Source organism: Streptomyces sp. A2-16 (assembly GCF_018128905.1).
Taxonomy (GTDB): domain Bacteria; phylum Actinomycetota; class Actinomycetes; order Streptomycetales; family Streptomycetaceae; genus Streptomyces.
Genome location: NZ_CP063808.1, coordinates 6321033 through 6378703, shown reverse-complemented (window position 1 = coordinate 6378703; position 57671 = coordinate 6321033). Strand labels below are relative to the sequence as shown.

Here is a 57671-nt window from a genome sequence, read left to right as displayed (position 1 = left end):
CCTGCTGGACGACCCCGCTCACCTGTGCGGACGTACCGTCAGACGGGCTGGTGGCGGGGAGCTGAAGATCAGCTGTCCACGCAGGTCAGGCAGGCTGCTGAGCGGCCGCGATGCGTTCGTTGCGCAGGGCCTCGTACCAGCGGTCGTCGGTCGGCGGCAGCGCGTTCACGTCGAGGGCCAGCTTCAGCAGCAGGTCAGCGATGAGCGGGTTGCGCGCGAGCACGGGCCCGTGCATGTACGTACCGAAGACCGTGTCGTTGAACGCCCCCTCCGTGCCGTCGCCGGTGCCGTTGCCGTTGCCGAGGCGGACGTTGGCGAACGGGCGCGCGGTGGGGCCGAGGTGGGTGACGCCCTGGTGGTTCTCGAAGCCGGTCAGCGGGGGCAGACCGAGGCGCGGGTCGATGTCGGCGAGCACGTCACCGACGCAGCGCTCGCCCTCACCGCGCACCGAGACCACGTCGAGCAGGCCGAGGCCGGGCTCGCGCTGGCCGAGGTCGTTGATGAACTCGTGGCCGAGGATCTGGTAGCCGGCGCACACCGAGAAGACGATCGCGCCGTTGCCGACGGCCCGGTGCAGACCGCCGTCCCGGCGCAGCCGCTCGGCCGCCAGCCGCTGGGGCCGGTCCTCGCCGCCGCCGATCAGGTAGATGTCGCCGGAGGTCGGGATCGGCTGGTCGCTGCGCACGTCCAGGCGGGCCACGTCGAGACCGCGCTGGCGGGCCCGGCGCTCCACGACCAGGACGTTGCCCTGGTCGCCGTAGGTGCTGAGCAGGTCGGGGTAGATCCAGACGACCCGCAGTTGGTTGTCGCTCACAAAAGTCCCCTGAGTCAGTTGCCGACGCGGCGGCGCAGGTCCTGGAAGGCGGTGTAGTTCGCGATGACCTCGATGCGGCCGTGCGGGCTCATCGACACGGCCTGGTCGAGGTTGTCGCAGACCTGGAAGTTCTGGTTGGCGACCTCGAGGCGTACCGCGAGGTCCAGCTTGCGGTCGCCGATCACGCAGATCGGGTGGCCGGTCAGCCGGGTGTAGTCGACGTCCCAGAGCCAGGAGGTGTCGGTGCCGTCGGCGCCGCGGGCGTTGACGGAGAGGATCACCGGGGTGGGCGGCGGGTCGATCAGGCTGAACGTTTCGAGCCAGCCGGCCGGGTTCTTCGCGAGCAGCAGCCTGAGGTCGCGCTGCTGGAACTGGACGACGTCGTAGCGGCCGGCCACGGCCTGCACCTGGTACATGCGTTCCAGGGCGACCTGCGGCGGCACGCCGAAGACGGCGGCGACGGCGGCGGAGGAGGCGGCGTTGGCCTTGTTGGCGCGGCCCGGCAGCTGGAGGTGGATCGGCCAGGCGGAGCCGTGCGGGTCGAGCACATGGTCACCGGACAGGGCCCAGCTGGGCGTGGGCCGGCGGAACCCGCACTCGCCGCAGAACCAGTCGTCGCCCGGCCGCTGCATCACGCCACCGCAGGACGGGCAGGACCAGGCGTCGTCCTTCCACATCTGCCCGGCGGCGACCCAGACGACGTTGGGGGAGGAGGAGGCGGCCCACACGACGAGCGGGTCGTCGGCGTTGGCGACGACGACGGCCTTCGAACCCGCGAGCCCCTCGCGCCAGTTCTCCGCGAGCATGCGGGTCTCGGCGGCACGGTCGAGCTGGTCGCGGGAGAGGTTCAGCAGGGCGATGCACTTGGGGTCGGTGTCCCGGGCGACTCCCGCGAGGTACTTCTCGTCGACCTCGATGACGCCGTACCGGGCGTCCGAGCCGCCGGCGAGCGCCGAGGTGATGCCGGCCGGCATGTTGGCGCCCAGGGCGTTGGAGACGACCGGACCGGCGGCGCCGAGCGCCTCCGCGATCAGACGCGTCGTGGTGGTCTTTCCGTTGGTCGCCGAGACGAGGACGACGTCCAGGTGCTGGGCGAGCCGGGCGAGGAGGTCGGGGTCGAGTTTGAGAGCCACCTTGCCGCCGATGACCGAACCGCTGCCGCGACCCGCGGCTCGGGATGCCGCCGCGACGGCCTTGCCCGCCGTCACGGCCAGCTTGGCCCGCGGCGAGAGCGGGTCCGAGTTGCCTGTCATCAGATCTCGATCCTCCTTGCGTACGCGCCGCGCCTCAGCCTCCGGCCACGTGGTGTGGACCTCAGCCTATCGAGATCCGTAGGCACTCCCGAATCGCCGTACCCTTGCGGCCATGCGAAACAGCTCCATTCCGGGCACGCGAGGGCGTGTCCGCGCGCTCGCCCTGCTCGGCGCCCCGGTGTTGCACACGCCCTGCGAGGACGTCACGGACTTCGGTGGCGAACTGGCGAGCCTGGTGGAGGACTTGTTCGCGACGATGTACGCGCACGAGGGGGTCGGTCTCGCGGCCGACCAGATCGGCGTGCCGCTGCGCGTCTTCGTCTACGACTGCCCGGACGACGAGGAGGTCCGTCACCTGGGCCATGTCGTGAACCCACGGCTGGTGGAGGCGGACGGCCTGGTGCTGCGGGGCCCGGAGGGCTGCCTGTCGCTGCCGGGCCTGGAGGCGGGGGTGGAACGCCACGACCACGCGGTGGTGGAGGGCTTCACGGCGACGGGAGAGCCCGTGACGATCCACGGCACGGGCTTCTTCGCGAGGTGCCTGCAGCACGAGATGGACCACTTGGAGGGCAAGGTCTACGCGGACCACCTGACGGGTTGGCGCAGGCGCAGGCTCATGCGCCAGGTGACCAGGTCCTCTTGGCACGGGGTGAGCGATCCCGCCTAGGGGCGACCGTCAGAACCCCGGGCCCCCGACCTTGTCCCCGGCTGCCGCGAGCCGCCCCCACAGCAGGTCAGCCATGCTGCGGACCAACTCGGCCCGGGAACACGGCCGTTCCCCCAGCCACCAGTCACCCGCCGCGTACATCATCCCGACGACGCCGTGCCCCCACACCCGCGCCAGCAGCTGACTCCCGGGCCCGAGGTCCAGCCGGTCCTCGATGACCTGCCCCAACTCTTCACCCATTCTCCGCAGCAGGGGCGCGGAATGCTTGCCGACGTCGAACCCCTGGTCCCCGACCTGGCCCCCCTCGGCGGGGTGCATCAGGAACCGGTACACCTGGGGCCGGGCCTCGATCGCGGCCAGGTACGTGTCCAGCGTGGCCTCGACCCGCTCGCGCCGGTCCGCGGGAGCGTCAAGGGCCGCCCGCAGCGAGTCCAGCAGCGCGTCGGTGTGCCGCTTGGCGAGCGCGGCGTAGAGTCCTCCCTTGTCACCGAAGTGCCGGTACAGGATCGGCTTGGTGATGCCGGCTTCCGCGGCGATCGCGTTCATGGAGGCCTGTGGGCCGTCGCGCAGCACCACTCTGTCCGCGGCCTCCAGCAGCTCGCGCCGACGGCGGTCGGCGGACCGCTGCTGATCGGTCCGCTGTGTGGTGTCCATGAGCTCTCCCCACCCGTGCTGAATCGGTAACGCCTGCGCAAACTAACACCCGGCAGGCGATTGGCATCGAACAGGCTGCTGACCGGCATCGGGAGTTGACTTTTCCTACCCACGGGTAACAGACTCGAGTTACCGCAAGTAACATGCACATGCGTCGCCGCTGGAGGGGACATGGCCGAGTTCACCATGGAGCTCAACGACGAACAGAAGGAGGTCCGGGACTGGCTGCACGGCTTCGCCGCCGACGTCATCCGCCCCGCGGCCGCCGAATGGGACGAGCGTGAGGAGACTCCCTGGCCGGTCATCCAGGAGGCCGCGAAGGTAGGCATCTACTCCCTCGACTTCTACGCCCAGCAGTACTTCGACCCCACCGGGCTCGGTATCCCGATGGCGATGGAGGAGCTGTTCTGGGGCGACGCGGGCATCGCCCTGTCGATCGTAGGCACCGGGCTGGCCGCCGTGGGCGTTCTCGCCAACGGAACCGAGGAACAGATCGGCACCTGGATCCCCCAGATGTACGGCGACGCCAACGATGTCAAGGTCGCCGCGTTCTGCTCGTCCGAGCCGGACGCCGGCTCCGACGTGGCCTCCATGCGCACGCGTGCCGTGTACGACGAGGCCAAGGACGAGTGGGTGCTCAACGGCACGAAGACCTGGGCGACCAACGGCGGCATCGCCAACGTCCATGTCGTCGTCGCGGTCGTCGACCCCGAGCTCGGCTCCAAGGGCCACGCGTCCTTCATCGTGCCGCCGAACACCCCGGGCCTGTCCCAGGGCCAGAAGTTCAAGAAGCACGGCATCCGGGCCTCGCACACCGCCGAGGTCGTGCTGGAGAACGTCCGCGTGCCCGGCTCCTGCCTCCTCGGCGGCAAGGAGAAGCTCGACCAGCGCATCGCCCGGGCCCGGGAGCGGGCGAAGGCGGCGGGCGGCGAGCGGGTGAAGAACGCGGCGATGGCCACGTTCGAGGCCAGCCGCCCCGCGGTGGGCGCCATGGCGGTGGGTACCGCCCGGGCCGCCTACGAGGTGGCGCTGGACTACGCGAAGACGCGTGAGCAGTTCGGCCGCCCGATCATCGACAACCAGGGCGTTGCCTTCCAGCTCGCCGACATGCGGACCTCCATCGACGCGGCCCGTCTCCTCGTGTGGCGTGCCTCCTGGATGGCGATCAACGGCAAGCAGTTCACCGCCGCCGAGGGCTCGATGTCCAAGCTCTTCGCCAGCGAGACGGCGAAGAAGGTCACCGCGCAGGCGGTCCAGATCCTCGGCGGCAACGGCTACACCCGGGAGTACCCGGTGGAGCGCATGCACCGCGACGCGGCGATCTACACCATCTTCGAAGGCACGAGTGAGATCCAGCGCCTGGTCATCGCCCGGACCCTGTCCGGCATGTCCATCCGCTAACGGTGCCTGAGCGGCGTCAGCTGCTCGATGTCGTACCTCGCCCGGAGCTTCTCGACGGCCGTGGGGTCCGGCGGGCCCTCGCCGCCCAGAATCTCCAGCAGTTCCTCGAAGTACCGCTCGTGATCCGGCGGCGGGCTCGCCTGGAAGAACATCTTCGCGGGCTCGTCCGTCGGGTTGGCGAAGGCGTGCGGGCAGCCCGGGGGTACGACGATCACCGTTCCCGGTGTCGCGCGTACCACCCGATTGCCCGACCCCGACTCCCAGCGCTGCCAGTTGTCGGGGGTGCGGACCCGCGGCTCGAAGGCCAGGACGTCCAGCTCGCCCTCGAGGACGTAGAACAACTCCTCGCTGCGGGTGTGCACATGGGCGCCCACGTCGAAGCCGGGCGGCACGATCACCTCGAAGGTGGACGCCGTGCGCGAGTGCGAGCCGGTCACCTTGAACGTCACCTGCTGGGCCGGGGACTCCACGACCCGGCCGTGTCCCGGCGGGACCAGGAGCCCCTCGGGAGCCGTCACCACGTCACCGGAAGCGCTTCGGGGCCGCGGATCAACGCGCCCTTCCGGAACGGCACCCGCTCCGGCGGCACCGCCAGGCTCAGTCCCGGTACGCGGTCGAGCAGCGCCTCGACCAGCAACTCGGACTCCAGCCGGGCCAGCATCCCGCCGGGGCAGTAGTGCGGGCCGAAGCCGAACGCCACATGCGGGTTGGGGCTGCGGGAGAAGTCGATCGTCTCCGGGTACGGGAAGACGTCCGGGTCGCGGTTGGCGGCCAGGTACGACACGTAGATCGCGTCGCCCGCCCGGATCCGCACACCCTGGATCCCCACGTCCTCCAGGGCGATCCGTGACAGGCCGACCGCGTTGCGGTGCGGGATCCAGCGCAGCAGCTCGTCGATGGCCCGGGGGCGGATCTCCGGCTCGGCGCGCAGGCGTTCGGCCAGGTCGGGGCGGGTGAGCAGCAGGTAGAACATCTGGCCGCTGTTGTTCGTGACCGCCTCGCCGCCGATCTGCAGCAGCACCGCGAGCCCCACGGCCTCCTCCAGCGTCACCTCGCCGCGGCCCACGGCGGCCCCGAGCAGGGAGGCCACGTCCTCGCCGGTGCTGCCCTCCCTGAGCCCGATGAGGTCGGCGAAGTAGGCGCCCATCTCGTCCCTGGCCCGCTCACTGACCTGTGCGCCGTGCGAGGAGGACAGGATCAGCTGGGTCCAGGTGTGCATGCCGTGCCGGTCGGCGGCCGGGACGCCCATCAGCTCGCAGATCACGGCGATGGGGAAGGGGGCCAGCACCGCCGCGACGAGGTCGGCCGGGGGGCCGTCCTGAAGCAGCTCGTCGACCAGCTCGTCGAGCATCAGGCGGGACTTCTCCCGTACCCGCTCCACGCCCTTGGCGGTGAACGCGGCGGCCACCGAGCGGCGCAGCCGGGTGTGGTCGGGCGGGTCCAGGAAGCCGACCGCGCCGCGCTGCGGGATGAAGTGCGGGGCGAGCCGGGTCACCGGCTGGTCCATGACGGCCTCGCGGCTGAAGCGCGGGTCGTTGGTCACCGTCCGCACATCCTCGTACCGCGTCACCAGCCACGCCCACCCTTCGCCGTTGGGCAGCTGGATCCGGGTGACGGGGCCCTCGAGCATCAGCTCCGTCAGCACGGGGTCGAAGTCGACGCCGTTGAGGTCGAGGGCGGGCCAGTGCCGGATCGGGGGCAGGATCTCGGTGATCGTCTCTTCGGTCATCTCACACCGTCTCGTCGGGGCGCTGCCAGCGGCCCAGGGACATTTCCGCGGTGATGCCGGGCCCGAACCCGGCGAGCAGCCCGCGCGCCCGGTCCCGGGGCCCGCCCTCGTCGAACAGCCGCCGCAACGCGTCCAGTACGACGGCGCTGGCGATGTTCCCGTACTCGGTGAGCGTGGCCCGGCTGAACCGGAAGGCGTGCGGGTCGACCTGGAGGAACTTGCTCAGGTCGTCGAGTATTCGGGGGCCGCCGGCGTGGATGACGTAGAAGTCCAGGTCGGCCGCGTCCCAGCCGTGCAGGCCCGCGAGCTCCTGGAGGGCCGGGGCGAGCGGTTCCATGGTGGCGGGCACCCGCTTGTCCAGCTGGAAGTGGAAGCCCGTCGAACGGACGTCGTACATGATCCACTCCTCGGTCTTGGGGATCAGGTACGAGCCGTTGCGCTCCAGCGCGATGCCCTCGCCGCCCCGCCCGCGCACCGCCGCGGCGGCGACACCGTCGCCGAACAGGCCGTTGGACAGCAGGTTTCCGATGCCGAGGTCGGTGGGCTGGTAGCACAGCGAGCAGAACTCGCAGGCCACGATGAGGGCGTTGGCCTCGGGGTAGGCGGTGCAGAAGTCGTGGGCCCGGTTGATCGCGGCACCGCCGGCCGCGCAGCCCAGCTGGGCTATGGGGAGCTGCCGGGTGGTGCTCTCGAAGCCCATCTCGTTGATCAGCCACGCCGTCAGCGAGGGCATCATGAAGCCCGTGCAGGACACGTAGATGATGACGTCGACGTCGGACGTCAGCAGCTGCGCGTCGTCCAGCGCCCGCTGCACGACCGCGGGCACCCGCGCCTTCGCCTCGGCCACGTAGACCTTGTTGCGCTCCTCGAACCCGGGATGCCTCAGCGTCTCCTCGATGGGCTGCACGATGTGCCGGGTCCGCACCCCGGTGTTCTCGATGAGCCGCAGAGCCAGCGGCAGTTGGGGGTGATCGGCATGATGGGAGCGCGCCAGTTCGAGCGTCTCCTCCATGGTGATCACATGCTCCGGGACGGACACCGAGGGTCTGCACAAAGTCGCCATGAACCGCCTGCCTTCACCTCAGAGACTGGTCCAGTCCACGATCACCTGAGGGACGGGCGACTTCGCGCCGGATTACTCCGAACGCGCGACCACCGCGAGCATCTGGAAGGGGACTACGGCGCCCCACCGCTACTGTGCGCGATGCACGCCACGTCGATGCGATCGGCCAGCTTCGCCAGCTCGATCGTCAGCGCGGCGACCGTATCCTCGTCGAGCCCGTCGGCCCCGGCCTCGACCAAGTGCAGCCACCGCCCGCCGAGACTGCGGAGCAGCTTGCTGACATCGGCGGCGGCCACCTGCAGGGTCCCGCGGTCGTCGACGATCAGAGGCAGAGTCACTTCGCGGTTCACACCCGGGATGTTAGCCGCGCAAGCGTCACGCTCCGTGCCAAACCGTCGTGATGTTGCAGAACTCCCTGATTCCGTGCCCGGACAGCTCACGCCCGTAGCCGGACCGCTTCACCCCGCCGAACGGGAACGCCGGATGCGAGGCCGTCATCCCGTTGACGAACACCCCGCCGGCCTCCAGGTCCCGCACGAACCGGTCGACCTCGGCCTCGTCGCGGGTCCACACGTTGGAACTCAGCCCGAACGCGGAGTCGTTGGCGATGAGCACCGCCTCGTCCAGGTCGGCGGCCCGGTACAGCGTGGCCACCGGACCGAAGGTCTCCTCGCGGTGGATGCGCATCTCGCGGTCGACATCGGCGATGACGGTCGGTGGGTAGTACCAGCCGGGCCCGTCGGGCCGCTCACCGCCGCACAGCACGCTCGCCCCGCTGCGCCGGGCGTCGTCGACCAACTCCTCCAGATCCGTCCGCCCCTGCTCGCTGGAGAGCGGCCCGACCTCGGTGTCCTCCTCCAGCGGGTCGCCGACCTTGAGGGCCTTCATGCCCTCGACGAACCGCTCGGCGAACCGCTGGTAGACGTCGGTGTGCACGATGAAGCGCTTGGCGGCGATGCAGGACTGCCCGTTGTTCTGCACACGCGCGGTCACCGCGACCTGGGCGGCCCGGTCGACGTCCGCGGACGGCATCACGATGTACGGGTCGCTGCCGCCGAGCTCCAGCACCGTCTTCTTCACCATGTCCCCGGCGGTGGAGGCGACCGCGCGCCCGGCGGGCTCGCTTCCCGTGAGCGTGGCCGCCTTGACGCGTTCGTCGCGCAGGATCCCGTCGATCGCACCGGACCCGACGAGCAGCGTCTGGAAACAGCCCTCGGTGTAGCCCGCCTGGTGGAACAGGTCCTCCAGGAAGAGGGCGGTCTGCGGGACGTTCGAAGCGTGCTTCAGCAGACCCACGTTCCCCGCCATCAGCGCCGGTGCGGCGAAGCGGATCACCTGCCACAGCGGGAAGTTCCACGGCATCACCGCCAGCACCGGCCCGAGCGGCCGGTAGCGGACCAGGGCGCGGGAGGCACCGGAGTCCTTGACGTCGTGCTCGGCGGGCTCCTCGTCGGCCAGCAGCGACTCGGCGTGCTCGGCGTACCAGCGCATCGCCTTGGCGCACTTGGCGGCCTCCGCGCGGGCCTGCTTGACCGGCTTGCCCATCTCGGTGGTCATGACCCGGGCGATGTCCTGACCGGCGTCGTCGAGGAGCTCGGCGGCCCGGTTCAGGAGGCGGGCACGCTCCTCGAAGGGCGTCGTGCGATAGGTGCGGAACGTGGCCTCGGCGAGCTGGAGCCTGCGCTCGATCTCCTCCTCGCCCATGGCCTCGTACGTCTTGAGCGTCTCGCCGTTCGCCGGGTTCACCGTCGCGATGGGCATGACCGACCTCCTGAAGAGCTGACTGTGCTTCGACCTTCCCGCGCGCCGGGCACGACCGCAACGCGTGGACGTCAGGCCGAGTGCTCAGCCAGCCGGTCGAGAAACGCGGCCTGCGCCTTCACGATCACGGCCCGGGCCCGGTCGAGGCCGAACCACTCCACCCGGTCCAGCTCGGGGAACTCCTGCGTCCGCCCGGACTTCGGCGGCCACTCCATGCTGAACACCCCCGGTACCACGGCGGCCGGATCGAGGTCGGCCTCGATCGCCCAGGCCGTGACGACCTTGCCGTTCGTCTGCCGGACCTCACCCAGCGGTACGGCCTCCCCGTCCGGCGGCGCCAGCCCCAGCTCCTCCTGGAACTCCCGGCGGGCCGCGTCCCAGGCCGACTCCGAGTCCGGCTCGTACTCGCCCTTGGGAAGCGTCCACGCTCCGGCGTCCCGCCGCGCGAAGAACGGACCGCCCATATGGCCCAGCAACACCTCCAAACCGTCGCCGGTGTGCCGGTACAACAGAAGCCCCGCGCTCGTCCTCACGGCCTCACCTCGGGGTGCGCGGCCAGCAGCGTCTCCACCGTGTCGGCGTCCTGCGGCCTCTTGTCCTCGCGGTAGCGGACCACGCGGGCGAAGCGGAGGGTGACCCCGGCCGGATAGCGGGTCGACCGCTGGAGGCCGTCGTAGGCGATCTCGACGACGAGTTCGGGCCGTACGCTCACCACGTAGCCGCTGCTGTCGACGGCCAGTTCCTGGAGCCGCTCGGTCTGCCAGGTCAGCATCGCGTCGGTCATCCCCTTGAAGGTCTTGCCCAGCATGGCGAAGCCGCCGTCGGCGGTGCGGGCGCCGAGGTGCAGGTTGGAGAGCTTGCCGGTGCGGCGGCCGTGGCCCCACTCGGCGGCCAGCACCACCAGGTCGAGAGTGTGCACGGGTTTGACCTTCAGCCAGGAGGCACCGCGCCGGCCCGCGCTGTAGGGGGCGTCGAGGGACTTCACGACGACACCCTCGTGACCGCGCTTCAGGGTCTCGGCGAGGAACTCCTCGGCCGCGCCCAGGTCGTCGGGGCCGGACACCAGCGTGCGCCGGACCCGCATCGGCTCGGGCGCCAACCGGGCCAGTTCCGCGTGCCGTTCGGCGAAGGGCAGGTCGAGGAGGTCGCGGTCGTCGACGGACAGGGCGTCGAAGAAGACGGGGGAGACGGGCACCGCCTCGGCGGCGGTCGTCACGTCCACGCGGGAGCCGACCCGGCCCGCGGTCTCCTGGAAGGAACGCGGCCGCCCGTCCTCGTCGAAGGCGATCACCTCGCCGTCCAGGATGAACCGCTCACCCCTCAACTCCAATGCTGCGGCGGTCAGTTCGGGCAGCCGGTCGGTGATGTCGTCGAGGGTGCGGGTGTACAGCCGTACGGCATCGCCGTCCCGGTGGATCTGGACGCGGATGCCGTCCAGTTTCTCCTCGACCGCGCACACGCCGAGCTTGTCGACCGCCTCGGCCACCGAGGAGGCGCTGTGCGCCAGCATCGGCAGGACCGGGCGGCCGACGGTGAGACGGAAGCGGTCCAGGGCGGGCGGTCCGTCGGTGAGCAGGGCCTCGGCCACCGTCTGCAGGGAGCCGGCGAGCATCACGGCACGGCGTACGTCGGCGGGCGGTGCCTGCGTCGCCTGGGCCAGCCCTTCCGTGGCGACCGCGTCCAGCGCTCCCTGGCGTACCTCTCCGCTGATCAGCCCGTGCAGGAACCGCTGCTCGTCCTCGGTGGCCGCGCCCATCAGCTCACCGACCAGTCGGGCGCGTTCGGCCTGTGAGCCCGCGCCCGCGACCTTGCCCAGCTCGCTGAGCAGCGCGTCCACCTCGCGCACGGTCAGGGTCGGCTCGGCGGCCGGGGCGACCGAACGGCCGAGGACCTTCCAGCCGACGCCGAGCCGGCCCTGCGGGAGCCGTCCCGCCAGGTACGGGATGACGATCGGGACGTCGTCCGCCTCGGCGTCCCGGAACAGTTCGGCGAGGAGCGCGATCTTCCGGGACCGCGCCGAAGTGGCGGCGACCTCCTGGGACACCTGGGCCAGCCGGGTAAGCAGCATGCGTCCAGGGTGCACCGGAGGGACCCGGTCTACACCCCGACGGCCGCGTCCAGGTCGCTCATCAGCAGCTCCCCGTTGACCGTGGCCGCCGCCCGGTACCCGGCGCTCGCCGCGTTGATCACCTGCTCGCCGAAGCCGGCCGCGTTGCCCACCGCGTACACCCCCGGCACGGTCGTCTGCCAGTTCCCGTCGACCACCGGGTAGGTCCCGAAGGGGGTCTCCTGGAAGTCGGCACCGAGCTGCTCCAGCAGTTCGCCCCGCGGGACGGCCCGCGGCGCGGTGAAGACGACCTCGCGCGCGTGTGTCGTGCCGTCGGCGAGGCGTACGGCCGTGAGCCGGTCGTCGGTCACCACCAGCCCGGCGACCTCGCCGGGCACCACCCGGACGCCGGCCGCGGCCAGCCTGCGCAGGTCGTCGTCCGAGAACGCGGACTCGTCGACCGTGTGCGGGAAGAACGTCACGTCCTTCGACCACTGGGAGACCATCAGCGCCTGGTGCACGCTGAGCGGGCTCGTGGCGAGCACGCCGAACGCCTGGTCACGGACCTCCCAGCCGTGGCAGTACGGGCAGTGCAGGACGTCCTTGCCGAAGCGCTCGGCGACCCCGGGCACGTCGGGGAGCTCGTCCTTCAGGCCGGTCGCGACGATCAGGCGACGGGAGCGGACCATGCGTCCGCCCGCCAGGGTCACGGCGAAGCCCGGCGCGACCTCCACCACCCGGTCCCGGACCAGTTCGACGCCGTACCCCTTGATCTCCTCGCGGCCGAGCGCCAGGAACTCGGCGGGCGGCATGCCGTCCCGGGTGAGGAAGCCCTGCATGTGCGCGGCGGGCGCGTTGCGTGGTTCGCCCGCGTCGACGACCAGCGTGCGGCGCCGGGCCCTGCCCAGGACAAGAGCCGCCGACAGGCCGGCCGCGCCGCCCCCGACAACGATCACTTCGTATGTCTCGCCGTATGTCTCTGTCATGCCGACACGGTCGCTCCGCGGCCGCGGGATTGACAAACAACTTTGCCGATTCTGCAATACGGGTATGAGTACCGACGAAGTTCTCGCCGAAGTGGGACCCAGGCTCAGGCGGCTGCGCAAGGACCGGGAGGTGACCCTCGCGGCCCTCTCCGAGACCACCGGCATCTCCGTGAGCACGCTCTCGCGACTGGAGTCCGGCCTGCGCAAGCCGAGCCTGGAGCTGCTGCTGCCGATCGCCCAGGCCCATCAGGTGGCGCTGGACGAACTCGTCGGCGCCCCGCCGGTCGGCGACCCCCGGGTGCGGTCCGCGCCGCTCGAACGGCATGGGCGCACCTTCTGGCCGCTCACCCGCCAGCCCGGCGGCCTCCAGGCCTTCAAGGTGCTGGTGCCGCGCCGCGAGGAGGAGCCGGAGCTGCGCACCCACGAGGGCTACGAGTGGCTGTACGTGCTGGCGGGGCGGCTGCGGGTGGTGCTCGGGGACCATGACGTGGTGATGACGGCGGGCGAGGCGGCGGAGTTCGACACCCGGGTGCCGCACTGGTTCGGTTCGACAGGGGAGGGGCCTGCGGAGTTCCTCAGTCTCTTCGGACCGCAGGGGGAGCGGATGCACGTACGAGCGCGTCCCCGGAAGGCGTGAGGAAGTCCGTCGCCGACAGGTAGGTTCACCGGATGGACGAAATACCGCCCCGGGTGCAGGTCGAGGCACGGCAGGTCGCCCGGTGACGAGCAGTGAGACGACCTGTCCCCCCGTCGTCGCCGAGACCGCGACGACAGCGCCCCGGGACTGGCAGGAGCGGCTGCGCCGATTCGGATATGTGGTCCGTCCGGGGACCGACCTCCGCGAGCGTCTTGTTCCGCCCTGGCCCAAGCGGTCGGTGTGGGACTGGCTGGGGCCGGTGCTCGTCGCCGTCCTGGCCGGGGCGATCCGCTTCTGGCACCTCGGCCGGCCCCGGGCCGTGGTCTTCGACGAGACCTACTACGCCAAGGACGCCTGGTCCCTGCTGCGGCTCGGCTACGAGGGCAGCTGGCCGGACCGCAAGATCGCCGACCCGCAGATCCTCGCCCACCCCCAGGTCGTCTCGCTCTCCGACACGGGGGCGTTCGTCGCCCACCCACCGATGGGCAAGTGGGTGATCGCCCTCGGCGAGTGGATGTTCGGCCTCACCCCGTTCGGCTGGCGCTTCATGACGGCGGCCCTCGGCACCCTGTCGGTGCTCGTGCTGTGCCGCATCGGACGCCGGCTGTTCCGTTCGACGGCGCTGGGCTGCCTGGCCGGCGCGCTGCTCGCGGTGGACGGTCTGCACGTGGTGATGAGCCGTACCGCCCTGCTGGACCTCGTCGTCATGTTCTTCGTCCTGGCGGCGTTCGGCTGCCTGCTGGTCGACCGGGACCGCGCACGGGCCCGGCTCGCGGCCGCCCTCCCGGTCGGCGAGGACGGCCGCGCGCGCCCGGACGAGCACACCGGTGACCACGTGGGAACAGGACTGCGTCCCTGGCGGCTCGCGGCCGGCGTGCTGCTGGGACTGGCCGCCTCCACCAAGTGGAACGGCCTGTACGTGCTGGTCTTCTTCGTGCTGATGACCGTGCTGTGGGACGTCGGCTCCCGCCGCGTGGCCGGGGCCGGTGACCCCTACCGGGCGGCGCTGCGCAAGGACGTCGGCCCGTCGGTCCTGTCCCTCGTACCAGTCGCGCTGACGACCTATCTGATCACCTGGACCGGCTGGTTCCGCTCCGACGACGGCTACGACCGGCACTGGGCCGACGGCCGCGGCGGCACCTGGTCGTGGATCCCCGCCCCGCTGCGCAGCCTGTGGCACTACGAGCACGGGGTGTACGAGTTCAACGTCGGGCTGCACTCCCCGCACAAGTACCAGTCCAACCCCTGGAGCTGGCTGGTCCAGGGCCGCCCCGTGCTGTTCCACTACGAGTCGCCGAAACCGGGGCAGGACGGCTGCCGCACGGCCGTCGACTGCTCCCAGACGGTCCTCGCCCTCGGTACCCCGCTGCTGTGGTGGTCGGCCTGCGCCGCCCTGCTCTACCTGCTCTTCCGCTGGGCGCTGCGCCGCGACTGGCGGGCCGGTGCCGTCCTGTGCGCGGTGGGCGCCGGCTACCTGCCCTGGTTCCTGTACCAGGACCGCACGATCTTCTCCTTCTACGCGGTCGTCTTCGTGCCGTACCTGTGCCTGGCCGTGACGATGATGCTGGGCGCGGTACTCGGTCCACCGGGAGCGGATCGCCGGCGGCGCACCCGAGGCGCGGTCGCGGCCGGCGCCCTCGTCCTGCTCATCGCCTGGAACTTCATCTACTTCTTCCCGCTGTACACGGGCGAGACGATCCCGTACGCCGACTGGCACTCCAGGATGTGGCTGGACACCTGGATCTGAGGGCGCGGCCTCCCTGGTACGTTACGGAGCTTGCCCGCTCGACGACAGGGAACCGCCCCAGTGACGACCGTCGCGTACCAAGGTGAACCAGGATCCAACTCGGCGACCGCCGTGCACACCCTGTACCCGGGCTGCGCCGAGCAGCCCTGCACGAGTTTCGAGCAGGCCCTGGACGCGGTGACGCTCGGCACGGCCGACGTCGCCGTGATCCCCGTGGACAACTCCGCCGCCGGACGGGTGGCGGACGTCCACCATCTGCTGCCCGAGTCGGGGCTGTTCATCGTCGCCGAGCACTTCCTCGCCATCCGCTTCGACCTGATGGGCGTGCCCGGGGCGACGCCGGAACAGGTGGAGTGCGTACGCAGCCATGTGCACGCACTCGGGCAGTGCCGCAAGGTCCTGCGGGAGGGCGGCTGGCGCACCCTCGTCACCGACGACACGGCCGGAGCGGCGCGCGAGGTGGCCGAGCTGGCCGATCCCCGGCACGCGGCGCTCGCCCCGCCCGCCGCGGCCGCGCTCTACGGCCTCGACGTACTGCGCCCCGGGGTCGAGGACGACCCCGACAACACCACGCGGTTCGTCGTCCTGTCCCGGGAGGCCGCCGTGGCCCCGGACACCGGGACACCGACGATGACGAGCCTGTTCTTCTCGGTGCGCAACATCCCCAGCGCCCTCTTCAAGGCCCTCGGCGGCTTCGCCACCAGCGGGGTGAACCTCACCAAGATCGAGAGCTACCAGATCGGCGCGGGGCTGAACGCCAGCCGCTTCTACGTCGAGATCGAGGGCCACCCCGACGAACAGCATGTCGCCCTGGCCCTGAACGAACTGCGGTTCTTCTCCACCGAGGTGCGTGTCCTGGGTGTGTACCCGGCCCATCCGCACCGACGGCCGGAGCGCTGAGCGAGGCCCACGCGCAGACCCCTCGCCTCTTGGCGTGATTCCCCATGCCCCTTACGTCACCGGTCAGGCCGGTGACATTGGCATGCTCGAAAGTGTGGAGCTAATCGAGGTAAGTGCTACATTGAAGTGACACTTCAATGGTGGGCACCGATGCGCCCGCACTTCCTCGAGGGAGAGGGATCACGTGATCGACTACGAACGGCTCTTCATCGGCGGCACCTGGGTCGAGCCGAGCGACCCCGCACCGCTCGACATCCCCTCGCCCCACGACCGGTCGGTGATCGGCCGTGCCGTGCAGGCACGCCCTGCCGACGTGGACCGGGCGGTGGCCGCGGCACGTGTCTCCTTCGACGCCGGGGTGTGGCGGCTGACCCCGCCCGCCGAGCGGATCGCGGTCCTGCGGCGGTTCAACGCGCTCCGGGAGGAGAACGCGGACAGGATCGCCCGGCTGATCTCCCTGGAGAACGGTTCCGCGGGCTGGTTCACCCGCGCCGGCCAGCCCGGCCTGACCCGGCAGGCCAATGCCTACCTGAAGGCGGCGGAGGAGTTCGGCTGGGAGGAGACGCTCACCCCCTCCGACCCGGCGTCCCCGGTGCGCAGCGTGGTGCGCCGCGAGGCGATCGGCGTCGTGGCCGCCGTCATCCCCTGGAACTCGCCCTTCTCCTCGGCCACTTCGAAGATCATCCCCGCCCTGCTCGCCGGCAACTCCGTGGTCCTGAAGGTCTCCCCGGAGAACTCCCTGAGCATGGGCTTCCTGGCCGAGCTGCTGGAGCGGGTGGGCCTGCCCGAGGGCGTGGTCAGTGTCCTGCCCGCCGACCGCGAGACCAGCGAGTACCTCGTCTCGCACCGGGACGTCGACAAGATCGCCTTCACGGGCTCCACCCGGGCCGGCCGCCGCATCGCCTCGCTCGCGGGCGAGCAGCTCAAGCGGGTGAGTCTGGAGCTGGGCGGCAAGTCCGCCGCGATCATCCTGCCCGACGCCGACATCGACCGGGCCGTCGCGGGCCTGAGGTTCGGCTCCCTGCTCAACAACGGCGAGTCCTGCATCGCCCAGACCCGCATCCTGGCCCCGCGCGGCCGGTACGAGGAGATCGTGGCCGCGCTCAAGGACCTGGTGGAGTCGCTGAAGGTGGGTGACCCGGGGGACCCCGACACCTTCATCGGCCCGATGATCCGCCCCGACCAGCAGGAGCGGGTGCGCGACTACATCCGGCTGGGCATCGAGGAGGGGGCCCGCCTGGTCACCGGCGGCCCGCAGATCCCCGACGGGCTGGAGAAGGGCAACTACGTCACGCCCACCGTCTTCGCCGACGTCGACAACTCCATGCGCATCGCGCAGGAGGAGATCTTCGGCCCGGTCCTGGTCGTCATCGCCTACGACGACGAGGACGATGCCGTGCGCATCGCCAACGACTCGGAGTACGGCCTCTCCGGCGGTGTCTGGTCCGCCGACGAGGAACACGCCCTGGCGGTCGCCCGCCGCATCCGCACCGGCACCGTCACGGTCAACGGCGCCTCCGTCGCCTTCGACGGGCCGTTCGGCGGCTTCAAGGCCAGCGGCATCGGCCGCGAGTACGGGGCCGTCGGGCTCGGCACCTACACCGAGTACCAGACCATCACCGTCTGACCGGGACAAGGCGCCGCGTCACCACCTTGACAGGTGACGCGTCGTACGGGCACTCTTGTGCTCGTCCAGGGCATCGGGCAGGACAGGTCGACGAAGTGGAGAACGGCCATGAGCGAGAACGTCACCACCGACACCGCCACGGCGACACGGCACGCGCGCTACGGCAGGCTCCCCGAGCGCATCCGATTCGAGGACATGACCGAAGAGGTGGAGACCGTCCCCGGCGGCGGGGCGAACGCCTCGTACGACCCCGAGGGCAACTGGAAGTACTACTCGTGCCTGGCGCTCGACCTCGGGCTGTGAGGAAGGCGGGCGTCTCAGCCCCCGTGCTCGGCCTGGAACATCCAGCTCTGCTTCTCCAGGTCGGCGGTGAGGCCGATCAGCAGATCCTGGGTCACGGCGTCGGCCGGCCCGGTCTGTTCGATGCGTTCCCGCACCCGCCCCACGACGGCGGAGAAGGCCCGCACCAGGGCGCCGACGGCGTCCACGTCCTTCGTCCAACCGGGTGAGAAGTCCGGCACCCCACTCGTCGCCGCGACGGTCGAGGCCCGCCCGTCCGGGCTGATCCCCAGCGCCGCGGCACGCTCGGCCACCGTGTCGGCGTACTCGCGGGCCGTGGTGACCACTTCGTCGAGCTGGAGGTGGATGGAGCGGAAGCGCGGCCCGTACAGGTTCCAGTGCGCCTGCTTGGCGACCAGGGAGAGGTCGAGCAGATCGACCAGGGTCGCCTGGAGGGCGCTCCCCACGATCTCGCGTTCCTTGTCCGGCAGCGGGCTGTTGATGACCGTCATGTGCGCGGGTCCTTTCCGGGGATCGCCGGGCCCGTCCCGTGGGGGACGGGTGCCCGGTTCGTCCCTGTCACCCTGTTCAGCCTCGCCCGGTCGTGCAACCGCTGCACGGCCCCCTCGGTGTGCATGCCGACACTTTCCCCGCGGGCTGTTCCCTGATCGGCAAGCGACCGCTTAGTATGCGGAGGACTCCGGTCAGACCCCGGCATGACGACGCAGTCCCGTGGAGGCCCCCCATGCAGGCTTGGCAAGTGCACGAGAACGGCGAGCCGAGCGAGGTGATGCGCCTCGAGGACGTGGCGCAGCCCCAACCCGGCGACGGCCAGGTCCTGCTGAAGGTGCGCGCCGCGAACATCAACTTCCCGGACGTGCTGATGTGCCGCGGCCACTACCAGGTCCGCCCGCCGCTGCCCTTCACGCCGGGCGTGGAGATCTGCGGGGAGACCGAGGACGGGCGGCGCGTGATCGCCAACCCCGCGCTGCCGTACGGCGGTTTCGCCGAGTACGCCGTCGCGGACGCCGCCGCTCTGCTGGCCGCGCCGGACTCGCTGGACGACGCCGAGGCCGCCGCGCTGCACATCGGCTACCAGACGGGCTGGTTCGGTCTGCACCGGCGGGCCCGCCTGGAGGCCGGGGAGACACTGCTCGTCCACGCTGCCGCAGGAGGGGTCGGCAGCGCGGCCGTGCAGCTCGGCAAGGCGGCCGGGGCCACCGTCATCGGTGTCGTCGGCGGCGCCGAGAAGGCCGCCGTGGCCCGGGAGCTGGGCTGTGACACGGTGATCGACCGGCGGAGCGAGGACGTCGTCGCCGCCGTGAAGGAGGCCACCGGGGGCCGGGGCGCGGATGTGATCTACGACCCCGTGGGCGGCGAGGCCTACACGCAGTCGACCAAGGTCGTCGCCTTCGAGGGGCGGATCGTGGTCGTCGGCTTCGCCGGCGGGACCATTCCGAGCCCCGGCCTCAACCACGCCCTGGTGAAGAACTACGCCATCCTGGGCCTGCACTGGGGCCTGTACAACACCAAGAACCCCAAGCTGGTCCAGCACTGCCACGAGCAACTCACCGAACTGGCCGCCCGGGGCGCGATCAAGCCGCTGATCAGCGAGCGGGTGCCGCTGGCCGGGGCCGCGGACGCCGTGCAGCGCCTCGGCGACGGGGTGACCACCGGCCGGATCGCCGTCGTCCCCTCCCTCGGCAAGGGAGCCGCCGTATGACCGACGCAGCCGAACTCCAGCGCCGTACGGCCGAGTTGCTGGCCGCGCACCCGCCCGCGACCACGGACCGGCTGGACTTCCTGAAGGCCCGCTTCGACGCGGGACTCGCCTGGGTGCACTACCCCGAGGGCCTCGGCGGTCTCGGCGCGCCCCGCTCCCTCCAGGTCGTCGTGGACGCCGAGCTGGAAGCGGCGGGCGCTCCCGACAACGACCCGCGGCGCAACGGCATCGGCCTCGGCATGGCCGCGCCGACGATCCTCAAGTACGGCACCGAGGAGCAGAAGCAGCGCTATCTGCGGCCCCTGTGGGTGGGGGAGGAGATCTGGTGCCAGCTGTTCAGCGAGCCCGGCGCCGGCTCCGACCTCGCCGCGCTCGGCACCCGGGCCGTCCGCGAGGATGGGGGCCCCTCCCGCTTGAGCGAAGCCGAGAGTGGGGGAGACTGGGTGGTCAACGGGCAGAAGGTGTGGACGTCCGGCGCCCACAACTCCCGCTGGGCCATCCTCATCGCCCGCACCGACCCGGACGTGCCCAAGCACGCGGGCATCACCTACTTCATCTGCGACATGACCGACCCCGGCGTCGACGTCCGCCCGCTGCGCCAGATCACCGGCGAGGCCGAGTTCAACGAGGTCTTCCTCACCGACGTCCGCATCCCCGACTCCCGCCGGCTCGGCGAGACCGGCGACGGCTGGCGGGTCGCGCAGACCACCCTGAACAACGAACGCGTCGCCATCGGTGGCATGCGGCTGCCCCGCGAGGGCGGCATGATCGGCCCGGTCTCGAAGACCTGGCGCGACCGCCCCGAACTGCGCACCCAGGACCTGCACCAGCGCCTGCTGAAGCTCTGGGTCGACTCCGAGGTCGCCCGCCTGACCGCCGAGCGCCTGCGGCAGCAGCTCGTCGCCGGACAGCCCGGACCCGAGGGCGCCGGCATGAAGCTCGCCTTCGCCCGCCTCAACCAGGAGATCAGCGGTCTGGAAGTCGAACTTCTCGGAGAGGAGGGCCTGTTGTACGACGACTGGACCATGCGCCGCCCGGAGCTCGTCGACTTCACCGGCCGGGAGGCCGGCTACCGCTATCTGCGCTCCAAGGGCAACAGCATCGAGGGCGGGACCAGCGAGGTCCTGCTGAACATCGTCGCCGAGCGCGTCCTGGGCCTGCCGGCCGAACCGCGCACCGACAAGGACGTCGCATGGAAGGACCTGGCCCGATGAGCGCACAGCCCGACCTGCTGTACTCGGAGGAGGAAGAGGCGCTCCGGGCCGCCGTACGGGACCTGCTCGCCGACCACTGCGACGCGCCGGGCGTGATCGCCCGCACCGAGTCGGACACCCCGCACGACCTCGCGGCCTGGAAGGCCCTCGCGGACGGCATGGGCCTCGCGGGCCTCCTGGTCCCCGAGGACCGGGGCGGCCAGGGTGCCTCGCATCGCGAAGTCGCCGTCGTCCTGGAGGAGTTGGGCCGCGCGGTCGCTCCCGTGCCCTACCTCACCAGTGCGGTCGTCGCCACCGAGGCGCTCCTCGCCTGCGACGCCGACGAGCTCCTCGCCGAGCTCGCGTCCGGACGCAGGATCGGCGCCCTCGCGGTCGCCCTGAACGTCGCTCCGGGCGGCGCCTACAAGGTCGTACGCCACGAGGACGGGGCCCTGCACGGGGAGTTGACGGCGATCGCGGACGCCCGGGCGGCCGATGTGCTGCTCGTGCCCGCGGACGACGGCGGCCTGTACGCGGTGGACGCGACGGATGCGACCGTCACCCCGCAGGTCTCCTTCGATCTGACCCGGCCGCTCGCGACCGTCACCCTCGACGGGGCGCGGGGCCGCCTCCTCGGTGACGCCGAGGCCGCCGTGCACCGGGCGCTGCGGGCCGGGGCCGGGCTGCTCGCCTCCGAGCAGTTCGGCCTGGCCGAATGGACGTTGACGGAAACCGTGCGCTACCTCAAGGAGCGCAAGCAGTTCAACCGGCCCGTCGGCGGCTTCCAGGCCCTCAAGCACCGGCTGGCGCAGCTGTGGCTGGAGGTCGTCAACCTCCGTGCCGCCGCCCGCAATGCCGCCGACGCGCTCGCGACCGGCGCGGACGCCGACGTGGCGGTCGCCGTGGCGCAGGCGTACGCGGCGTCCGTCGCCGTGCACGCCGCCGAGGAGGCGCTCCAGCTGCACGCCGGCATCGGCATGACGTGGGAGCACCCTGTGCACCTGTACCTGAAGCGCGCCAAGTCTGACTCGATCGCGTACGGCACGGCGGGCGCGCATCGCGCCCGGTTGGCCGAACTGGTCGACCTCCAGGCCCCTTGAGTTCCCCGCGGTTCATTCGGTGAAGCCCGTCCCACCTGGGGCGGGCTTTTCCGTGCGGCTGCGCGGGAGGAGTGAACGGGCAGCGGCAGTCCGGCCAACTCCTGTCGCGTACAGGTTCATTGGGGCGCAGACGGCCCCATACTCCCTGTGGTTCCGACCCGTCCCGCAGGGAGGCAGAACATGGCCCGCATCACCCGTCGCAGAGCCCTCACCACCTTCGGCGTCGCGGCCGCCGCGGTGCTCGCCCCGCCCGCCGGCAGCGCGTGGGCCGACGGGCACAAGCACCGCCCGCGTCCGCTGTGGCGCGCCCACGCCCACAACGACTACGAGCATCCGCGCCCCCTCCTCGACGCCCTCGACCACCGCTTCGGCAGCGTCGAGGCCGACGTCTTCCTCGTCGGCGACCAGCTCCTCGTCGGCCACACCGTGGACGACCTCGACCCGACGCGCACCCTGGAGTCCCTCTACCTCGACCCGCTGGCCAGGATCGTCAAGGCCAACCACGGGTCCGTGTACCGGGGTCACCGCCGACCGCTCCAGCTGCTCATCGACATCAAGACCGAGGGCTCCTCGACCTACCTGGAACTCGACCGTCATCTGCGGCGCCACCGGCACCTGTTCACCACCTACCTCCACGGCAAGGTCGTCCCCGGACCGGTCACCGCAGTGATCTCCGGCGACCGCGCCGCACGCGTCCCGATGGAGGCCCAGACCGTACGCCGGGCCTTCTACGACGGCCGGCTCGCCGACCTCGGCAGTCCGGCGCCCGCCTCCTTCGTCCCGCTGATCAGCGACAACTGGACGCTCACCTTCACCTGGCTCGGCGAGGGCGTCTTCCCCGAGGCCGAGCGGCAGAAGCTGCGGAGCATCGTCCGGCAGGCCCACGCGCGCGGGCAGCAGGTGCGCTTCTGGGCCACCCCGGACCTGCCGGGCCCGGCCCGGGACGCACTGTGGACCGAGCTTCTCGCAGCCGACGTGGACTACTTCAACACCGACGACCTGGCGGGCCTGGAGTCCTTCCTGGACGCCCACCGGTAGACGCCGTCGAGCGGACCTGGACACCACTCGTTCGGAGGACACTTCAGCCGCCCGAACGAACCCTCCGCTACGCCACACTTGCGGCCGAACGCCGCGAAACGGACTTGGCGGCGTGGCGGAGGAGGCTGTCCATGGCGATTTCCATCTCGGTACTGGTGCTGCTGCTGATCCTGGCGGTGGTCTTCCTGCGCAGCGGCGGACTCAAGGTCTCCCACGCGCTGGTGTGCGCGCTGTTCGGCTTCTTCCTCGCCGGCACCAGCCTCGCGCCCACCATTCACGGCGGCCTGACGGCGACGGCCGACATCGTCAGCAGTCTGCGCCCCTGAACCTCAGCCCGTGGAGAAGACCCCGATGCCGTTCGGGACGGGCCGCTCGGTACCGCCCGAAGGGTGGTTGAGAGCGGCGACGGAGCCGGTGCCCGGCATCCGGGCGGCCATGGTGGTGGAACCGCCGCCGTCCAGGCTGAAGGCGTCGACCGAGCCCAACGTCCGCATGGTGTCGGCGACTTCGGCGATCGTCAGACCTCCGCGGTAGTCGGGCGCGCCGTCCAGCGCGAGGAGATAGAGCCGCCGTCCGCCGTCCGCGATCCCCACCGCCGTGCGCACGGCCGACACCGTGTCGTCCAGGCCGGGCAGCGGGCGGCCGTCGTCGAGCACCGGGTAGCCGCCGAGCGCGAAGCGGTACGGGATCCCCGCCGAGGCCGCGACCAGCCGGTGCCGCACGGTCACCGCCGCACCCACCGAGAGCTTCCGCAGCTGCTGCGCGCCCGCCTCCCGGCCCACGAGCACGGTGGTGCCGTCGGCGATCGGTCCGCGGCCCGGGGTGTCGGCCGTGGCGACGACCTGCCCGTCGCGGACCGTCACCTCGTAGGTGTCCGTGCTGCACGGGGCCGCCCGGTCCGTGTCCGTCCCGCAGGTCGCCCGCACCCGGGACGCGCCGCCCCAGTCCGAGGTGAACGCCCCGACCGAACCGACGGGCAGCGCGTACTGGTTCAGCCCGCCGAGCGGCAGGAGCGCCTCGGACGTCCGCACCGACCCGTCGAGCGCCAGGTCGTCCAGGCGGGCCCGGTGGTCGGTGCCGACGCCGAACACGTCCTCGGTGCTCGTGCCCGGCGGCAGCGCGGGCCCGAAGCGCTGGCCGTCCGGCACCGCGGCCTTGAGGGCGCGGCCCTGCGCGATCGCCGGGCCCACGCTCGCGCCGGTCGCCTCGACGCCGGGGTGCTGGGTCTCCGTGATGTTGAAGAAGTCGCCGTTCACCCCCGCGAGGGCACCCTGCGCGGTGGCCAGCCGGGACACCGTGGCCCGCGCGGCCACCGCCCCCGGGTACAGCAGCTCCACCCGGACCCGCGGATCGCCGAGGTCCACACGGAGCACATGGGCGTGCGCCACTCCCGCGGTCGCGTAGATGTCGAACTGCTCGTACCGCACGCCCGTCGCGAGCTGTGTCCACCCCGGCACGGCACCGGCCGGTGCCGCCCCCACCAGGGCCGCACCGGCCAGCGTGCCGAGTGCCGCGAGAAACGTCAGTACCGATCTGCCTGCGCCGAAACGTCCTTGACGGTGCGTCACAGCTCTCCCTGAGGTCTCGTCAACTGTCCCAGAACCCAGGGAAAGTGCACCAGAAGACGAGGACCCGAGAGGCTACTCGGCGCCGACCACACGCGAACGGATGAGGAAACGCACCCCCTCGGGTGCCTCCAGGGAGAATCCGCTGCCCCTGCCCTCGACCACGTCGACGATCAGCCGGGTGTGGGCCCACACCCGGTACTGGCTCCTCGACATCCAGAACGTCACCGGCTCCCCGACCCCCGCCACGTCCAGCTCGGCGAGCAGCACGTCCGAGCCGCCGGTGCGGAACTCACCCGCCGGGTAGCACATCGGCGCACTGCCGTCGCAGCAGCCGCCGGACTGATGGAACATCAGCGGCCCGTGCGCCTCGCGCAACCGGCGCAGCAGCTCGGCGGCCGCGGGCGTGAGCTCGACGCGCGGCACCTCGTCGTACACGGCACGTGCGGAATCCTCGTCCATGGTCGTCGAGTGGAACACGGGGAAGGTTGCGAGGGGGTTGCACGACGCGGTGCCGCGGCGCGGGCCTTCAGGACAGGTCGACGGGGCTCACGCCGGGGGGCCGACGCTCTGAACGGACGACTGGTGTGACGCCCGCCGAGCGACCCCGGCCGCCGGCCCACCCCGCCAACTTTTAGCCGGCGTACGGCGTGAAGTGGGCCGGAGTGTGGTCGATCGGCAGGTCCGGGCGCCAGGCGGTGAGGCCCTGGGCGCTGCAGACGAACAGGTTCTCCGGGAGCCGGTCGAGGGCGAACCAGCGCCAGTCGCCGACACGTTCGCCGGGCTGGTCGCGGGGCTCGCCGCGCCAGGCGGTGAGCCGGGAGGCCACGCTGATCCGGACCACGCCGTCGACGTGGTCGAGGAGCGTGCCCAGCAGCCGGACGTCGCCCGGGCGGGCCTCGACGCCGGTCTCCTCACGCAGTTCGCGCACGACGGTCTCCTCCAGGGACTCGCCGGGCTCCACCGTGCCGCCGGGCAGCTCCCAGGTGCCACGCCGGTGCCGGCCGAGCAGCAGGCCCTGGGGGCCGTGGAGGATGGCGCCGACGCCGATCGCCGCGTGCGGGAGGGGAGCGCGGCTGCCGCGCGGGCGGGAGGAGACCCGGACCGGCCGGGTCACCCGGAAGATCCGGTACGAGGCGTGGTTGTCCTCCTCCGGTGCGTCGAGGACGTCGATCCCCTCGACGCGCAGCCCCTGCTCGGCGAGCAGGTCCGTCCAGAGCTCCGGGCTCAGCACCCACATCCGCACGGTCACCTCCCCGCCGCCCGCGAGCCGCAGCATCTCGGGCCGGGAGCGGACGACCGTCGAGGGGCCGTCTCCGCGCGAGTTGGTGTGCAGGACCGTGAAGCACAGAGTGCCGCCGGGACGGAGCGCGGCCGCCAGGGCGGGCAGCAGCCGACGGGGATCGATGTACGGCACCCCGTTGACCGAGTAGACGACGTCGTACGGTTCCGCCGTGTCGAGGTGCTCGACGGCGTCGGCCTCGATGAGGCGCAGGCCGGGCAGGGAGGCATAGCGGGCGCGGGCCCGTTCGACCTGTGCGGGGGAGGAGTCGACGGCGTCCACCGAGGCGCCGTGGGCCCGGACGAGGTGTGCCGCGTGCCGGGCCGTGCCGCAGCCGAGGTCCAGGACTCGCCGCCCGCCGAGTTCACCGAGGAGTTCGGCGCCCGGGCCGGTGCCGCGCAGGCCCCAGTCGAACCGCTCCAGTTCCGGCAGCACGGTTCCCCGCCGCAGGTGGTGCTCGCCGTAGGTGTGCCAGGCCTCGGCGTTGACGGAGTCGGGGTCGAGGGGTCGCGTGGTCAACGTGCCTCCCAGATGCGGTGGTCCAGGCTGGGAACCCTATGCGAGCGCGGGTGCCGCCCGGTGGTAGAGGGGGAGCGTCCAATTCCGTCACCTGTCTTGACGTGTACTTGACGGAGTGGCTTCTATGGGAGCGCTCCCATGCTCTCTCCGACCGCTCACACACTCCTGGAGCCGCAGTGAGAAGAACAAGAAAGAGCCCCTTAACCACCTTCCTGGCCGGGCTGGCCGCCCTCGTCGGGCTGGTGGTGCTCGGCGCCCTCTGCCCCGGCACCGCCCAGGCCGCCCAGGAGCCCGGCACCCGGGCGGCCACCGGTCTGCACATCAGCGACGGCCGCCTGGTCGAGGGCAACGGCAACGACTTCGTCATGCGGGGCGTCAACCACGCCCACACCTGGTACCCGAGCCGGCTGGGATCGTCGCTGGCCGACATCAAGGCGCAGGGCGCCAACACCGTCCGGGTGGTCCTCTCCGACGGCCACCGCTGGACTGCCAACGGCGCCTCGGACGTGGCCGACGTCATCGCGCAGTGCAAGGCCGACAAGCTCATCTGCGTCCTGGAGGTGCACGACACCACCGGTTACGGCGAGGACAGCGCCGCCGGCACCCTCGACCAGGCCGCCGACTACTGGATCGGCCTGAAGAACGTGCTCGCCGGCCAGGAGAACTACATCATCATCAACATCGGCAACGAGCCCTGGGGCAACACGAACCCGGACGGCTGGACCGCCCCCACGATCGCCGCGATCCAGAAGCTCCGGGGCGCCGGCTTCCAGCACACGATCATGGTCGACGCGCCCAACTGGGGCCAGGACTGGCAGCAGGTCATGCGCACCAACGCCCGGTCCGTGTACGCCGCCGACACCACCGGCAACCTCGTCTTCTCGATCCACATGTACAGCGTCTTCGACACCGCCGCCGAGATCACCGACTATCTGAACGCCTTCGTCGGCGCGAAACTGCCCATAGTGATCGGGGAGTTCGGCGGACCCGCGGACCAGTGGGGCGACCCCGACGAGGACACCATGATGGCGACCGCCGAACAGCTCGACATCGGCTATCTGGCCTGGTCCTGGAGCGGCAACACCGACCCGATCCTCGACCTCGTGCTCAACTTCGACCCGGCACAGATGACCTCGTGGGGCCGGCGCATCTTCAACGGCGCCAACGGCATCGCCCAGACCGCCAAGGAGGCCACGGTCTTCGGTGGCGGCTCCACCGACACCCAGGCCCCGACCGCTCCCGGCACGCCTGCCGCCTCCGCGGTGACGGCGACCTCCGCCCACCTGACCTGGACGGCGTCCGCTGACAACGTTGGCGTCGCCGGGTACGACGTCGTGCGCGTCAGCGGCGGCACCGAGACCAAGGTCGCGGCCGCCACCGGCAATTCGGTGACCGTGACCGGACTGACCGCGAGCACGGCGTACTCCTTCGCCGTGTACGCCCGGGACGCCGCCGGCAACCGGTCGGCCCGCTCGGCGACGGTGAGCGTCACCACCACCGCCACGCCCGCCGGAAGCTGCTCGGTCGGCTACCGCGTGGTCGGCGACTGGCCCGGTGGATTCCAGGGCGAGATCGCCATCCGCAACACCGGCACGTCCGCCGTCACCGGCTGGAAGCTCGGCTTCTCCTTCGCCGACGGGCAGACCGTCTCCACCATGTGGGGCGGAACGGCCGCCCAGAGCGGCGGGTCCGTGACGGTCGCCCCCGTCTCGTACACCAACACGATCCCCGCCGGAGGCTCGGTCACCGTCGGCTTCATCGGCAGCAAGGGCACGACGAACACCGCGCCCGGCGCTTTCACTCTCAACGGAGCGTCCTGCGTGAACGGTTGACGTCCCCGAGGTATCAGGTCAACTGTCCCGGACCCTTGACTCGGAACGTGCTCTGTCGCGATCCTCGACGCATCTATTGCGCCGGTCATGACAATTCCAAGGGCAGTCAAAACGCCCTCGGTCGACGGCGCCTCCGCCGACCGAGGGACGTGGGCCATGGCTGGACGCTCCTGCCGCAGACGCAAGAACTTCACTGTCGTCTCCGTGCTCTTCCTGGTGCTGGCCGCGATCCTCGGCCCCACGCCGGGCTCGGCGGCCACCGACTGGTGGACACCGACCGCAAGGCCCACCCCCGACGCCCAGGTCAACGTCACCGGAGCGCCCTTCACCGGCACCGACTCCGCGGGCGAGGTGCGGGGGTTCGTCGACGCGCACAACCACCTCTTCTCCAACGAGGCCTTCGGCGGGCGGCTGATCTGCGGCAAGGTGTTCTCCGAGTCCGGAGTCGCCGACGCGCTCAAGGACTGCCCCGAGCACTACCCCGACGGCACCCTCGCGCTCTTCGACTACATCACCCACGGCGGCGACGGCAAGCACGACCCCGCCGGCTGGCCGACCTTCAAGGACTGGCCCGCGTACGACTCGATGACCCACCAGGCCAACTACTACGCCTGGGTGGAGCGTGCCTGGCGCGGTGGCCAGCGGGTGCTCGTCAACGACCTCGTCACCAACGGCATGATCTGCTCCATCTACCCCTTCAAGGACCGCAGTTGTGACGAGATGACCTCGATCCGTCTGCAGGCCGAGCTCACTTACGACCTCCAGGCCTTCATCGACAAGATGTACGGCGGCACCGGCAAGGGCTGGTTCCGGATCGTCACCGACAGCGCGCAGGCCCGGCAGGTCGTCCAGCAGGGCAAGTTGGCGGTCGTCCTCGGCGTCGAGACCTCCGAGCCGTTCGGCTGCAAGCAGATCCTCGACATCGGCCAGTGCAGCAAGGCGGACATCGACAAGGGCCTCGACGAGCTGTACGGCCTGGGCGTGCGCTCCATGTTCCTGTGCCACAAGTTCGACAACGCCCTGTGCGGTGTCCGCTTCGACGAGGGCGGCCTCGGCACCGCCATCAACGTCGGGCAGTTCCTGTCCACCGGAACCTTCTGGCAGACCGAGGCCTGCAAGGGCCCGCAGCACGACAACCCCATCGGTACGGCCGCCTCCGAGGCCGAGGAGGACCTGCCGGCCGGCGTCGACGTGCCGTCGTACGACAAGGCCGCGCAGTGCAACGTCCGCGGGCTCACCGATCTCGGCGAGTACGCGGTGCGCGGCATGATGAAACGCAAGATGATGCTCGAGATCGACCACATGAGCGTCAAGGCCACCGGGCAGGTCCTCGACATCTTCGAGGCCGCCGACTACCCGGGCGTGCTGTCCTCGCACAGCTGGATGGACCTGAACTGGACCGAACGGGTCTACTCCCTCGGCGGGTTCGTCGCCCAGTACATGCACGGCTCCGAAGGGTTCGCCGCGGAGGCGAAGCGCACCGACGCGCTGCGCGACAAGTACCACGTGGGCTACGGCTTCGGCACCGACTTCAACGGCATCGGCGACCACCCCGCACCGCGCGGAGCGGACGCCGCGAACAAGGTGACGTACCCCTTCAAGAGCGTCGACGGCGGCTCCGTCATCGACAAGCAGACGTCCGGGCAGCGCACCTTCGACTTCAACACCGACGGGGCCGCGCACGTCGGCATGATCCCGGACTGGATCGAGGACATCCGGCTGGTCGGCGGGCAGGGCGTGGTCGACGACCTCTTCCGGGGCGCCGAGTCCTACTTCGACACGTGGGGCGCCTCCGAGCAGCACCAGGCGTCGGTCGATCTGGCCAAGGGGCGTACGGCGACCGCCAGTTCGTCGGAGTCCAACCCGTTCACCAGCTACCAGCCGGGGCGGGCCGTGGACGGCGACGACTCCAGCCGCTGGGCGAGCGACTGGAGCGACGACCAGTGGTGGCAGGTCGACCTGGGCTCCACCAACCTGGTCTCCAAGGTCACGCTCGACTGGGAGCGGGCGTACGGGAAGTCGTACCGGATCGAGCTCTCGACGGACGGGACGAACTGGCAGAGCGTCTGGTCCACCACCTCCGGTGACGGGGGCCTGGACACCGCCAAGTTCAGCGGCACACCGGCCCGTTACGTTCGTGTCCACGGACTCGACCGCGGCACCGACTGGGGATACTCGCTCTACGAGGTGGGCGTCCACAGCGGCTGATTTCATCGACAGCGGGGGATACGCATGGCACGCATGCCGTCGGCCGAACGGCGCAGACAGCTGACGGAGGCGGCGATCAGGGCGATGGCCCGGGACGGCGTCGCGAGGACGACGACCCGGTCCATCGCCGCCGAGGCCGGGGTGTCCCTCAGCGTCTTCCACTACTGCTTCGACTCAAAGCAGGCCCTGATCGAGGCCGTGATCACGACGCTCACCGACCACTCGGTGAGCGTCGTCCAGGAGGCACTGCGGCCCAGGGACACCCTGGAGGAGACCGTGGCCGCCGGGTTCCGGGCGTACTGGGACCACGTCCGCGCCAACCCCGAGGCGCACATGCTCACCTACGAACTCACCCAGTACGCCCTGCGCGAGCCCGGGTTCGAGCACCTGGCCCGACGCCAGTACGAACTCTACGGCGAGGCCTACGCCGAGCTGATCGAGCAGCTCCGCAAGGGGATGGATCTGGAGCTGAGGGTGCCCGTCTCCGTGCTGGCCCGCTATCTCGCGGCCATGACCGACGGGCTCACCCTCAACTACCTGGTCCTCGGTGACGCGGGCGCCTGGGCGGACATCCTCGACACGGTCACGGAGCACATCGCGGGCCTGGTGCGCTGAGACCGGTCAGGATTCGAGAAGCGCCGGCCCGGGGCCGTGGCTAGCGTGACGGACATGGACTTCACGATCCGGGCGAGCTTCCTCCCGCACGACGACCCCGAGGCCTCGCTGGCCTTCTACCGGGACGTCCTGGGCTTCCAGGTCCGCGGTGACGTCGGCCGTGGCCGGATGCGGTGGATCACGGTCGGTCCCGCGGGGCAGGCCGGCACGTCCCTCGTCCTGTGCCCGGCGGGCGACGAGCCCGGGCTCCTGCTCGCCGCTCCCGACCTCGACGCCGTCTTCGAGCGGCTCCAGGCCCGGGCCGAAGTGATCCAGGAGCCGATCGAGCAGCGGTACGGCATCCGGGACTGTGCCTTCCTGGACCCCGCGGGACATCTGATCCGGGTCCAGGAGCTGCGCTGAGACGCGCGCGTCGACATAGTGTTCGAAGTTGTCGTAACGGGAGGACGAAAGATCATGAGCAAGGCCACTTCGGGCGACCGGCACGCCGCTGACAGCCACGACCTGATCCGTGTGCACGGGGCGCGCGAGAACAACCTCAAGGACGTCAGCATCGAGATCCCGAAGCGCCGGCTCACGGTCTTCACCGGAGTCTCCGGCTCCGGCAAGAGCTCCCTGGTCTTCGACACCATCGCCGCCGAGTCGCAGCGGCTGATCAACGAGACCTACAGCGCCTTCGTCCAGGGCTTCATGCCGACCCTGGCGCGGCCCGAGGTCGACGTCCTCGACGGACTGACCACCGCGATCACCGTCGACCAGCAGCGTCTGGGCGGCGACCCGCGCTCCACCGTCGGCACCGTCACCGACACCAACGCGATGCTGCGCATCCTCTTCAGCAGACTCGGCACCCCGCACATCGGCTCGCCCAAGGCGTTCTCCTTCAACGTCGCCTCGATCAGCGGTGCGGGCGCGGTCACCGTGGAGCGCGGCGGACAGACCGTGAAGGAGCGCCGCAGCTTCAGCATCGTCGGCGGCATGTGCGCGCGCTGCGAGGGCCGGGGCACGGTCAACGACATCGACCTCGCCCAGCTCTACGACGACTCCAAGTCCCTGAACGAGGGCGCCATGACCATCCCCGGCTACAAGGCCGGCGGCTGGAACTACCGCCTCTACAGCGAGTCCGGCTTCTTCGACGCGGACAAGCCGATCCGCCGGTTCACCAAGCGCGAGCTGCAGGACTTCCTGTACCGCGAGCCGACCCGGATGAAGATCGCCGGCATCAACATGACCTACGAGGGTCTCGTCCCGCGGATCCAGAAGTCGATGCTCGCCAAGGACCGCGAGTCCATGCAGCCGCACATCCGCGAGTTCGTGGACCGCGCGATCACCTTCATGGTGTGTCCCGACTGCGAGGGAACCCGGCTCAACGACGGCGCCCGCTCCTCGAAGATCAAGGGGATCAGCATCGCCGACGCCTGCGCCATGCAGATCAGCGACCTCGCCGCATGGGTGCGCGCGCTGGACGAGCCGTCCGTCGGGCCGCTGCTGACCGCGCTGGGGGAGACCCTCGACTCGTTCGTGGAGATCGGGCTCGGCTATCTCTCCCTCGACCGCCCCTCGGGCACGCTCTCCGGCGGCGAGGCCCAGCGCACCAAGATGATCCGCCACCTCGGCTCCTCCCTCACCGACGTCACCTACGTCTTCGACGAGCCCACGATCGGGCTGCACCCCCATGACATCCAGCGCATGAACAACCTGCTGCTGCGCCTGCGGGACAAGGGCAACACGGTGCTGGTCGTGGAGCACAAGCCGGAGACGATCGCGATCGCCGACCATGTCGTCGACCTCGGTCCCGGCGCCGGTACGGCGGGCGGCACGGTCTGCTTCGAGGGCACCGTCGAAGGGCTGCGCACCAGCGAGACCGTCACCGGCCGTCACTTCGACGACCGGGCCGGCATCAAGGACACGGTCCGCAAGGCGACCGGGGCGCTGGAGATCCGCGGTGCGAGCACGCACAACCTCCAGGACGTCGACGTCGACATCCCGCTCGGCGTGCTGACCGTGATCACCGGGGTCGCCGGATCCGGCAAGAGCTCGCTCGTGCACGGGTCGATCCCGGCCTCCGAGGACATCGTGTCCGTGGACCAGGGCGCCATCCGCGGTTCGAGGCGCAGCAACCCGGCGACGTACACCGGACTGCTCGAACCGATCCGCAAGGCGTTCGCGAAGGTCAACGGTGTGAAGCCGGCACTGTTCAGCGCGAACTCCGAAGGCGCCTGCCCGACCTGCAACGGGGCCGGGGTCGTGTACACCGACCTCGCGATGATGGCCGGGGTCGCGACGACCTGTGAGGAGTGCGAGGGGAAGCGGTTCCAGGCCTCGGTCCTCGAGTACCACCTCGGCGGGCGGGACATCAGCGAGGTGCTCGCGATGCCGGTGACGGAGGCGGAGGAGTTCTTCAGCACCGGCGAGGCGCGCACGCCGGCCGCGCACCGGATCCTGGAACGCCTCTCGGACGTCGGGCTCGGCTATCTCACCCTCGGCCAGCCGCTCACCACACTGTCCGGCGGTGAGCGGCAGCGGCTGAAGCTGGCGACCCACATGGGGGACAAGGCGGGCGTGTACATCCTCGACGAGCCGACCACGGGTCTGCACCTCGCCGATGTCGAGCAGCTCCTCGGTCTGCTCGACCGGCTCGTGGACTCCGGCAAGTCCGTCATCGTCGTCGAACACCACCAGGCGGTCATGGCCCACGCCGACTGGATCATCGACCTCGGCCCCGGGGCGGGCCACGACGGCGGGCGGATCGTGTTCGAGGGGACACCGGCGGAGCTGGTCGCGACGGGGGCGACGGTGACGGCGGAGCATCTGGCGGCGTACGTGGGGGAGTGACACGGCGTTCGGGGCGTCGCACGGCGTTCGGGGCGGGCACGGGGCGTCGCAGGGCGTGCGGGGCGGGCACGGCGTCGCAGGGCGTGCGGGGCGGTCGTGGGGCGTTTCCGCTCGCGCGGCTCCGGGCCCGTCCGGGCGCTCGCGCGCGAGCCGGTCTCACAGCTTCAGCGTGAACCAGGTCGTCTTGCCCTCGTCCGTCGGGCGGACGCCCCAGGTGTCGGCGAGGGTCCTGACCAGGAGGAGGCCGCGGCCGGACTCCTCGTCGTCGGCGGCGCGGCGGGGCTGGGGCAGATGCGGGCTGTGGTCGCTCACCTCGACGGTGAGACCGGTGGCCGTGCGGCACAGGCGGACGCCGATGGGGCCCTCGGCGTGCTGGACGGCGTTGGTGAGGATCTCGGAGATCAGAAGCAGCGCCTCGTCCGCCAGGGAGACGCAGTCCCAGGAGAGCAGGGCCTTGTTCAGGAAGGCCCTGCCCTCCGGGACCGACGAGGGGGCGGAGGCGAGGTCGGTGGTCACCGCGTCCGGCGGCGCGTCCGGCAACTGGGCGAGCAGGAGGGTGACGTCGTCGTTGTGGCTCTCCGCGTCCGGCAGCAGGCCGGCGAGGACGTGGTCGGCGGCGGCCTCCAGGCACGGCGGGACGAGGAAGAACTCGGCGAGCACCGAGGTGAGTTCACCGACGCGTTCCTCGATGTCGCTGCCGGGAGTCTCGATGAGGCCGTCGGTGTAGAGGATGAGGGTGGCACCGGGCGGGACCGCCACGGACGACTGCTCGTAGAGCACGTCACCGACCCCGAGCGGCGCGTTGACCGGTACGGCCAGGCTGCGCACCCCCTCGCCGGGGATGGCGACCAGGGTCGGCAGATGGCCGGCGGAGCAGACGGTGACCGTGCCGGTGTCCGGGGCGATCGTCAGATAGCAGCAGGTGACGAGCTGGTCGGGGACGTCGAGGTCGGTGACGCAGCTCTCCAGCTCCTGCATCAGCTGCCGTGGCTGCATCCCGGTCTTGGCGAGAGCGTGCGCGGCCGAGCGCAGCTGGCCCATGACGGCGGCCGCCTCCAGGCCGCGGCCCATGACGTCGCCGATGAGCACCCCCACGCGCCCGGCCCCGAGGGGGATCAGGTCGAACCAGTCGCCGCCGACGCCGGCGCCCTGGGTGGCCGGGCGGTAGCGGCTGGCGGTGGCGAGGCCGGGCAGGGCGGGCGGGGTGCCCATGAGGCTGCGCTGGAGGGTGAGCGCGATGTGCCGCTGCTGCTCGTACAGTTCGGTGAGTTCGGCCTCCGCGCGTTTGCGGTCGCTGATGTCCCGGACGATGGCGCAGGCTCCGACGACCTTGCCCTGGGTGTCCCGGGTCGGCCACAGGGTGACGTCGACGTCCAGAAGGGCGCCGTGCTTGGTGACCCGCAGTGTCTCGAAGTGCTCCACCTTCTCGCCGTGCCGCAGCCGTTTCAGCAGGGCGTTGATGTCGCCGTGCAGTGCGGCGGGGGAGAGCATCGACACGTGGCGGCCGATGGCCTCCTCGGCGGTGTAGCCGTACAGCCGCTGGGCGGCCGCGTTCCAGTAGGTGATGTAGCCGTCCAGGGTCTTGGCGAGGATCGCGTCCTGGGAGGACTCGACGAGCGCGGCCAGTTCGTTGATGCGGGCCTCGGCGGCCTTGCGGTCGCTGACGTCCCGGACGGCGGCGGAGACCAGCAGGCCGTCCGCCGTCTCCATCGGGCTCAGGCTGATCTCGACGGGGAACTCGGTGCCGTCCTGGCGCAGGCCGTGCAGATCGAGTCCGGCGCCCATCGGCCGGACCTGGCGGTTGGCGGCGTACCGGCCGCGGTGCACGCCGTGCTGGCCGCGGAAGCGGTGCGGCATGAGCAGTTCGACGGGACGGCCGAGCAGGTCCTCGCGGGCGTAGCCGAAGAGTGCCTCGGTCTGTGCGTTGACGAGCTTGATGATCCCGGCGTCGTCGACGATGACCATGGCGTCCGGCGCGGCCTCCAGCAGCCCCCGAAACCGCTCCTCGGCGGCTCCGGAGACGGGGGGTGCGGAGCGGGGGCGTCCCGGGACGGCTGCCTTCGGGGTGAGGATGTCCGGGGCCAGGGCCGGGGCCGGGGCCTCTGCGGTGGGGGCTCCTGAGACGGCCGTACAGGAAGTCCCCGCCCCTGAGGCGGCCGCAGCCGAAGCGCCCGCCCCCGACATGCCCGCCCCCGGAGAACCCCCGCCGCGCAGGCACGCGTGCTGGGTGTCGGGCTGTGTCTGCCCCGGTGGCTGTGGATTCACGACGTTGCCCATGTCCATCCCTGCCCGTGCGTGCGCCGGTCGGGGCCATCTCAGTGCACCAGGGCGCTCACCGTGGGGACATGTCGTCAACTGTCCTTTCTTGACCCAACCCCTTCGAGGGGCGGATGGACCTGTCCGGAAGGGTCCGTCGCGGCGATCCGGCCGGAACCGACCTCTTGACCCGTGGCCGACCCTCCTCGATGCTCAGTTGCGCATGGTGATGCGTGTATCGGATGAGGCAACCCGCAGGTCTGCCGGAGGAGTGACCCATGGCTCATGAGGTTCGTGCTGTCGTCGCCCGCGCGAAGGGAGCCCCGGTCTCCGTCGAGACGATCGTGGTCCCCGACCCCGGACCGGGCGAGGCGCTGGTGAAGGTCGAGGCGTGCGGGGTCTGCCACACCGATCTCCACTACCGGGAGGGCGGGATCAACGACGACTTCCCCTTCCTGCTCGGACACGAGGCGGCCGGACGCGTCGAGGCCGTCGGCGAGGACGTCACCGGTCTGGAACCGGGTGACTTCGTCATCCTCAACTGGCGGGCGGTGTGCGGAAAGTGCCGGGCCTGCAGCAAGGGCAGGCCCTGGTACTGCTTCGCCACCCACAACGCGACCCAGCCGATGACCCTGCTCGACGGCACCCCGCTCTCGCCCGCCCTCGGCATCGGTGCCTTCGCTGAGAAGACCCTGGTCGCCGCCGGACAGTGCACCAGGGTGGACCCGGCGGCCCCGGCCACCGCCGCGGGACTCCTCGGCTGCGGTGTGATGGCGGGCTTCGGCGCGGCCGTGAACACCGGTGCCGTGGGCCGCGGGGACTCCGTCGCCGTCATCGGGTGCGGCGGCGTCGGCATGGCCGCCGTCGCGGGGGCACGGCTCGCGGGCGCGACCAAGGTCATCGCCGTCGACGTCGACACGCGCAAGCTGGAGCGGGCCACGAGGATGGGCGCCACCCACACCGTCGACGGCTCGGCGACGGACGTCGTGGCGGCGGTGCGCGAGCTGACCGGCGGCTTCGGCGCCGACGTGGTCGTCGAGGCGGTCGGCCGCCCCGAGACGTACCGGCAGGCCTTCTACGCCCGTGACCTCGCCGGCACTGTCGTGCTGGTCGGGGTGCCGACCCCGGAGATGAAACTGGAGCTGCCGCTGCTCGACGTCTTCGGGCGCGGTGGTGCCCTGAAGTCCAGCTGGTACGGCGACTGCCTGCCCTCGCGCGACTTCCCGGCCCTCGTCGACCTCTACCTGGGCGGGCGCTTCGACCTGGACGCCTTCGTCTCCGAGACCATCGGCCTCGGGGACGTGGAGAAGGCGTTCGAGAAGATGCACCGCGGCGAGGTGCTGCGGTCCGTGGTGGTGCTGTGAGCGGGCGCGCGGTGTTGTGCATCACGCAGAGCGTTGCACATGAAGCAACGCGAAATCCCCGATGCGTCCGTCCTTTGGACTCCTTGACAAGGGTTTGCGGCCGCCCTCAAACTGACGTTGCGTTCAACGCAATCCGTTTCGCTATACGCACCGAGGTGTCATGATGATTCCCGCGTGCCGTCTCGTGGATCTCCCCCGAGGCGAGGCCTACCGGCTCGACATCGATCCGCCGGTCTCGGTGTTCCACACCGACGACGGCGAGGTCTTCGCCATCGACGACACCTGCACCCATCAGGACGCCTCGCTCGCCGACGGCTGGCTGGAGGGCTGCGAGGTCGAATGCCCGCTGCACGCCTCGAAGTTCGACCTGCGCACCGGTGCCGTCGACGCCCCGCCGGCCAAGCGTCCGGTGCGCACCCACGAGGTCCACGTCGAGGACGGCATGATCTACGTCCGGCTCTCCCTGGACGCGCCCAACCTGCCGCCCTGCGTCGCGGCCAGGCTCGCCGGCGGACCCGCGTGAGGACGGTCGCCGTGGTGGGCGCCTCGCTCGCCGGTCTGTCGGCGGCGCGCTCGCTGCGGAAGCAGGGCTACGACGGACGGCTCGTCGTCATCGGCGACGAACTCCACCGTCCGTACGACAGGCCCCCGTTGTCCAAGGAATTCCTGGCCGGCTCCCTGGGCGAGACCGATCTCGCCCTGGAGTCGGACGAGGAGGACCTGCGGGTGGAGTGGCTGCTCGGCGTCCGCGCCGTCGGCCTCGACGGCCCGCAGCGCGCCGTACGGCTCGCCGACGGCAGCCAGGTACGGGCGGACGGCGTCGTCATCGCGACCGGCGCCGCCGCCCGGACCCTGCCCGGCACGGACGGTCTGGCCGGGGTGCACACCCTGCGCACCCTGGACGACGCCCGCGCCCTGCGCGACGAACTGGCCCGCGGCGGACGGCTGGTGGTGATCGGCGGCGGCTTCATCGGCGCCGAGGTCGCCTCCACCGCGTACGCCCTCGGGCTCGACGTGACCGTCGTGGAAGCCGCCCCCACCCCGCTGGCCGGACCTCTCGGCGCGACCATGGGCGGGATCGTCTCCGCGCTCCACGCGGACCACGGCGTACGGCTGCTGTGCGGCGTGGGCGTCAGGGGACTGGCCGGCGAGGGCCGCGTCGACACCGTCCTGCTGGAGGACGGCCGTGGCATCCCCGCCGACATCGTGGTCGTGGGGGTCGGCGCCCGGCCCTGCGTCGAGTGGCTCGCGGGCTCCGGTCTCGAACTCGACGACGGCGTCAGGTGCGGCGCCGACGGCCGCACCGGTCTGCCCGGCGTGGTCGCGGTCGGCGACTGCGCCTCCTGGTACGACCCGCGCGCGGGCCTGCACCGTCGCGTCGAGCACTGGACCGGCGCCCGGGAGCGGCCCGACGCGGCCGTGACCGCGCTGCTGGCGGGCGGCGCGGTGGAACCGGCCACGCCGAGGCCGCCGTACTTCTGGTCCGACCAGTACGGCGTGAAGATCCAGTTCGCCGGTCACGCGGCCGCGGCCGACAGCGTGACGATCGAGGAAGGCGCCCGGGACGACCGCAACGTCCTGGCCGTCTACCGGCGCTCCGGGCATCCGGTCGCCGTGCTCGGGATGAACCAGCCGCGGCTGTTCATGCGCTGGCGCAAGCAGCTCGCCGCGGCGGCCTGACACACGCGCAAGCCGCTCGCCGCAGCGGCCCGGCAGCACCGCCGCTGTCGCTCCGTTCAGAACGCCGTCCGCTCGTCCCGGCGTGCACCACAGGCCCACGACGTTCCCCGAGGAGTGCACTGTGACCTCGACCAGCCTGCCCGACAGCCTGATCGCCACCCTCCCCGGCGCCGCCTACACGGATCCCGGGATCTTCGCCCAGGAGCAGGACCGCATCTTCGAAGCGATGTGGTTCTGCGCCGTGCGCGCCTTCGACCTGCCCAAACCCGGCGCCTTCAAGACCGTGCAGGTGGGCCGGGAGAGCATCCTGGTCACCCGCGCGCGGGACAACTCGATCCGCGCCTACTTCAACGTCTGCCGGCACCGCGGGGCCAAGCTGTGCACCGAGGAGTCCGGCGAGGTCAAGCGTGCCTTCCAGTGCCCGTACCACGCCTGGACGTACGACCTCACCGGAAAGCTCGTCGCCGCGCCCAACCTGACCAAGATGCCGGACGTGGGCCGCACCGAGTACGGACTGGCGAGCGTGGCCGTGCGCGAGTGGCTCGGCTATGTGTGGGTGTGCCTCGCGGAGGACCCGCCGCCCTTCGACGAGGTCGTGCAGGACGTGATCGACCGCCTCGGCGACACCGAGTCGATCGAGCGCTACGGCATCGAGGACCTCAGGGTCGGCCGGCGCATCGTCTACGACGTGAAGGCCAACTGGAAGCTGATCATCGAGAACTTCATGGAGTGCTACCACTGCGCGACGATCCATCCCGAACTCACCGAGGTGCTCCCGGAGTTCGCCGACGGATACGCGGCGCAGTACTACGTGGGGCACGGCGCGGAGTTCGGCGAGGACGTCAGGGGCTTCACCGTCGACGGTTCGGAGGGCCTGGACCGCATTCCGGGGGTCTCCGAGGACCAGGACCGGCGCTACTACGCGATCACCGTGCGACCGCAGGTGTTCGTCAATCTCGTGCCCGACCACGTGATCTTCCACCGGATGTACCCGCTGGCCGTCGACCGGACGATCGTCGAGTGCGACTGGCTGTACCTGCCGCACGTCGTGGAGTCCGGGAAGGACGTCAGCCGGTCGGTGGAGCTCTTCGACCGGGTCAACCGGCAGGACTTCGACGCGTGCGAGCGCACTCAGCCGGGGATGGGCTCACGGCTGTACGCCAAGGGCGGTGTGCTGGTGCCCAGCGAGCACCACATCGGCGAGTTCCACGACTGGGTCCAGGCCCGGCTGGGGGCTCAGCCCAGGTAACCCATGCGGTGGCTGATCTCCTCGGCGCCCTTGACCAGGACCGGGGCGAGCTCGTGCAGGCGCTCCTCGGAGAGCCGGTACGAGGGTCCCGAGGCGCTGAGCGCCGCGATGACCTCCCCGTCCCGGTCGCGCACCGGCGCGGCCATGGCGTGCAGGCCCAGCTCCAGCTCCTCGAGGGCCCAGGCGTAACCGCGCTCCCGGGCCTCGGCGAGGTTCTTCTCGAGCTTCGTCTTCGCGGTGATGGTGCGCGGGGTGACCTTCTTCAGGCCGGCCTCCGTCAGCAGCGCGGAGCGCTCCTTGGCGGGCAGGTGGGCCAGCAGGATCTTGCCGCTCGACGTGGCATGCAGCGGGGTCAGCTGGCCGACCCAGTTCTGCGCGGTGACGGCCCCCGGGCCGCGCACCTGGTACAGGTTGACGGCGTAGCGCTCCTGCATCACGGCGAGGTTCACCGTCTCGCCGAGCTCCTCGGCCAGGTCCTCGCAGACCGGGCGGCTCTGCTGGGTGATGTCGATGCGTCCGGTGACCGCGCCGGCCAGGCGCACGATGCCGAAACCGAGGCGGTACTTGCCGCGTTCCCCTGCCTGTTCCACCAGGCCGCGCGCTTCCAGAGCGCCCAGGAGCCGGAACGCCGTGGACTTGTGGACGTCGATCTCGGCGGCGACCTCGCTGACGCCCGCCTCGCCGCGCTGGGCCAGGATCTCCATCACGTGAATGGCCCGGTCCACGGACTGCACTCCGCCGCTCGACGACCCTGTCGTTTCGTTATCCGGGTTGTAGTTGCTCACAACGCAACTATACGGCGGGTAAACAACAAGGGCGGAAGTATGTTTCGCGGACCCTGTGCATATGTCGTGCAAGTTGCGCGCTTCGCAACCTGGTGCGTATCACGCTACTCGTACTAGCATGCCGCGCGTATCTACGGCGCGAGCGAGACGAGGCACCATGGCTCCTCAGCAGTACGACTTCGTCATCGTCGGCGGTGGATCGGCCGGCAGCGCACTGGCCAACCGGCTCTCCGCCGACCCGGGAAACCGGGTGCTGGTCCTGGAGGCAGGGCGGCCCGACTACCCGTGGGACGTCTTCATCCACATGCCCGCGGCGCTGACCTATCCGATCGGCAGCCGTTTCTACGACTGGAAGTACGAGTCCGAGCCCGAGCCCCACATGGGCGGTCGGCGCGTCTACCACGCCCGCGGCAAGGTGCTGGGCGGCTCCAGCAGCATCAACGGCATGATCTTCCAGCGCGGCAACCCCATGGACTACGAGCGCTGGGCCGCCGATCCCGGCATGGAGACCTGGGACTACGCGCACTGCCTGCCGTACTTCAAGCGCATGGAGAACTGCCTCGCGGCCGACCCTGACGACGAGTTCCGCGGCCACGACGGCCCGCTCGTCCTGGAGCGCGGCCCGGCCACCAACCCGCTCTTCACCGCCTTCCAGAAGGCCACCGAGGAGGCCGGCTACGCGCCCACCGAGGACGTCAACGGCTACCGGCAGGAAGGCTTCGCCAAGTTCGACCGCAACGTCCACCGCGGACGCCGGCTCTCCGCCTCCAAGGCCTACCTGAAGCCCGTCAGGAAGCGTCCCAACCTCACCGTCACCACGCGCGCCCTCGTCACCCGCGTCCTCTTCGAGGGCAGGAAGGCCGTCGGCGTCGAGTACCGGCGCGGCCGCGGGGCGCTCCAGCAGGTGCGCGCCAAGGAGGTCATCCTCTGCGGCGGCGCCATCAACTCCCCGCAGCTGCTCCAGCTCTCCGGCATCGGCAACGCCGAGGAGCTGCGCGCGCTCGGCATCGACGTCGTCCACGACCTGCCGGGCGTCGGCGAGAACCTGCAGGACCACCTGGAGGTGTACATCCAGTACGCCTGCAAGCAGCCCGTCTCCATGCAGCCGTATCTCGCGAAATGGCGCGCCCCCTTCATCGGGCTGCAATGGCTCTTCCGCAAGGGCCCCGCGGCGACCAACCACTTCGAGGCGGGCGGCTTCGCGCGCAGCAACGACGACGTCGACTACCCCAACCTGATGTTCCACTTCCTGCCGATCGCGGTCCGCTACGACGGCTCGGTGCCCGCCGGCGGACACGGGTACCAGGTGCACGTGGGCCCCATGTACTCCGACGCCCTCGGCTCGGTGAAGATCAGGAGCAGGGACCCGGAGGAACACCCGGCGCTGCGCTTCAACTACCTGTCCACCGAACAGGACCGCCGCGAGTGGGTCGAGGCGATCCGCGTCGCGCGCAAGCTGCTCAACCAGCCCGCCCTGGCCCCCTTCAACGGCGGGGAGATCTCGCCCGGCCCGTCCGTCGAGACCGACGAGGAGATCCTCGCCTGGGTCGCCAAGGACGGCGAGACCGCCCTGCACCCCTCCTGCACCTGCAAGATGGGCACCGACGAGATGGCCGTCGTCGACCCGGCCAGCATGCGCGTCCACGGCGTCGAGGGGCTGCGTGTCGTCGACGCCTCGGTGATGCCCTATGTCACCAACGGCAACATCTACGCGCCGGTGATGATGATCGCGGAGAAGGCGGCGGACCTCATCCTCGGCAAGGAGCCGCTCGCCCCTTCCGAGGCCGTGTACTACCGGCACCGGGACGCCCGTACGCAGGCGGGGTAACCCAGTTTTTTCGCGGGGCCGCTTGTACCGGAAACCGGCCGTGCCGGGGCTGCGCGCAAGGCGTCCGCGTGCCCAAACCGTCATCCCCCGACCCCTTGACGTGGGTTCACGCATTCTCCAGAGTGTTCCACCACAAGCAATGCGATGCGTCATGCGCAACGAAATCGCTCGAAGGGCTCCCGACGTGGCAGACCTGTACGTGGACGGTGAATGGCGGGATCCGGTGGCCGGCGGCCGCCGGGAGATCCGATGTCCCGCCGACGGCACGCTCTCCGCGACCGTGTCCGAAGGCACCCGGGCCGACACCGAGGCGGCCCTCGCCGCCGCCCGCCGGGCCTTCGACGAAGGGCCCTGGCCGCACACCCCCGAGCGGGAACGCGGCGCCCTGCTGCTGCGCACCGCCGACCTGATCGAGCGCGACGCCAAGGAGTTCGCCCGCGCCGAGTCGCTGGACACCGGCAAGCGGCTGGTGGAGAGCGAGTACGACATCGCCGACGTCGTCTCCTGTCTTCGCTATTACGGCGGGCTCGGCGGCACCGACGCCGGCCGTGTGATCGACACCGGACGGGACGACGCCGTCAGTCGCGTGGTCCACGAGCCGATCGGGGTCTGCGGACTGATCACACCGTGGAACTACCCACTTCTGCAAGCGAGTTGGAAAGTGGCCCCGGCTCTTCTCGCCGGCAACACGATCGTCCTGAAGCCCAGTGAGCTCACCCCCTCCACCTCGATCCTGCTCATGAGGGCACTGGAGGAGGCCGGACTCCCCGCCGGTGCGGCCAACCTCGTCCTCGGCACCGGCCCCGAGGTCGGCGCACCGCTGTCCGAGGACCCCCGCGTCGACATGGTGTCCTTCACGGGGGGCGTGGAGACCGGCAAAAGGATCATGGCCACCGCCGCCGCGACCGTGAAGAAGGTCGCGCTGGAACTCGGCGGCAAGAACCCCAACGTCGTCTTCGCCGACGCCGACTTCGAGACGGCCGTGGACTTCGCGCTCACGGCCGTCTTCCTGCACTCCGGGCAGGTCTGCTCGGCCGGGGCCCGGCTGATCGTCGAGGACTCGCTGCACGACCGCTTCGTCGACGAGGTGGTCCGCCGGGCCCGGCAGATCCGCCTCGGCGGGCCCTTCGACCCCGAGGCCGAGACCGGGGCGCTGATCTCGGCCCAGCACCTGGAGAAGGTCGAGGCGTACGTCGCGGCCGGTGTGGCCGAGGGCGCCGTCCTGCGCTGCGGCGGCGCGCGGCCCGCCGACCCGGCCCTCGCGAACGGCCACTACTACCCGCCCACCGTGCTCGACGAGTGCCGGCAGGACATGCGGGTGGTGCACGAGGAGTCCTTCGGGCCCGTGCTCACCGTGGAGCGCTTCACCGGTGAGGACGACGCCGTACGCATCGCCAACGACACGGAGTACGGACTCGCCGGGGCCGTGTGGACGCAGGACGCCGGGAAGGCCCAGCGGGTCGCCCGACGGCTGCGGCACGGCACGGTGTGGATCAACGACTACCACCCCTATGTGCCGCAGGCCGAATGGGGTGGCTTCGGACACTCCGGTGTGGGCCGGGAACTGGGACCGACCGGCCTCGACGAGTACCGCGAGCCCAAGCACATCTGGCAGAACATCCAACCCCGGCCGCAGCACTGGTTCCGCGGCTGAACGCCGAGAAGAGGTCGACCATGACCCCCACCAAGACCGAGGTGCCGCCGACGCGCGGCACACCCGAGGACGCGGCCCCGACACCGGTCATATCCGTGCGCGGGCTGTGGAAGGTGTTCGGGCCGAAGGCGGAGCAGGTACCGGGCTCCGAGGAGCTGTGCGGGCTCAGCCGCCGCGAGCTCATGGACCGCACGGGCTGCACCGCCGCCGTGCGCGACGTGCACTTCGAGGTCGCGCCCGGCGAGGTCTTCGTCGTCATGGGACTGTCCGGCTCCGGCAAGTCCACCCTGGTGCGCTGTCTGACCCGGCTGATCGAGCCCACCGCCGGCGAGATCGTCTTCGAGGGCGAGGACATCCGGGACGCCGACGAGCGCCGGCTGCGCGAACTGCGGCGCAGCAAGTTCTCCATGGTCTTCCAGCACTTCGGTCTGCTGCCCCACCGCCGCGTCGTCGACAACGTGGCGTTCGGGCTGGAGATCCGCGGCATGGGCAGGGCCGAGCGCACCCGGCGGGCGCTGGAGGTCGTCGAACTCGTGGGCCTGTCCGGCTACGAGAACTCCTACCCCGACCAGCTCTCCGGCGGCATGCAGCAACGCGTGGGCCTGGCACGGGCGTTGGCCGGCGACCCGGACGTCCTCCTCTTCGACGAGCCCTTCTCGGCGCTGGACCCGCTGATCCGCCGTGACATGCAGAACGAGGTCATCCGGCTGCACCACGAGGTCGGCAAGACGATGGTGTTCATCACCCACGACCTCTCCGAGGCGCTGAAGCTCGGCGACCGCATCCTCATCATGCGGGACGGAAAGATGGTCCAGTGCGGCACCGGCGACGAACTCGTCGGCGCCCCCGCCGACGACTACGTACGCGACTTCGTCAAGGACGTGCCGCGCGGCGATGTGCTCACCCTGCGCTGGATCATGCGCCCGGCCACCCCCGAAGACCCGCTGGACGGACCCGAGTTGGGCCCGGACGTGGTGGTGAAGGAGGCCACCCGGGCGGTGCTCGCGGCCGAGAAGCCCGTCAAGGTCGTCGAGAACGGCGAACTGCTCGGCATCGTCGGCGACGAGGAGATCCTCGCGGTGGTCGCCGGGCAGGAAGGCGACGCCTGATGACCGTCGCCATGGAGAAGCCCGAGACCTCGGGGGAGGCGCGGCAGTCCGCCCCGCCCCCACCCCCGGCCCCCGTGCGCAGGATCAGCCGGTCCATGGTCGTGGGCGCGATCCTCGTCGTCTGGCTCGTCCTCTTCGCCCTGCTGCGCGGAAAGCAGACCCTGGCGCTGGCCGCGGCCGACCTCACCGATCTGCACCGCTGGCTCAACGACGTCAACGACTCCATCGGCGCCAACCGCAACTCCAACCCGCTGTTCCTGTACTTCTTCAACGAGATCCGGCTGGTCATCGACAACCTGGTGACCTTCGTGCAGGACCTCATCTCCCAGCCGTCCGGTGACCGCCCGCTGCCGCAGATCGGCTGGCTCGGGGTCGTCGGGCTCGTCGGCTACGTCTCCTGGGCGGTCGCCAACTGGCGGGTCGCGCTGCTGGCCGTGGCCGGCTTCACCTTCCTCGGGCTCCAGGGCCTGTGGCAGGAGAGCATGGACACCCTGGCCCTGACCCTCTCCGCGGTCCTGGTGGCGCTGCTGTTCGCCCTCCCGCTGGGCGTGTGGGCCGGCCTGTCGGATCGGGCCAACCGGATCGCCACCCCGTTCCTGGACTTCATGCAGACGATGCCGACCTTCGTCTACCTGGCGCCGCTGACCCTGTTCTTTCTGATCGGCGGGGCCTCCGCCACCATCGCCACCGTCATCTACGCGGCGCCGCCGGCCCTGCGCATCACCGCGCACGCCATCCGCTCGGTGCCCGCGACGACGGTCGAGGCGGCCGACTCCATGGGCGCCACCCGCAGACAGTCGCTGCTCAAGGTGCTGCTGCCGATGTCCAAGCGGACCGTGGTGATGGGCGTCAACCAGACCATCATGGCCGCCCTGGCGATGGTGACCATCGCGGCCCTGATCGACGCCCCCGGGCTCGGCAAGACCGTCGTCCAGGCCCTGCAGTCCCTCGACGTCGGCACGGCCTTCAACGCGGGCCTCGCGATCGTCGTCATGGCGATCGTCCTGGACCGGGTCACCACCGCGGCGAGCGGACGCGCGGAGGCCGCCCGGCGCAACGCCGGCCCCCTGCTCAAGTGGCGTCGGCACCTGCTCGTGGCCGGGGGAGCGGTGGCGGCCGTACTGGTCTATCTGTCGCACACCTATGTGTGGGCGGCCGAGTTCCCCGGGGAGGGAAGCACCGGCAGCAACATCGCCAAGGCGGCCGACAACGTGACCACCTGGGCGCAGGACAACCTGTCCGGGCTGACCAACGGCTTCCGCGACGTCATCACCAACGGACTGCTCAACCCCTTCCAGACCCTGCTGACGGACTCCCCGTGGTGGCTCGTCGGCGCGGCCCTGATCGGGATCGCCGTGGTACTGGGCGGCCCGCGCGCGGGGATCACCACCGCCGTGTGCGTGGGACTCCTGGTCGCCACCGGCGTGTGGTCGGACGGCATGACGACCCTGGCCTCCACCGTCGTGGCGACCGTGCTGGTCATGCTGCTCGGCGTGGTCTTCGGGGTGTGGATGGGACGCAGCGCGCTGGTGGACCGGCTGGTGCGGCCCACCCTCGACGCGGCCCAGGTCATGCCGCCGTTCGTCTATCTCGTGCCGTTCCTCGCCCTGTTCGGCGCGACCCGGTTCACGGCCATCGTCGCCGCGATCGTCTACGCGGCCCCGGTCGCCATCAAGATCATCGCCGACGGGGTGCGGACCGTCCCGGCCACCACCGTCGAGGCGGCGACCTCCACCGGGTGCAACACCTGGCAGATCATCACCAAGGTCCAGTTGCCGATGGCCCGCAGCGCCCTGACGCTCGCGACCAACCAGGGCCTGATCTACGTGCTGGCGATGGTCGTCGTCGGCGGCCTGGTGGGCGCGGGTGCCCTCGGCTACGACGTGGTGGCGGGCTTCTCGCAGGGACAGCTGTACGGCAAGGGCCTGGCGGCCGGGCTCGCCATCGTCCTGCTGGGCGTCATGTTCGACCGGATCACTCAGGCAGCGGCTCGCCGCACCAGCGATTGAGGAGCACGACACGATGGCAAGACACTGGCGAGCCGGCGCGGCCGGCCTGGCCGTCCTCGGCCTCACCCTCACGGCCTGCGGCGGCGCGAAGGTCGGTGACTCCTCGGAGGCCGGCGGATCGGGCAGCTCCGGCAAGTGCGGCACCTTCAACCTCGCGGTCAACCCGTGGGTGGGCTACGAGGCCGACGCGGCGGTTGTCGCGTACGTCGCCGAGAACGACCTGAAGTGCAAGGTCACCAAGAAGGACCTCAAGGAGGAGATCGCCTGGCAGGGCTTCGGGACGGGCGAGGTCGACACCGTCCTGGAGAACTGGGGCCACGACGACCTGAAGAAGAAGTACATCACCCAGCAGAAGACCGCCGTGGAGGCCGGCTCGACCGGCAACAAGGGCATCATCGGCTGGTACGTGCCGCCGTGGCTGGCCAAGGCCCACCCGGACATCACGAACTGGAAGAACCTCAACAAGTACGCCGCGAACTTCAAGACCTCCGAGTCCGGCGGCAAGGGCCAGCTCCTGGACGGCGACCCGTCGTACGTCACCAACGACGAGGCTCTGGTGAAGAACCTGAAGCTGGACTTCAAGGTGGTGTACGCGGGCAGCGAGACCGCGCTGATCCAGGCGTACCGCGACGCCGAGAAGAACAAGAAGTGGGTGATCGGCTACTTCTACGAGCCGCAGTGGTTCCTGTCCGAGGTGCCCCTCGTCAAGGTCGACCTGCCCGCGTACAAGACGGGCTGTGACGCCGACCCTGCCAAGGTCGCCTGCGACTACCCCGTCTACGACCTCGACAAGATAGTCAGCGCCAAGTTCGCCAAGTCGGGCAGCCCGGCCTACGACCTGGTGAAGAAGTTCAACTGGACCAACGACGACCAGAACACCGTGGCCAAGTACATCGCGGTGGACAAGATGACGCCGGAGGCGGCGGCCAAGAAGTGGGTCGACGCCAACCGTGCCAAGGTCGACGCCTGGATCAAGTAAGCCTGGGCCGAGCAGGTCCGGTCGAGAAGCCCGGTGGGCGGCGCGCGGGTGTGCGCCGCCCACCGGGCCTTGCCGTTTCCGGAGCCGTTCCCCGCCCGTTCCGCCACGTCACCGGGCCTCTTGACACCCACTCGCACGGCGGGCACATTGAGTTGCGCAGCCTGAATCGTGTTGCGCACAAAGCAACTTAACCGGAGGTGCGGCGATGGCGGGACCCCGAGTGGTCATCATCGGAGCGGGCGTCGTCGGCGCGGCACTCGCCGACGAGATCTCCGCGCGCGGCTGGACCGAGGTGACCGTGGTCGACCAGGGCCCGCTCCCGGCCACCGGAGGGTCGTCCTCGCACGCCCCGGGACTGGTCTTCCAGGCCAACCCCTCCAAGACCATGACCGAACTGGCCCGCTACACCGTCGAGAAGTTCTGCTCCCTCGACGTCGACGGACAGCCCTGCTTCCTCCAGGTCGGCGGCCTGGAGGTGGCGACCACCCCGGAGCGCGTCACGGAACTGCACCGGCGGCACGGCTGGCTCACCGCCTGGGGAGTCGAGTCGCGTGTCCTGACCGCCGAGGAGTGCGTCGAGAAGCACCCCCTGGTCAACCGCGACCGGGTCCTCGCGGGCCTGCACATCCCGACCGACGGCCTCGCCAAGGCGGTCCTCGCCGTCGAGGCACAGATCCGCCGGGCCACCGAGCGCGGAGTGACCTTCCTGGCCCGCCACGAGGTCCTGGACGTGCTCCGGTCCGACGGCGAGGTGACGGGCGTCCGCACCGACCAGGGCGACCTGCAGGCCGACATCGTGGTGTGCTGCGCCGGCATCTGGGGCCCGAAGATCGCCCGCATGGTCGGCATGAACCTCCCGCTCACCCCGCTCGGCCACCAGCTCGCCTGGACCGGCCCGGTCCCGGCGCTCGCCGGCCAGACCGAGGAGGCGGTGCGCCCGATCCTGCGCCACCAGGACGCCGACCTCTACTACCGCGACCGCTACGACACCCTCGGCATCGGCTACTACGGGCACCGCCCCATGCCCATCACCGCCGACGAGATCCTCTCCGTCGACGAGGCCGACGCGATGCCCTCCGTCCTGAAGTTCACCGAGGACGACTTCGCGGACGCCTGGACCGAGACGCAGTCACTGCTCCCCGCGACGAAGGACGCCAAGGTGGAGGAGGGCATCAACGGCCTCTTCTCCTTCACCACCGACGGCCTGCCCCTCCTCGGCGAGTCCCCCGACGTCAAGGGTTTCTGGGTCGCCGAGGCCGTCTGGGTCACCCATTCCGCCGGTGTCGGCCGTGCCGTCGCCGAGTGGCTGGTCGACGGCCACTGCTCCTCCTTCGACCTCCACGAGTGCGACGTCAACCGCTTCGAGCCGCACCAACTGTCCCCGGAGTACGTGCTGGCCCGGGACTGCCAGAACTTCGTCGAGGTCTACGACATCCTCCACCCGCTCCAGCCCTCCGGCGACCCGCGGCCGATCCGCACCACCCCCTTCTACGGCCGCCAACAGGAGCTCGGCGCCTTCTTCCTGGAGGCGAACGGCTGGGAGCGGCCGCACTGGTACGAGGCCAACGCCGGCTTGGTGGAAGGCCGTTCGATCGTCACCCCCAACGACTGGGCCGCCCGCTACTGGTCGCCCATCGTCGGCGCCGAGGCGCAGACCACCCGCGAGACCGTCGCCATGTACGACATGACGGCCCTCAAGCGCCTGGAGGTGAGCGGGCGGGGCGCGGCCGACTTTCTGGAGCGGCTGTGCACCGGCAAGGTCGCCAAGTCCGTCGGCTCGGTGACGTACACGCTGCTGCTGGACCACGACGGCGGCATCCGCAGCGACATCACCGTCGCCCGGCTGGGCCCCGACGTCTTCCAGGTCGGCGCCAACGGCAACCTGGACCTCGACTGGTTCACCCGCCACCTCCCCGCCGACGGCACGGTCCAGGTCCGTGACATCACCCCCGGCACCTGCTGCATCGGCCTGTGGGGGCCCCTGGCCCGGGACGTCCTCCAGCCGCTCACCGACGAGGACTTCTCGGCCACGGGCCTGAAGTACTTCCGCGCCAAGCGCGCCCACATCGGGTCCGTCCCGGTGACGGCCATGCGTCTGTCGTACGTCGGAGAGCTCGGCTGGGAGCTGTACACCACGGCCGACCTGGGGCAGAAGCTGTGGGACACGCTCTGGCGGGCGGCGCAGCCGCTGGGCGGCATCGCGGCCGGCCGGGGCGCCTTCAACAGCCTCCGCCTGGAGAAGGGTTACCGCTCCTTCGGCACCGACATGACCTACGAGCACGACCCCTACGAGGCCGGCGTCGGCTTCGCCGTCAAGGCCGACAAGGAGGACTTCGTCGGCAAGGCGGCCCTGGAGCGACGCCGGGCCGACGTACGGCGCAGGCTGACCTGTCTGACCATCGAGGACCCGCGGGCCGTCGTCATGGGCAAGGAGCCGGTGTACGACGGGCGGCGCGCGGTCGGCTACGTCACCAGCGCCGCCTTCGGGCACACCATCGGCAAGGGCATCGCATACGCCTGGCTGCCGGCGGAGCTGGCGGCGGCCGGTCAGCCGCTGCACATCGGCTACTTCGACCGGCGCGTGGAGGCGGTCGTGGCCGAGGAGCCGCTGTTCGACCCGGCGATGTCCCGTCTTCGGGGCTGAGCGGGCCGCAGAGGGCGGGAGGGCTGTAGGGGGTGCCGTGCGGGAGGACGACCGACGGCACCTCCGGGACGTCCACCGCGGTCCGGGCGCGCGGTGGGCCCGGTCTCAGCCCACGTAACCGAGCCGGTGGCTGAGTTCGTCGGCGCCCTCGACCAGGACCGGAGCCAGCTCGTGCATCCGCTCCTCGGTGAGCCGGAAGGCGGGCCCCGAGGCAGTGAGGGCGGCGACGACCTTGCCGTCACCGGAACGCACCGGCGCCGCCATGGCGTTGAGGCCCTCCTCGTACTCCTCCACCGTCATGGCGTAGCCCAGCTCACGGACCCGGACCAGCTCCGCCTCCAGCTGGTGCCGGTCGGTCAGTGTGCGGGCCGTCATCCGTTCGAGCCCGGCCACGGCGACCAGTTCGTCGCGGCGCTTTTCCGTGAGATGGGCGAGCAGGACCTTGCCGCTCGACGTGCAGTGCATCGGCGTCAGCCGGCCGACCCAGTTCTGGGCGGTGATGGCCGACTGGCCGCGCACCTGGTCGAGGTTGATCACATGATGGGACTCCAGGACCGCGATGTTCATCGTCTCGCCCAGCTTGTCGGCGAGGCGCTCGCAGATCCCGCGGCCGTGCTTGGTGACGTCGATGCGCCCGGTGACCGCCCCGGCCAGCCGCACGATGCCGAAGCCGAGGCGGTACTTCCCGCGCTCGCCCTCCTGCTCCACCATCCCGTGCGCCTCCAGGGCACCGAGCAGGCGGAACGCGGTGGACTTGTGGACGTCGATCGCCTCGGCCACTTCACTGACGCCTGCCTCGCCGCGCTGGGCGAGGATCTCCAGCACGGTGACAGCCCGGTCGACGGACTGCACCCCGCCGCCGGACGTGCCCCCGGACTCGGTGCCGTAGCTGCTCATGGCGAAACCCTATGCGAACAGGTCAACAGCGGTCAGCGGAAGACCACCGTGCGATGGCCGTTGATCATGACGCGGCTCTGGCTGTGCCACTCCACGGCCCGGGCGAGGACCTGTGCCTCGACGTCCCGGCCCAGGGTGACCAGACTCTGCGCGCTCTGGGCGTGGTTCACGCGGATGACGTCCTGCTCGATGATGGGCCCCTCGTCGAGATCCGGGGTGACGTAGTGGGCGGTGGCCCCGACGAGCTTCACCCCCCGCTCGTGCGCCTGGACGTAGGGCCGCGCGCCCTTGAAGCTCGGCAGGAACGAGTGGTGGATGTTGATGGCCCGGCCTTCGAGCTGCTTGCACAGGTCGTTCGAGAGGATCTGCATGTAGCGGGCGAGGACCACGAGGTCGACGTCCAGCCGGTCGACCAGGTCGAGCAGCCGCGCCTCCGCGTCCGCCTTCGTCTCCGGGGTCACCGGGATGTGGTGGAAGGGGATGCCGTAGCTCTCGGCGAGCGGGGCGAAGTCCCGGTGGTTGGAGACGATCGCGGGCACCTCGATGGCGAGTGCGCCGGTGCGCTGCCGGAAGAGCAGGTCGTTCAGGCAGTGGCCGAACTTCGACACCATGATCAGGGTGCGGGTCGGGGTGGCCGCTCTGCGCAGCTGCCAGGTGATGCGGTACGCCTCGGCGACCGGCGCGAAGCCGGAGCGCAGGTCCTCCAGTGTGGTGCTCGGGTCCGAGACGTCGAAGTGGACCCGCATGAAGAAGCGGTCCTGGAGCCGGTCGTCGAACTGCTGGCTCTCCTGGATGTTCCCGGAGTGCCGGACCAGGAAGCCGGTCACGGCGTGGACGAGGCCGGAGCGGTCCGGGCAGGACAGGGTGAGGACGAACTCGCGGTCGGGTTGCGGTCGAAGAGACACTGAGTCCTCCCGAAGGCTGCGCATTACGCAACAGTGCGACTGATACGCAACATGGTCCCGGCAGGGGCGGCCCTCGGTCAAGGGCTCACCGCCGCGTCCCGCCCCTTGGCGCCCGGGCCCGCACCCGGCCGGGAACGCTCCGCGGAAGTCAACGGCCGGGCCGCCCCCGGCAAAGGCGGAGGCAGGATTCGCCCTCGTGGGCCGCCGCCCCCGGCTCCATGACCATCCGGCCGCACGGCGTTCACGGCCTCTCGCCCGGCCTCACCGGGCCAAGGACGGGGCGGGGGTTCCGGCCCAGCGACGCAGGGCGGCGTCGAGGCCCTCGGCAGCGGCGGTGCCGGTGGTGGCGCCGATGCCGTCGCAGGCCCACGCGACCACGCCGTCCGGGCGTACCAGCACCCCGGCCGGCGTGCCGTCCGCGTCGCGCACGCTGCGCACGCGCCCCTCCCATCCCGCGGCGAGGCGGGCGAACGTACCGTCCGCCGTGCGGTCGAGCAGCAGGAACCCGCCGCCGTGGCCGTGGTCGACCAGCCGGGAACCGTCCCTCAGCCACAGGTCGGGGACGAACCGGCCGACCAGCGGATGACCGCCGGGCAGGTCGAGGCGCTGGGTGACACCGGAGATCTTCTTGACCGCGTAGGTCGCGCCGTCCCGGGTGCTCAGCAGATCGGCGACGATCTCCCGCAGCGCGCCCGACTTGGCGTCCCCGCGCAGCACGCCGATCTGGGCCCGCGTCCAGTCCAGCACCCAGGCGCCCAGGGGGCGGCGCTCGGTGTCGTAGGTGTCGAGCAGCCCCTCGGGCGCCCACCCGGCGAGCACGGCACCGAGCTTCCAGCCCAGGTTCGTCGCGTCGCCCACGCCGAGGTTGAGCCCCTGGCCGCCGAACGGCGGGTGCACATGCGCGGCGTCACCGGCCAGCAGGATCCGCCCCGACCGGTAGGCCGCGGCCTGACGGGTGTTGTCGGTCCAGCGGGTCGGCGCGGCGCGCAGCGCGGTGAGGGTGACGTCGGTGCCCGAGATCCGGCGCAGAGCGGCCTGCACCGCCTCCAGGGTGACCGGGGTGGAGCGGTCGGCGGGAGGGCTGTCGAACTCCACGGTGGCCACTCGCCCGGGCTGCGGTCCGTAGCGGTACGCCCCGCGGGCCGACCAGGTCCAGCCGTCGGTGAGCGGGGAGGGGTCGGCGATGTCGACGAGCGCCTGGTAGCCGGTGAGTTCGGGGTCGGTGCCGGGGAAGCCGATGCCCGCGAGGCGGCGCACGGTGCTGTGCCCGCCGTCGCAGCCGACCAGCCACCGGGTGCGCACGGGCCCGGCGGTGGTGCCGACCAGGACACCGTCGCCGGTGTCCTCGAGAGAGGTGACCTCCACCCCGCGCCGCACCGGCACGCCGAGCCGGGCGGCGTGGTCGGCCAGCAGCGCCTCCAGCCGGGGCTGGGGCAGCATGCGCGCCCCCTCGGCGGCGGTGTGCGCGGCGAGGTCGGGATCGGACCAGTCCACGAGGCCGGGGTCGAGGGGCATGCCCGCGAAGTGCCCGGTGAACCGCGACTCGGCCGCCCGCCGGCCGGTACCGGGCGCCCGGTCGGCGGCCACGGGGGAGAAGGAGCCCACCTGTTGGAGGGTCTCTCGCTGCACCTGTTCGGCTGCGGGGAGCAGGCCGCGGCGGTCGAGTGCCTCGGCCGTCGGCACGTTGACGGACTGCGCCTTCATCGCCCGGTCCGGCTCGGCCCGCCGTTCGAGTATCTGCACCGTCGCCCCGAAGAGAGCCAGCTCCGCGGCGAGCACGAGGCCCACCGGCCCGGCCCCGACCACGGTCACGTCCATGTTCTGCTGCATATCGACTGTCACGAACGCTGTTCTATGATGGAACACTGTTCGTGTCAAGTTATGATGTCCGGGTGAACCCGAGAGAGCGACGCGCGGCCCGCCACCGGCCGCCGAACCCCGAGGCCGGAAGCGACCCCAGGCCGCGGCGCCGCACGGTCCCGATCACCGTGGAACAGGTCGTCGACACCGCGCTCGGCCTCGTCGCCGCAGAGGGCTACGAGGCCCTGACCATGCGGCGGGTGGCAGGCGCGCTCGAGACCGGACCCGCCTCGCTCTACGCCCACGTGGTCAACAAGGCCGACCTCGACGAGCTGCTCATCGGGCGGCTGTGCTCCGAACTGGTGCTGCCGGAACCCGATCCCGCGGCCTGGCGGGAACAGATCCGCGGTGTGTGCGCCCAGATCCGCGACCAGTACCTGAAGTACCCCGGCATCTCGCGTGCGGCCCTCGCCATGGCCCCCACCGACCTCGAGATCGTCCGGGTCAGCGAGGGCATGCTGGGCATCCTGCTCGCGGGCGGTGTCGCCCCGCAGTCCGCGGCCTGGGCGATCGACGCCCTCCTGCTGTACGTGGCCGCGTACACCCTCGAGACGTCGATCGCGCGCCGCAGGTCGGCGCACGAGGACGCCGAGTGGGTCCTCGACCGGGACGAACTGCTGCGCCGGTTCACCGACCTGCCCGCCGAGACCTTCCCGCACACCACCCGCCACGCCACCGAGCTCGCCGCCGGCGAGGGCCACGACCGGTTCGACTTCACCCTCGGCCTGATGATCGACGGCCTCGCCCACGGCCGACCGGGATGACCCGCCCATCGGCGTGGCCCGGCCGGCCCCCGCCCGAACCATGCTGAGCAGGAATTGAACCCTCGGAATCGGGAGACATCGATGACGCCGGTGGGAGCGCAGGGCGGGAGCCCTGGAGCACCGCGAGCCGTGGACGCGGGCGTCGGCGCCGAGTCGCTGGCCCGGACGGCCACCGAACACCTGCTGGACCTCGGGCATGCCACGGTCCATCACCTGGCTGGTCCGCAGCAGTGGTTCGCCGCCCGGGACCGGCTCCAGGGCTGGCGGACGGCGCTCGCGGCGCGCGACCGGCGCCGGCCCGCCGTCGTCGAGGGCGACTGGTCGGCCTCGTCCGGCTACGCGACGGGGCGCGAACTCGCCGCCGCCGGCGACGTCACCGCGGTGTTCGCCGCCAACGACGACATGGCCATCGGTCTGATCCGGGCACTCCTGGAGGCGGGCGTGCGGGTGCCGGAGGACGTGAGTGTCGTCGGCTTCGACGACCTCCCCGTCTCCGCCTATGTCAGCCCACCGCTGACCACCGTGCGCCAGCCCTTCGACGCCGTCGCCCGCGAGGGCCTGCGGCTCCTGGTGCAGGCCATCGAGAAACCGGACGTCGAACCGGAGCCGGCGAGCGACCCACCGGTCGAACTCGTCGTACGCGCTTCGACGGCACCCCCGCCGACGGGCGGGCGGCGTCCGGCCGCCACCGGCTGACCGGCCCCGTCTGCCGGGTCGCACCGGAACCGGCACCGGCGGCGCGTCACGGCGCCGCCGGTGCCGGTCACCTCAGCGCACCTCGCGCGCGTACGGTGCCACGGCGATCCGGTCGATCAGGGGCGCGTACCGCGAGCGGAGCAGCACCCCGGGGAAGGTGTCCGAGGCGTAGGTCGTGCCGTCGAAGTTCGGCAGCTCCTCGGAGCGGAAGGTGATCGTGTTCTGTCCCTTCTTCAGGGTGACGGGGACGGTCAGTTCCCAGAAGTTGTTCTGGTGGAAGGTGTGCGGGAATCCGACGCGCCGCGTCTCGCCGCCGTTGACGGTGATGTCGGCGTGCCGGGCCAGCGGGTCCGGGTTGTAGTGGGTGGCCTCCGACTGCTCCGGGTTGGAGTAGCGGATCCGCAGCGCGTACAGCCCGGCCCGGTCCGCGGCGACGGTGAACGTGGCCGTGTTCTTGTTGCCCGGGTCGCCCCCGATGCCGGTGATCGCCGTGCCGTCGGTGGCCAGGGAGAGCGGGGTGAGCGTGGCCGAGCCCGCGAGTGCCGCGTCCTGGGCCTCGTACGTACGGGCCTTCAGCGCGCCCTCGGTCGGGGTGACCGTGAGACGGTCGACGAGGGTGGTCGACGAACCGCCCGTCACGGTCACCTTGTTGACTCCTCCGGAGAGGGAGACCGCGACACGGTTGCGGTCCTTGGCGAGGCGCAGGACGTCGTGTCCGTTGACGGAGAGCCCGGCGCCGGTGCCGCCGAGGGTGTCGACCTTGAGCGTGGCCTCACGGTCGGCGGGGGAGTACACCCAGAACGTGGCCGTCTGGCCCTTGGCGAGCCGGGCCGCGCCCGATCCGGAGCCCCCCACGTTGTAGGCGGGCTGTGCTCCGCCGCCCAGCCAGGCCAGCTCGCCCTCGTGGACCTGCGTGTCGGCCGAGGCGGCCGGCAGGGCGAGGGTGAGGCGGTCGACGATCGCGTCGCCCTTCGTCACCCGCTTGCCGTCCAGGCTCTTCGCGGCCAGCGTCAGCGTGTGCCTGCCCTTGGTGAGCTTCACCTTGGTGTCGGTGTGGTCCCACACCACCCACTTGTAGCCGAGCGGCAGGTAGAGCTGCTGCTCGCCGGCGGCCCGGCCGTCCACCCGCAGGAAGACGTCGGTGGGTCCCTGCTCCTTCACCTTGTCGAAGGTGTTGAGGGAGTTGGCGAAGACGCTCAGGTCGTAGGTGCCGTCCTCGGGCACGTCCACGGTGAAGTCGAGCGTGACGTCCGAGCCGGTGCGCAGCCCGCCCACGTCGTAGCCGCCCGAGGTGTAGAACTTCGATACGTCGGAGGTGGAGCCCTCCGGGCCGTTCTTCGAGTAGCCGGACCCGGTGTGCGCGGCGTCCTCCGCCTCGTAGGAGCCCTGCCAGCGCACCGGCGGCGACTGGGTCTTCGCCGCCTTCCCGGCCGGGCTGAGCACGATCTCGTACGCCGAGGACTCCTTCAGCCTCGGCAGCGTGCCGTCACCGAAGTCGACGGTGACCGTGCCGTCGTCCG

At 71.0% G+C, this 57671-nt stretch carries 49 protein-coding genes and 1 pseudogene (1 of these 50 only partly in view); 29 read left to right on the top strand and 21 right to left on the bottom strand.

The features are described from left to right. Nucleotides 1-85: 85 nt before the first annotated feature. Together IOD14_RS28565 and IOD14_RS28560 are read right to left on the bottom strand one after the other, a co-directional pair. On the bottom strand, nucleotides 86-814 hold the full coding sequence (locus tag IOD14_RS28565) for a glutamine amidotransferase (protein ID WP_123987684.1): 729 nt from the start codon (nucleotides 812-814) through the stop codon (nucleotides 86-88). Nucleotides 815-828: 14 nt separating this feature from the next. Further along, nucleotides 829-2067 carry a MurT ligase domain-containing protein gene (locus tag IOD14_RS28560; RefSeq protein WP_212671917.1) on the bottom strand — a complete coding sequence of 413 codons (1239 nt, stop codon included), beginning with the start codon at nucleotides 2065-2067 and terminating at the stop codon, nucleotides 829-831. Nucleotides 2068-2179: 112 nt separating this feature from the next. Between IOD14_RS28560 and def the strand changes: the two genes are divergently transcribed. Further along, nucleotides 2180-2734, top strand: a complete 555-nt coding sequence (def, locus tag IOD14_RS28555; protein WP_123987682.1) for a peptide deformylase — start codon at nucleotides 2180-2182, stop codon at nucleotides 2732-2734. A 9-nt stretch (nucleotides 2735-2743) separates the two neighbouring features. Here the strand turns inward: def and IOD14_RS28550 are convergent, their stop codons facing one another. Further along, complete coding sequence (locus tag IOD14_RS28550; RefSeq protein ID WP_123987681.1) at nucleotides 2744-3388, bottom strand: TetR family transcriptional regulator; 645 nt, start codon at nucleotides 3386-3388, stop codon at nucleotides 2744-2746. A gap of 171 nt (nucleotides 3389-3559) precedes the next feature. Between IOD14_RS28550 and IOD14_RS28545 the strand changes: the two genes are divergently transcribed. After that, the gene (locus tag IOD14_RS28545) at nucleotides 3560-4789 is read left to right on the top strand and encodes an acyl-CoA dehydrogenase family protein (RefSeq protein WP_123987680.1); all 1230 of its coding nucleotides are present in this window, start codon (nucleotides 3560-3562) and stop codon (nucleotides 4787-4789) included. Here IOD14_RS28545 and IOD14_RS28540 read toward each other — a convergent pair. The 8 genes from IOD14_RS28540 to IOD14_RS28505 form a co-directional block, all read right to left on the bottom strand. Further along, entirely contained in the window at nucleotides 4786-5307 is a 522-nt protein-coding gene (locus IOD14_RS28540; protein ID WP_123987679.1) for a cupin domain-containing protein, read from the bottom strand. The two genes, IOD14_RS28545 and IOD14_RS28540, sit on opposite strands and share 4 nt — an antisense overlap. After that, on the bottom strand, nucleotides 5304-6518 hold the full coding sequence (locus IOD14_RS28535; protein WP_123987678.1) for a cytochrome P450: 1215 nt from the start codon (nucleotides 6516-6518) through the stop codon (nucleotides 5304-5306). Before IOD14_RS28535 ends, IOD14_RS28540 begins: the two co-directional genes overlap by 4 nt. A 1-nt stretch (nucleotide 6519) precedes the next feature. Continuing rightward, entirely contained in the window at nucleotides 6520-7581 is a 1062-nt protein-coding gene (locus IOD14_RS28530) for a type III polyketide synthase (protein ID WP_212671916.1), read from the bottom strand. A gap of 113 nt (nucleotides 7582-7694) precedes the next feature. Continuing rightward, nucleotides 7695-7931, bottom strand: coding sequence for a DUF6213 family protein (locus tag IOD14_RS28525; protein ID WP_007380390.1), 237 nt, complete (start codon nucleotides 7929-7931; stop codon nucleotides 7695-7697). Nucleotides 7932-7956: 25 nt separating this feature from the next. Further along, on the bottom strand, nucleotides 7957-9342 hold the full coding sequence (locus IOD14_RS28520; RefSeq protein ID WP_212671915.1) for an NADP-dependent succinic semialdehyde dehydrogenase: 1386 nt from the start codon (nucleotides 9340-9342) through the stop codon (nucleotides 7957-7959). A gap of 71 nt (nucleotides 9343-9413) precedes the next feature. Next, entirely contained in the window at nucleotides 9414-9875 is a 462-nt protein-coding gene (locus IOD14_RS28515; protein WP_212671914.1) for an NUDIX domain-containing protein, read from the bottom strand. Continuing rightward, nucleotides 9872-11410 (bottom strand): ATP-dependent DNA ligase, encoded by a 1539-nt coding sequence (locus tag IOD14_RS28510; RefSeq protein WP_212671913.1) that lies wholly within the window; start codon nucleotides 11408-11410, stop codon nucleotides 9872-9874. The genes IOD14_RS28515 and IOD14_RS28510 overlap by 4 nt, the downstream gene beginning before the upstream one ends. Before the next feature lie 29 nt (nucleotides 11411-11439). After that, nucleotides 11440-12375, bottom strand: coding sequence for an NAD(P)/FAD-dependent oxidoreductase (locus tag IOD14_RS28505; RefSeq protein ID WP_123987673.1), 936 nt, complete (start codon nucleotides 12373-12375; stop codon nucleotides 11440-11442). Between the two features lie 64 nt (nucleotides 12376-12439). Here IOD14_RS28505 and IOD14_RS28500 point away from each other — a divergent pair, with 64 nt between their 5' ends. From IOD14_RS28500 to IOD14_RS28480, 5 genes are all read left to right on the top strand, one after another. Then, nucleotides 12440-13012, top strand: a complete 573-nt coding sequence (locus IOD14_RS28500) for an XRE family transcriptional regulator (RefSeq protein ID WP_212671912.1) — start codon at nucleotides 12440-12442, stop codon at nucleotides 13010-13012. A gap of 82 nt (nucleotides 13013-13094) precedes the next feature. Further along, nucleotides 13095-14759, top strand: coding sequence for a phospholipid carrier-dependent glycosyltransferase (locus tag IOD14_RS28495; protein WP_249126096.1), 1665 nt, complete (start codon nucleotides 13095-13097; stop codon nucleotides 14757-14759). A 60-nt stretch (nucleotides 14760-14819) separates the two neighbouring features. After that, a complete protein-coding gene (locus IOD14_RS28490) occupies nucleotides 14820-15659 on the top strand; it encodes a prephenate dehydratase (protein WP_212671911.1) in 840 nt (279 codons plus the stop codon). Nucleotides 15660-15843: 184 nt separating this feature from the next. After that, nucleotides 15844-17286: an aldehyde dehydrogenase gene (locus tag IOD14_RS28485; protein WP_123987669.1), complete on the top strand. Its 1443-nt coding sequence runs from the start codon at nucleotides 15844-15846 to the stop codon at nucleotides 17284-17286. 108 nt (nucleotides 17287-17394) lie between these two features. After that, a complete protein-coding gene (locus tag IOD14_RS28480; protein ID WP_123987668.1) occupies nucleotides 17395-17589 on the top strand; it encodes a hypothetical protein in 195 nt (64 codons plus the stop codon). A 14-nt stretch (nucleotides 17590-17603) separates the two neighbouring features. On the opposite strand, the gene IOD14_RS28475 is transcribed toward IOD14_RS28480, so the two are convergent. Continuing rightward, nucleotides 17604-18077 carry a DNA starvation/stationary phase protection protein gene (locus tag IOD14_RS28475; RefSeq protein ID WP_123987667.1) on the bottom strand — a complete coding sequence of 158 codons (474 nt, stop codon included), beginning with the start codon at nucleotides 18075-18077 and terminating at the stop codon, nucleotides 17604-17606. A 233-nt stretch (nucleotides 18078-18310) separates the two neighbouring features. On the opposite strand from IOD14_RS28475, the gene IOD14_RS28470 reads away from it, so the two are divergent. The 5 genes from IOD14_RS28470 (at nucleotide 18311) to IOD14_RS28450 (ending at nucleotide 22945) form a co-directional block, all read left to right on the top strand. Further along, nucleotides 18311-19288: an NADPH:quinone oxidoreductase family protein gene (locus IOD14_RS28470; RefSeq protein ID WP_123987666.1), complete on the top strand. Its 978-nt coding sequence runs from the start codon at nucleotides 18311-18313 to the stop codon at nucleotides 19286-19288. After that, nucleotides 19285-20502 carry an acyl-CoA dehydrogenase family protein gene (locus IOD14_RS28465; RefSeq protein WP_123987665.1) on the top strand — a complete coding sequence of 406 codons (1218 nt, stop codon included), beginning with the start codon at nucleotides 19285-19287 and terminating at the stop codon, nucleotides 20500-20502. Before IOD14_RS28470 ends, IOD14_RS28465 begins: the two co-directional genes overlap by 4 nt. Beyond that, complete coding sequence (locus tag IOD14_RS28460) at nucleotides 20499-21581, top strand: acyl-CoA dehydrogenase family protein (protein ID WP_123987664.1); 1083 nt, start codon at nucleotides 20499-20501, stop codon at nucleotides 21579-21581. The genes IOD14_RS28465 and IOD14_RS28460 overlap by 4 nt, the downstream gene beginning before the upstream one ends. Nucleotides 21582-21761: 180 nt before the next feature. Then, the gene (locus IOD14_RS28455) at nucleotides 21762-22619 is read left to right on the top strand and encodes a phosphatidylinositol-specific phospholipase C/glycerophosphodiester phosphodiesterase family protein (RefSeq protein ID WP_123987663.1); all 858 of its coding nucleotides are present in this window, start codon (nucleotides 21762-21764) and stop codon (nucleotides 22617-22619) included. Nucleotides 22620-22750: 131 nt separating this feature from the next. Further along, nucleotides 22751-22945: a hypothetical protein gene (locus tag IOD14_RS28450; protein ID WP_212671910.1), complete on the top strand. Its 195-nt coding sequence runs from the start codon at nucleotides 22751-22753 to the stop codon at nucleotides 22943-22945. Nucleotides 22946-22948: 3 nt separating this feature from the next. On the opposite strand, the gene IOD14_RS28445 is transcribed toward IOD14_RS28450, so the two are convergent. The 3 genes from IOD14_RS28445 to IOD14_RS28435 form a co-directional block, all read right to left on the bottom strand. Next, nucleotides 22949-24187 carry a phosphodiester glycosidase family protein gene (locus tag IOD14_RS28445; protein WP_212671909.1) on the bottom strand — a complete coding sequence of 413 codons (1239 nt, stop codon included), beginning with the start codon at nucleotides 24185-24187 and terminating at the stop codon, nucleotides 22949-22951. Between the two features lie 72 nt (nucleotides 24188-24259). Next, complete coding sequence (locus IOD14_RS28440) at nucleotides 24260-24646, bottom strand: DUF779 domain-containing protein (protein WP_123987660.1); 387 nt, start codon at nucleotides 24644-24646, stop codon at nucleotides 24260-24262. A 172-nt stretch (nucleotides 24647-24818) separates the two neighbouring features. Next, entirely contained in the window at nucleotides 24819-25985 is a 1167-nt protein-coding gene (locus tag IOD14_RS28435) for a bifunctional class I SAM-dependent methyltransferase/NUDIX hydrolase (RefSeq protein WP_212671908.1), read from the bottom strand. Between the two features lie 176 nt (nucleotides 25986-26161). Between IOD14_RS28435 and IOD14_RS28430 the strand changes: the two genes are divergently transcribed. From IOD14_RS28430 to IOD14_RS28410, 5 genes are all read left to right on the top strand, one after another. Beyond that, nucleotides 26162-27817, top strand: a complete 1656-nt coding sequence (locus IOD14_RS28430) for a cellulase family glycosylhydrolase (protein WP_212671907.1) — start codon at nucleotides 26162-26164, stop codon at nucleotides 27815-27817. Between the two features lie 156 nt (nucleotides 27818-27973). Then, entirely contained in the window at nucleotides 27974-30025 is a 2052-nt protein-coding gene (locus IOD14_RS28425) for a discoidin domain-containing protein (RefSeq protein ID WP_212671906.1), read from the top strand. Between the two features lie 24 nt (nucleotides 30026-30049). Further along, entirely contained in the window at nucleotides 30050-30640 is a 591-nt protein-coding gene (locus IOD14_RS28420) for a TetR family transcriptional regulator (protein WP_123987656.1), read from the top strand. A gap of 54 nt (nucleotides 30641-30694) precedes the next feature. After that, nucleotides 30695-31042, top strand: coding sequence for a VOC family protein (locus IOD14_RS28415; protein WP_123987655.1), 348 nt, complete (start codon nucleotides 30695-30697; stop codon nucleotides 31040-31042). A gap of 54 nt (nucleotides 31043-31096) precedes the next feature. Beyond that, complete coding sequence (locus IOD14_RS28410) at nucleotides 31097-33472, top strand: excinuclease ABC subunit UvrA (protein WP_123987654.1); 2376 nt, start codon at nucleotides 31097-31099, stop codon at nucleotides 33470-33472. 156 nt (nucleotides 33473-33628) lie between these two features. Here IOD14_RS28410 and IOD14_RS28405 read toward each other — a convergent pair whose 3' ends face one another. Further along, complete coding sequence (locus IOD14_RS28405; RefSeq protein WP_249126095.1) at nucleotides 33629-35749, bottom strand: PAS domain S-box protein; 2121 nt, start codon at nucleotides 35747-35749, stop codon at nucleotides 33629-33631. Nucleotides 35750-36006: 257 nt separating this feature from the next. Here IOD14_RS28405 and IOD14_RS28400 point away from each other — a divergent pair, with 257 nt between their 5' ends. The 4 genes from IOD14_RS28400 (at nucleotide 36007) to IOD14_RS28385 (ending at nucleotide 40021) form a co-directional block, all read left to right on the top strand. After that, nucleotides 36007-37092, top strand: coding sequence for an S-(hydroxymethyl)mycothiol dehydrogenase (locus tag IOD14_RS28400; protein WP_123987651.1), 1086 nt, complete (start codon nucleotides 36007-36009; stop codon nucleotides 37090-37092). Nucleotides 37093-37252: 160 nt separating this feature from the next. Further along, nucleotides 37253-37615 (top strand): bifunctional 3-phenylpropionate/cinnamic acid dioxygenase ferredoxin subunit, encoded by a 363-nt coding sequence (locus IOD14_RS28395; protein ID WP_037710117.1) that lies wholly within the window; start codon nucleotides 37253-37255, stop codon nucleotides 37613-37615. Beyond that, complete coding sequence (locus tag IOD14_RS28390) at nucleotides 37612-38772, top strand: FAD-dependent oxidoreductase (protein ID WP_174269060.1); 1161 nt, start codon at nucleotides 37612-37614, stop codon at nucleotides 38770-38772. The genes IOD14_RS28395 and IOD14_RS28390 overlap by 4 nt, the downstream gene beginning before the upstream one ends. 121 nt (nucleotides 38773-38893) lie before the next feature. After that, nucleotides 38894-40021, top strand: coding sequence for an aromatic ring-hydroxylating dioxygenase subunit alpha (locus tag IOD14_RS28385; protein ID WP_123987650.1), 1128 nt, complete (start codon nucleotides 38894-38896; stop codon nucleotides 40019-40021). Here IOD14_RS28385 and IOD14_RS28380 read toward each other — a convergent pair. Further along, entirely contained in the window at nucleotides 40009-40755 is a 747-nt protein-coding gene (locus tag IOD14_RS28380; protein ID WP_123992528.1) for an IclR family transcriptional regulator, read from the bottom strand. The two genes, IOD14_RS28385 and IOD14_RS28380, sit on opposite strands and share 13 nt — an antisense overlap. 208 nt (nucleotides 40756-40963) lie before the next feature. On the opposite strand from IOD14_RS28380, the gene betA reads away from it, so the two are divergent. The 6 genes from betA (at nucleotide 40964) to IOD14_RS28350 (ending at nucleotide 51029) form a co-directional block, all read left to right on the top strand. After that, nucleotides 40964-42634, top strand: a complete 1671-nt coding sequence (gene betA / locus IOD14_RS28375) for a choline dehydrogenase (protein ID WP_212671905.1) — start codon at nucleotides 40964-40966, stop codon at nucleotides 42632-42634. Between the two features lie 184 nt (nucleotides 42635-42818). Beyond that, on the top strand, nucleotides 42819-44288 hold the full coding sequence (locus IOD14_RS28370; protein ID WP_123987648.1) for an aldehyde dehydrogenase family protein: 1470 nt from the start codon (nucleotides 42819-42821) through the stop codon (nucleotides 44286-44288). 20 nt (nucleotides 44289-44308) lie between these two features. Further along, the gene (locus IOD14_RS28365; protein WP_212671904.1) at nucleotides 44309-45397 is read left to right on the top strand and encodes a glycine betaine/L-proline ABC transporter ATP-binding protein; all 1089 of its coding nucleotides are present in this window, start codon (nucleotides 44309-44311) and stop codon (nucleotides 45395-45397) included. Next, nucleotides 45397-47406, top strand: coding sequence for an ABC transporter permease subunit (locus tag IOD14_RS28360; RefSeq protein ID WP_212671903.1), 2010 nt, complete (start codon nucleotides 45397-45399; stop codon nucleotides 47404-47406). The genes IOD14_RS28365 and IOD14_RS28360 overlap by 1 nt, the downstream gene beginning before the upstream one ends. 13 nt (nucleotides 47407-47419) lie before the next feature. Further along, entirely contained in the window at nucleotides 47420-48385 is a 966-nt protein-coding gene (locus IOD14_RS28355) for an ABC transporter substrate-binding protein (protein WP_212671902.1), read from the top strand. Nucleotides 48386-48590: 205 nt separating this feature from the next. After that, nucleotides 48591-51029 (top strand): FAD-dependent oxidoreductase, encoded by a 2439-nt coding sequence (locus tag IOD14_RS28350; RefSeq protein WP_212671901.1) that lies wholly within the window; start codon nucleotides 48591-48593, stop codon nucleotides 51027-51029. Between the two features lie 105 nt (nucleotides 51030-51134). Here IOD14_RS28350 and IOD14_RS28345 read toward each other — a convergent pair whose 3' ends face one another. From IOD14_RS28345 to IOD14_RS28335, 3 genes are all read right to left on the bottom strand, one after another. Next, entirely contained in the window at nucleotides 51135-51926 is a 792-nt protein-coding gene (locus IOD14_RS28345) for an IclR family transcriptional regulator (protein ID WP_123987643.1), read from the bottom strand. 32 nt (nucleotides 51927-51958) lie between these two features. Then, the gene (gene purU / locus IOD14_RS28340; RefSeq protein ID WP_212671900.1) at nucleotides 51959-52831 is read right to left on the bottom strand and encodes a formyltetrahydrofolate deformylase; all 873 of its coding nucleotides are present in this window, start codon (nucleotides 52829-52831) and stop codon (nucleotides 51959-51961) included. Between the two features lie 261 nt (nucleotides 52832-53092). Continuing rightward, complete coding sequence (locus tag IOD14_RS28335; protein ID WP_249126094.1) at nucleotides 53093-54709, bottom strand: FAD-dependent oxidoreductase; 1617 nt, start codon at nucleotides 54707-54709, stop codon at nucleotides 53093-53095. Between the two features lie 14 nt (nucleotides 54710-54723). On the opposite strand from IOD14_RS28335, the gene IOD14_RS28330 reads away from it, so the two are divergent. Next, entirely contained in the window at nucleotides 54724-55455 is a 732-nt protein-coding gene (locus tag IOD14_RS28330; RefSeq protein WP_212671899.1) for a TetR/AcrR family transcriptional regulator C-terminal domain-containing protein, read from the top strand. A 117-nt stretch (nucleotides 55456-55572) separates the two neighbouring features. Beyond that, a pseudogene (locus IOD14_RS28325) lies at nucleotides 55573-56151 on the top strand (substrate-binding domain-containing protein); the annotation flags it as partial. Between the two features lie 72 nt (nucleotides 56152-56223). Here IOD14_RS28325 and IOD14_RS28320 read toward each other — a convergent pair. Then, nucleotides 56224-57671 carry the final stretch of a LamG-like jellyroll fold domain-containing protein gene (locus IOD14_RS28320; RefSeq protein WP_212673423.1) on the bottom strand. The gene runs 2152 nt beyond the window's last position, so the window shows 1448 of its 3600 coding nt (coding positions 2153-3600); the start codon falls outside the window, past its right edge; its stop codon occupies nucleotides 56224-56226.

Excerpts from the sequence above, each read along its gene's own strand:
- IOD14_RS28560 (WP_212671917.1), bottom strand. The coding sequence starts at position 2,067 with ATGACAGGCAACTCGGACCCGCTCTCGCCGCGGGCCAAGCTGGCCGTG.
- def (WP_123987682.1), top strand. The coding sequence starts at position 2,180 with ATGCGAAACAGCTCCATTCCGGGCACGCGAGGGCGTGTCCGCGCGCTC.
- IOD14_RS28550 (WP_123987681.1), bottom strand. The coding sequence starts at position 3,388 with ATGGACACCACACAGCGGACCGATCAGCAGCGGTCCGCCGACCGCCGT.
- IOD14_RS28545 (WP_123987680.1), top strand. The coding sequence starts at position 3,560 with ATGGCCGAGTTCACCATGGAGCTCAACGACGAACAGAAGGAGGTCCGG.
- IOD14_RS28535 (WP_123987678.1), bottom strand. The coding sequence starts at position 6,518 with ATGACCGAAGAGACGATCACCGAGATCCTGCCCCCGATCCGGCACTGG.
- IOD14_RS28530 (WP_212671916.1), bottom strand. The coding sequence starts at position 7,581 with ATGGCGACTTTGTGCAGACCCTCGGTGTCCGTCCCGGAGCATGTGATC.
- IOD14_RS28520 (WP_212671915.1), bottom strand. The coding sequence starts at position 9,342 with ATGCCCATCGCGACGGTGAACCCGGCGAACGGCGAGACGCTCAAGACG.
- IOD14_RS28510 (WP_212671913.1), bottom strand. The coding sequence starts at position 11,410 with ATGCTGCTTACCCGGCTGGCCCAGGTGTCCCAGGAGGTCGCCGCCACT.
- IOD14_RS28505 (WP_123987673.1), bottom strand. The coding sequence starts at position 12,375 with ATGACAGAGACATACGGCGAGACATACGAAGTGATCGTTGTCGGGGGC.
- IOD14_RS28500 (WP_212671912.1), top strand. The coding sequence starts at position 12,440 with ATGAGTACCGACGAAGTTCTCGCCGAAGTGGGACCCAGGCTCAGGCGG.
- IOD14_RS28480 (WP_123987668.1), top strand. The coding sequence starts at position 17,395 with ATGAGCGAGAACGTCACCACCGACACCGCCACGGCGACACGGCACGCG.
- IOD14_RS28475 (WP_123987667.1), bottom strand. The coding sequence starts at position 18,077 with ATGACGGTCATCAACAGCCCGCTGCCGGACAAGGAACGCGAGATCGTG.
- IOD14_RS28470 (WP_123987666.1), top strand. The coding sequence starts at position 18,311 with ATGCAGGCTTGGCAAGTGCACGAGAACGGCGAGCCGAGCGAGGTGATG.
- IOD14_RS28465 (WP_123987665.1), top strand. The coding sequence starts at position 19,285 with ATGACCGACGCAGCCGAACTCCAGCGCCGTACGGCCGAGTTGCTGGCC.
- IOD14_RS28460 (WP_123987664.1), top strand. The coding sequence starts at position 20,499 with ATGAGCGCACAGCCCGACCTGCTGTACTCGGAGGAGGAAGAGGCGCTC.
- IOD14_RS28455 (WP_123987663.1), top strand. The coding sequence starts at position 21,762 with ATGGCCCGCATCACCCGTCGCAGAGCCCTCACCACCTTCGGCGTCGCG.
- IOD14_RS28450 (WP_212671910.1), top strand. The coding sequence starts at position 22,751 with ATGGCGATTTCCATCTCGGTACTGGTGCTGCTGCTGATCCTGGCGGTG.
- IOD14_RS28440 (WP_123987660.1), bottom strand. The coding sequence starts at position 24,646 with ATGGACGAGGATTCCGCACGTGCCGTGTACGACGAGGTGCCGCGCGTC.
- IOD14_RS28425 (WP_212671906.1), top strand. The coding sequence starts at position 27,974 with ATGGCTGGACGCTCCTGCCGCAGACGCAAGAACTTCACTGTCGTCTCC.
- IOD14_RS28420 (WP_123987656.1), top strand. The coding sequence starts at position 30,050 with ATGGCACGCATGCCGTCGGCCGAACGGCGCAGACAGCTGACGGAGGCG.
- IOD14_RS28415 (WP_123987655.1), top strand. The coding sequence starts at position 30,695 with ATGGACTTCACGATCCGGGCGAGCTTCCTCCCGCACGACGACCCCGAG.
- IOD14_RS28410 (WP_123987654.1), top strand. The coding sequence starts at position 31,097 with ATGAGCAAGGCCACTTCGGGCGACCGGCACGCCGCTGACAGCCACGAC.
- IOD14_RS28405 (WP_249126095.1), bottom strand. The coding sequence starts at position 35,749 with ATGGGCAACGTCGTGAATCCACAGCCACCGGGGCAGACACAGCCCGAC.
- IOD14_RS28400 (WP_123987651.1), top strand. The coding sequence starts at position 36,007 with ATGGCTCATGAGGTTCGTGCTGTCGTCGCCCGCGCGAAGGGAGCCCCG.
- IOD14_RS28395 (WP_037710117.1), top strand. The coding sequence starts at position 37,253 with ATGATGATTCCCGCGTGCCGTCTCGTGGATCTCCCCCGAGGCGAGGCC.
- betA (WP_212671905.1), top strand. The coding sequence starts at position 40,964 with ATGGCTCCTCAGCAGTACGACTTCGTCATCGTCGGCGGTGGATCGGCC.
- IOD14_RS28365 (WP_212671904.1), top strand. The coding sequence starts at position 44,309 with ATGACCCCCACCAAGACCGAGGTGCCGCCGACGCGCGGCACACCCGAG.
- IOD14_RS28360 (WP_212671903.1), top strand. The coding sequence starts at position 45,397 with ATGACCGTCGCCATGGAGAAGCCCGAGACCTCGGGGGAGGCGCGGCAG.
- IOD14_RS28355 (WP_212671902.1), top strand. The coding sequence starts at position 47,420 with ATGGCAAGACACTGGCGAGCCGGCGCGGCCGGCCTGGCCGTCCTCGGC.
- IOD14_RS28350 (WP_212671901.1), top strand. The coding sequence starts at position 48,591 with ATGGCGGGACCCCGAGTGGTCATCATCGGAGCGGGCGTCGTCGGCGCG.
- IOD14_RS28345 (WP_123987643.1), bottom strand. The coding sequence starts at position 51,926 with ATGAGCAGCTACGGCACCGAGTCCGGGGGCACGTCCGGCGGCGGGGTG.